The organism is Tessaracoccus flavescens, from assembly GCF_001998865.1.
In the GTDB taxonomy this organism is placed as follows: Bacteria; Actinomycetota; Actinomycetes; order Propionibacteriales; family Propionibacteriaceae; genus Arachnia; species Arachnia flavescens.
Window position 1 is genome coordinate 794,489 of record NZ_CP019607.1, and the last position, 57,671, is coordinate 852,159.

Here is a 57,671-nt window from a genome sequence, read left to right on the forward strand (position 1 = left end):
TCACTCACGGTGATCAACAAGGGCACGACCCTGCCCTCGTCCGGGTCGAGCAACGGCTGGACGAAGGTCACCTACAACGGCAAGACCGCCTGGATCGCGAGCGCCTACCTCAAGGGCTCGAAGTCCAGCGCTCCCTCGTCCGAGACGTCGAACGGCACCACCGTTGGCCAGGGTGGCACCACCTACACGACGGCGAACCTCAACCTCCGCACCGGACCGTCGCTGCGCGACAAGGTCTTCGTGGTGATCAAGAAGGGCGCCTCGCTCTCGCTCACGGGGAAGGTGAGCGGCGGCTACACGCAGATCAGCTACAAGGGCAAGGCCCTCTGGGCCTCGACGAGCTACCTGAGCTCGGCGAAGGGCTCCACCTCGAGCTCACTGCCGAAGGTCACGAGCAAGGCCCGCGGAACGACGGCACTGATGATCCGCACTTCCTCGTCGTCGAAGTTCACCAATCTCGGCGACGCCCCGAAGGGCACGATCTTCGATCTGACCGGGGTCAAGGAGAACGGGATGGCTCAGGTCATCTACAAGGGCGCGGTCCGCTGGGTCAACGCCAAGTACCTGACCGCCGTCAGCGACTCGACCACGCCTTCGACGCCTGACACCCCCAAGACCAGCACCCGCTACGCGACGACCGTGCTGAACATCTGGGCCGCAGCCACCGGCCAGTCCTACAGCGGAGAGATCCCCCGCGGAGGCGAACTCCAGGTCACGGGCACGGTCAAGAACGGCCGCGCCGAGATCGTGATCAACGGCGCGAAGAAGTGGGTGACTGCCAAGTACGTCTCGACCTCGAAGCCTGCCTCGTCCGGTTCGGGCGCCTCGACCGGCGGCGGCACCTCGCTGAACCGCGGCTACTCCAGCGGACTTGACCAGACCAACGCGAACGTCCAGTCGATCGTGCGGGACGTGTGGAACCGCTACCCCCAGATCAAGACCATGTACGGTTGGCGCCGCGACGTCACGCCCGATCACCCTGCCGGCCGCGCGGTCGACGTGATGATCCCCAGCTACAAGACCAACTCGGCACTCGGCTGGGAGATCGCGAAGTACTACCAGGCGCACGCCAGCCAGTACAACATCAACTACATCATCTTCGATCAGAAGATCTGGTCCACCGCCCGCACCAAGGAAGGCTGGCGCTCCATGGCCAACCGTGGCGGCGACACGGCCAACCACAAGGATCACGTGCACATCAACACGCACGGCTGACCGAACAGCCAGGACGCGGGGCCCACCGGGCCCCGCGTTTTTTCGCGTTCCACGTCTTTTGGCGGTGGGGCGCGATTCCCCTATGCTTGTCGAGCCTGGTCCCCATCGTCTAGCGGCCTAGGACTCCGCCCTTTCACGGCGGCAGCACGGGTTCGAATCCCGTTGGGGATGCAACAGCACACGCGGAGGGCGCCGAGATCGGCGCCCTCCGGGTTTCTGCTGCTCCAGGTGCGGTCGTGCAGGCTCCCAGCGGAACTGCGATGCTCCCCACCCAGACGCGCCCGACCGGCCGCCGAAAAGCCGCGCCCGACGCCGTCCATCGCCTGGAAGCTCGTTCAACGCCCGCTCCTGACAAGGCACTTTGCCCGATGTGACAGCGCGGCTGAAGTCAGGCTATAGTTCTCGAGTTGGCAACGCCAGCAAGGCCAAGAAATTGGCCCCGTAGCGCAGTTGGTTAGCGCGCCGCCCTGTCACGGCGGAGGTCGCGGGTTCGAGTCCCGTCGGGGTCGCTAGGTCAGGCATCACGCCTTGGCCATGGCCAGGTAGCTCAGCTGGTAGCAGCGTTCGCCTGAAAAGTGAAAGGTCGCCGGTTCGACCCCGGCCCTGGCCACAGACAAAACCCCTAGTTGACTAGGGGTTTTCTTCATTTCACCCCCAATCCGCGCCGTCTGGGCATCCCTACGACGCCGCCCCGATATCGCATGAATTGCTAGACCAGCCGTACTCTGGAAGCAGGAGGCCTCATGGTCCAGCCCAACCGGTCACACCGGCTTCATCACGGTGGGGGACCTTTTACTACCGCGAGTCCAAGGGCCGTGGGTCAGAGTCCTCGAGGCCGGATGGTGGGAGCGTGGCACTCGCCGCCGTGTGGCCGTCTCTGCCCGCGATGAGGATCAGGACTGGGGACAAGCTCCGCGCCGCGGAAGCGGCTCGACGCCGGACGGTAGGTCGCCGCGACACCGACGATCAAGACGTGGTCCGAGACCTACATCGAGCGCGTGGGCGAGACTCTACGCCCCAGCCCCTACCCAGCCACCGCCTCCTACGTCCGCCGATGGATCGTGCCGACTCTCGGACACAAGAAGCTCGACCAGTTGACGCCACCGGATCTCCGCCCCCTGGGCAGGGCCTGCCTCGCCGCCGGGCTCGCCAGGGCCACCGCAGCCAAGGTCACCGCAACCCTGCAGCTCAAGATCCGCGAGGCGATCTCTGACGGCCTGCCCCGTTCGGCGCGAACTGCTCGACGTCAAGCGCCCCTGCCTTGCCGCCACGAAGTCCCGCACCGACATCCCGCTAGAAGACGCCCTGCGCTTGGTGGAGGTCGTCTCGACGCGCCCGGATGCCGCCCGCTGGGCGGCCGCACTACCACAGGGCATGCGCCAGGCCGAGTGCCTCGGGCTCAGGTGGTCGTCGATCGACTGGGACGCCGACACCATCACGGTCTCGCACCAGGTCGTCACGCTCTTCTACCTCGATCGCAAGGCCGGGACGTTCCGCATCCCTGACGACTATGAGGTGACACCCATCATCGGCTCCTACCACCCGGCTGAACCGGGGACGGCGGCCGGCGAGCGCACCATCCGATGGTGCCGTGGGCGCACGGCCCTTGAGAGGTGCCGGGACATCGCGCCAGTCAACGAGTGGGACCTCGTCTGGACGCACCACGCAGCGCCGCATGACTGTCAACAGCGGCAGCCCGATGGCCCGGAGGGCGTCCTGCCCTCACACCTGAAACCCTCGCTCCCCTACCGCGCAATCCCCATGCGCAACCCCCTCAACGGGCGAAGATAGTACTTAAGTACTTAAGTACTTGACATCGAGTGAACGACACCAGATCACCGCTCCATTCAGCGAAATGGCGTAATGTCTCGCACTGGAGGTCCCCGCCGCCCCCCAAGGGCGGGGGCCTCCCCAAAACACAACCTCTTAGCGTTCGCCGCCTGACGCGGGTCCACCATTGCACCCAAGCCTGCGACTAGCCGGCCGAGCCCCCAAGCCCCGGCCGGATAGTCAAGATTAGCGAAGCTACTACAGACGTGGCAAAGCCCCGTCGCAGACGGCTGGGCAGGCCTGCCATTCGCCAACTGCCCGGCCAGGCCACACCCGACACAAGTGCCCCTCGCATTTGCCAGGCAAACCTGGAACGCTACCCCACTCCGCGCCCGCCTACCAGAGCGCTGATAACCTTGGTGACGAAGCTCCTTCACCGGCCCCCGGGTCCTCCCAGCCCGGGGGCCCACCTGCGTCCAGCAGCCCGTCCAGACCAAAGCCGACCGGGCGAAGGAGCTAGTCACAATGGCCCACAGGCGCCTCCCCGAGGAGCAGGCCACGGCGCGAAGAGAAGCTATCTCCCACGGCACCGACCTCGGCCTCTAGATCACCCAGATCGCCGCACAGATCGACATCTCAGCCGTCACCCTGCGCGCATGGATGCGCTCCAACATGCCTGACCACATTCGACCTCAAGGAGCCCGAATCGATGCTAGAGAGCGGGAACGACGTCACAGCATCGTCACGAGCGCCCGAGCCTAGGGCGCCACATGGACAGAAGTCGCACAGCTGGCGCAGATGAACCCCGATACGCTCTCATCCTGGGTCGATGCCCTCGCCCCACAACTGAGACGCTCTCACCCCGCCACGCCAACCGCCCCAGCCCCAGCACTCCTTAGAGTGCGCGTGCACCGAGCGTCCGGACACCGGCTAGTGGTCTGCCCATGCTGCGAACGCTCCTTCGTCCGGCCAACACGCAGACGCCCCAGGCGCCTGCGCGACCTCTACGAGACTCACTGCCACGGACCCTCCGCATAGCCCCGGTCACGAGAGTCCGCACGTCCCGCGCCAATCAGGTAGGGCCCCACTCGCTTCGGCTAGGTGACCCTCGTCCCAAGGCGATGGCTACAACCATGGCTACAATCAGAAGCTTTACCGGCATGTTTCACGCTCAGATTGCTCTTAGCAGCGTTCGCCTGAAAAGTGAAAGGTCGCCGGTTCGACCCCGGCCCGCCAAAGACAAACCCCAGGTTCGCCAGGGGTTTTTGCTTTGCCCCTCGGGCCCCTGTGGAGGCCCGAGGCGGCCTGACTAGCGGGACGCGCTCTCCACGAGGGAGGCCATCTCCAGGGCACCCGCGGCCCTCGCCTCGGCGTCGAAGTCTGCGGGCAGCACGATCTTGAAGCCGCGCCACGCCTCCCCCGCCACGGACAGGCACTGCCCCATGGTCTCGGCGGTGAGCAGCGTCCCCCGCGGGCTGATGCCGAGCCCGGCCGGGGCGAGATGGGAGTCGATCCAGGCGCCGCCCACCTCGTTGTCCTCCGGCGAAACGGAGGAGAAGATCACCCCGCGCAGGAGCCTCCGTGCAGCCGCCTCGCTCACGTGGGCGAGGCCGGTAGCGGCATCCCTGGTCTCGATGACGCTGCGGGCCCAGTTGATCGAGACGCCGACGCCCGCGTCCTCCGCGGCATCGAGCTCCTCGGTGAGGGTGAGGAACCCCTTCTCGACCGGGTGCTCGTCCGAGAACGCATCGCAGTGCTCGACGACGATCTCGGTGCTCCCCCAGCCCCAGGAGACGATGTCGGCGAGGGAGGCGGCGAACGCTTCGGCGTCGGCGGTACGGGTCGGCGCGCTGTGCACCTCGACGGCGACGACCTCCAGCTCTGACGCCGAGACCGCCGCATGCACCTCGCGCAGCAGGTCGAGCGCCGCGGCTCTTCCGTCCGCATCGGGTGAGGCGAGGCCGAACCGAGGATCCTCACCGACGCGGCGCATCGTCTCAGGGATCATCGTGATCACATAGCGCCAGCCCGCGGGAGCGCCCTCAGGCACCTCGATGATCCCGCCACGGAAGGGCACCTCGAGGCCCTCGACCAGCGGCGAGGCGGCAAGCGCCTCGACGAGCGGCCCGGCGTCGTCCAGTCCCCCGAACAACGCGTACCCGCCGACAATCTGCCCCATGAAAGGCCTCCATTCCCGATCGCACCGACGCCCGGCGCCACGAGCAATTCTGCCCTCCCGCACAGCGGCACCCGAGTCGCCCCTCCTTTCGGCCCGGCTCGACGTGGCGCCGCCGCCGGTTTGCCCTTTCCGGCCCCCTCTCCTGGCAACGGTGGCAGGGTGAATTCGGGGGCAGGTGCAGTCAGGGCAGACCGGCCGCCCGGCGCCGCCCTCCGCCGGAAGGACGACCATGGCACACGATGAACAGCACCCCTCGCTCGCCCCCGATCCACGCGCCAGATACCCGAAGATCTCCCCGCCTCAGCAACGCCAGCCGGAGCCTGGACTCGACAGCGAGCTCGATCCCACCGCCGACCACGGAGAGCAGACCTACCAGGGTTCTGGGCGGCTCAAGGGCAGGCGGGCACTGATTACCGGAGCCGACTCGGGCATCGGGGCGGCTGTGGCGATCGCGTTCGCCCGGGAGGAGCGCACGTGTGCATGTCGTACCTCCCCTCCGAGCGGGAGGATGCCGAGCGCATCGCACAGGCGGCCAGCGACGACGAAGCGATGGTGCACCACCTCCCCGGCGACCTGCTCGACAAGGAGTACCGCGGTTCCCTCGTGGCAGATGCCGTGAAGGAGATGGGAGGCCTCGACATCCTGGTCAACAACGCGGGCAAGCAGGTCTCGGTGGACGACATCGCAGAGCTGACCGACGACCAGGTGGAGCAGACCTTCGGCGTCAACGTGTTCGCCATGTTCACCCTCTCGAGGGATGCCGCAGCGGTGATGGAACCTGGGGCGTCGATCATCAACACCACCTCCATCCAGGCGTACGACCCGTCGGGTCATCTGCTCGACTACGCGGCGACGAAGGCGGCCATCAACACCTTCACCAAGGGGCTCGCTGAACAGCTCGGCCCCAGGGGCATCCGGGTCAATGCCGTCGCCCCAGGGCCCATCTGGACGCCGCTGCAGCCCTCCGACGGTCAGCCCATGGAGGCCCTTCCGAAGTTCGGCCACGACACCTGGCTCGGCAGGGCCGGACAGCCGGCCGAACTCGCAGGGGCCTACGTGTTCCTGGCCGAGGACGCCGCGTCCTACATCACGGGCTCGACCATCCACGTCAACGGCGGGAAGACCTCACCCTGACATGAGCAACCCCGAAGCCTCTGCGTCGACCCTGAGCGACGTCGTCAGCGACAACCACGGAAGGTGACGGCGCTGGATGCGCGATGCCGTCCTCACCGCCTTCCTGCTCTTCGTCCTCGCCGGTGTGAGCGGGCTCTTCGATCTGACGCACCGCGCTGAGGCCGACGGCGACGGCGTCCTGGCCGTCATCGAAACCCCGCTCACCACCCGCGCAGGCTCGGACATCCAGCTGGCGCTCGACCTGACGAACGAGACCGGCCTGCCCCGTCAGGTGACGCTCAGGATCGAGCGTTCCTATCTCGCACTCTTCGAGGACCTGTCCTTCACCCCGCAGCCCGTCGCTGAGCGGGCGGTCGCCCCTGAGGCTGTCGAGCTCGTCTTCGAAGTCCCGGAAGGGGCCAGGACGGTGCGGATCAGCGCCGAGGGTCGCGCCGCGGACGCCTGGACCCCGACGGCGACAGGCGCCCTCACCGTCGAGCCTGGTGAGCAGGAGTTCACGTTGCGGACCTGGCGGCTGCCCTGATGGACATCGTCATCCGGGCCCTGATCGCCTTCATCCTGCTCTGGCTCCTCGCCCGCACCGCCGGGCGCGGCACCCTGGGTGAGCTCAGTTCCTTCGATCTGCTGGTCTTCGTCACCATGGGCGACCTCGTCCAGCAGGGCATCACGGGAGAGGACAGGAGCCTCACCGGCGGGCTCCTCGCAGTCGCGACCTTCGTCGTCCTCGCCGTGGTCATGAACTTCGCCATGGCGAAGTGGCCGAGAGTCGGCCGCGCCCTGGAGGGGTCACCCGTGATCCTGCTCCGGGAAGGGAAGATCAGTCACCTGGCGATGAAGCGTCAGCGCATCACCACCGCCGAACTGCTGAGCGCCGCCCGACAGTCCGGCTACGAGAGCCTCGACTCCGTCCTGCTCGCCATCCTCGAGACCAACGGGAAGATCTCGTTCTTCGACAAGAGCAGATCGGGAGGCGGATCGGACGCAGGGCCGGAGGCCGGGTAGCAGACCACGAGCGCCGGACAGCCGGCGACCACGACCTGGGGGAAGACAACCGGCTCCGCCGGTACGCGGACCGGCAACGGAAAGGAATCGATCATGGCCACGAAGAAGCCGACGAACAGCAAGCCCGCAGCAGGCGATCCAGCGGGGGCCCGCACGGACCTCACCCCGCCCGCCGGCCCGGGGGTTGAGAAACCCTCTGTTGAGGAGCCGACGAAGCCCGTGCCCCCACCCGGGCCGAAGGCCTCCCAGAGCGGGCCCGCCACGATGGGGCCGACCGGAGCGCCGACGGAGGCGCCGCAGTCCACCAACGCGCAGCAGGGCGAGTACCTGACCACCTCGCAGGGGGCCCGGCTTCGCTCGACGGACCACTCGCTGAAGGCCGGGCCGCGAGGCCCCGTCCTGCTGCAGGACCACCACCTCCGCGAGAAGATCACCCACTTCGACCACGAACGGATCCCCGAGCGGGTCGTCCACGCCCGAGGGGCCGGCGCCCACGGAATCTTCGTGGCGAACGGACGGGCGTCCACCCTCCCGAGCCTCCTTCCTCCGCAAGGGCGTCGAGACCCCTGTCTTCGTCCGCTTCTCCACGGTGGCCGGCTTCCGGGGCTCGGCAGACACGGTCCGCGACACCCGCGGCTTCGCCACCAAGTTCTACACCGACGAAGGCAACTACGACCTGGTGGGCAACAACATCCCCGTCTTCTTCATCCAGGAGGGGATCAAGTTCCCCGACATCATCCACGCCGTCAAGCCGGAGCCAGACCGCGAGATCCCCCAGGCCCAGAGCGCGCACGACACGTTCTGGGACTTCGTCTCGCTGCACACCGAGGCGCAGGCGCACGTCGCATGGAGCATGTCGGACAGGGCGATCCCGCTCTCCTTCCGGACCATGGAGGGCTTCGGCGTGCACACGTTCCGGATGATCAACGAGGGCGGGGAGACCTCGCTGGTGAAGTTCCACTGGAAGCCCCGGCAGGGGGTGCACTCCCAGGTGTGGGAGGAGACCCAGCTCACGGCAGGAAAGGACCCGGACTTCCAGCGACGCGATCTCTACGACGCGATCGACGCCGGGGCCTACCCGATGTGGGACCTCGGCGTGCAGGTCTTCCCGGACACCGAGGACGAGACCTTCGAGGGCATCGACCTGCTCGACCCGACCAAGCTGGTCCCGGAGGAGCTCAGTCCCGTGGAGATCATCGGCACCATGACGCTCACCCACCGGCCGGTGAACTTCTTCGCCGAGGTCGAGCAGGTCATGTTCAACCCGGGCAATCTGGTGCCCGGTATCGATGTGACCAACGACCCGCTGCTCCAGGTGAGGCTCTTCTCCTACATCGACACCCAGATCACGCGCCTCGGTGGACCGAACTTCGCCCAGTTGCCGATCAACCGTGCTCACTGCCCCGTCAACGACATGTTCCGCGACGGCTTCCATCAGGACGCCGTCCACAGCGGCGTCGCCCCATACCGGCCGAACTCGCTCGACGGAGGAAACCCGGCCGAGGCCGACGACGACAGCGCCGCCTTCATCGACGTGCCGGGCCGGGTCGAGGGCGAGAAGGTGCGCGAGCTCTCGAGCAGCTTCGACGACCACTTCAGCCAGGTCACCCTCTTCGTGCGCTCGCTCAGTGAGGTGGAGTTCGAGCATCTCGTGCAGGCGTACACCTTCGAGCTGTCCAAGTGCTACGAGCAGGCGATCCGGGAACGCCAGGTGCAGTGCCTGGCGGACATCGATGAGCGCCTGTGCGCACGGGTGGCCTCCAACCTCGGGCTTCCCGCACCCGCACCGCGGAGCGCACCAGGCGACCCCGAGCCGAGCCCTGCCCTCTCGCAGCATCGCGGCACGTGGCCGGTCGCCGGCCGCAAGCTGGCCCTCGTGACCGGCGCGACGCAGGACGGGGTGCCCGAGGCGAAACAGGCAGCCGAGGCCGCCGGACTCGTGCCGCTGGTGGTTGCACCGTCCGGAGGAACGGGCGTCGACAGGACCTTCCTCACGGCGGCATCGATCGAGTTCGACGCCGTCCTCGTGCTCGATGCTCCCCCGCCTGCTGCAGACTCGGCCGTGGAGGGCCGGGCAGAGGACGATGCCGCGCCGCAGCTCGACCCTCGAGCGGCCAGGCTGCTGGGCGAGATGTACCGGCACTGCAAGCCCATCGCGACCACTCCGGAGGCCACCTCTGCGCTCTCCTATGCGGGGCTGCCGAACAAGGGTCCTGGCCTGGTCAGCGCCGCCGCGGACGCGGCGGTCACGAAGCTCGCCGCGCTGTTGGAGCAGCACCGCGTGTGGGACCGCTTCCCACCGGAGGGCGGAGGCGACCGGAGCTAGAATCTGGTGAATGAAGACCGAGACCCTCCCCGCAGGCACCGTGCACGACGTCGTCCCAGACGATCTGGCCGCGGCCCTCGCCTGCGACGACGCCGCGATGGAGGCTTGGCTCGACATCACTCCCCTCGCCCGCAACGAGTGGATCTGCCTGGTCACCGACGCGAAGCAGGACAAGACGCGCGTGCGTCGCCTGGAGCGCACCATCTCCCAACTGGGCGACGGGCACCGCCGTCCCTGCTGCTGGCCGGGCTGCGCCACCGGGAGCGCAACGGCAGGTAGTCAGCCCTCGGCGCCAGCTCCCGCCCCGACCAGGTCGAGCTGGGCTGCGATCTCCTCCGCGGAGACGGCGCCCTTCAGGATCGACGCCACGTTGCCCTCGGCGTCGATGAAGTAGTGGGTGGGCACCGAGTTGGCAAGGTAGCGAAGCGAGATCTCACCGATCGGGTCGGGAACGTTGCGGATCGTCAGATCGAGCCGCTCGGCGTAGTCCGTGACCAGCCCGCGGTCCTCGCGCAGATAGATGGCCACGATGTCGATGTCCTCCGCGGCCTCCTCCACATCGGGAAGCTCGGCCCGGCAGATCGAGCACCAGGTCGCCTGGAACAGCAACCAGACTGGACGGCCGCGGTAGTCCTCGAGCGAGGCGGGCTCGCCGTCGATGTCCATGGCCTTGAACCCTGGTGCCGCCGAGCCGACCTTCGGAGCCTCCGTGGCTGCCACCGGCTCCTCCGTCGCGGCAGAGGGGTTCCCCTTGATCAGGTACACGGCCACGAGGACGAGGGCCACCAGCGCGACGAGGCCGACGATCCCCAGGGGCCTTCCCCGCTCACGCATAGGAATGCAGGCCTCCGAAGAAGTGGTTGCCGAAGTACGCGAACAGCACGGTGATGAAGCTGCGCACCAGCATCCAGGCGGCCTTGCGGCCTCGGCATTCGCGGACAACGCGCACTGCCGGAAGGCACCGTACCGAGCCGGCGTGGACGGTGGCCGTCATCTCGCTCGTGCGGAGGTACGACTCGTACTGGGCCGGGAAGTTCTGGCCCCAGACGGCGGGGTCGGCGATGGTGTCGTCGAGGTCGACGACGTTCGCGAACGAGTCGCCTGCCTCTTCGGGCCGCTCGATGATGTTGGCGAGCAGAGCGGTGATTCCCGCCGTGACGACCCGCCGTCAGGGCGATCGCTGCGATGACGAGGCCGACGGTGCGGCGCCTCTTCTTCGGGACGGGAGTCTCCGACGTGGAATCACTGTTTTCTGGCTGCGTCCTGGTGGCGTCCGGGGTCCGCCATGTCTCTCACCCTGTCCCGTGACCGACGTCGGAGCGGCAACGGGTGCAGTTGACCTGGTCGCTGCCTGCTGTCCTGCGCATATCGCTGGTGAACTCAGAGTGACAGTAGAGACAGGCCTCGTTCGTCACTGCACGGTTGGAATCACGGATCTCGATGTTCTCGGGGTACCAGCCGGTCGTGAACTTCAGCCCGTGGCAGAACCCGTTGTCTGCCTTGACGTAGTACTTGCTGACGACGTCGTCGTGCGGCGCGTGTAAGTCGTTGCACGTCGCGACGTTGGTGTGGCTGCCAGCGAGCCAGGCGTCGTAGTGGTCCTCCATGACGTGGCAGTTCGCGCAGGAGGCCGGATCGTTGCCCAGGTGGGAGATGCCCTTGGCGTAGATGAACGCGAACAGCCCGACGCCGATCAACGAACCCACGACGAAGACTCCCGCGATGAGCAGAAGATTCTTCTTCGATTAGCTGACGTAGGTCCCGCGGTTCTCGAGGATCGTCTCCGCGTCCTGTTGGTGGTAGGCGAGGTATCCGCGCCACGGTCTCGAATCGTCGCGCTGGTCGCCGATCTCTGCGGCGAGGCAGGTGCCGCACCACGTGAAGCCCTCCCGACCGATCAACCGGATCCCGGCCAGCTCGTCGAAGGCGACGGCGTGTGCCGACGTGGGCGGCCCGCCGAGCGCGGCCTGCTGCGCCCGCCGTCGGGCGATCACCTCGACGACTAAGCTAAGGACACTTGCTCCTCGGAAGCGGTGCCGGGAGCGGGATCGTCGGGATCGTCGGGATCGGCGAGGAACTCCTCGAGCCGGTCGAGGTAGCCGTCCGGATCGCTCTCGTCGGTCAGGACGACGCGCCACGTCTCCGCGAGGAGACATGGCGCGTCGTCGGACGCGAGCCCCAGCCATCGGGCACGGCGGAACCCGCATACGGCTGGTACCGCGCTGCTGACATGCGGCGAGTCTGCGCCGCGCTTGGCTCAGTACAACACGGCGAGCGCCTCCGCGAACAGCCAGGTCGAAGAGGACGCCGCCTCGTGGCAGCGCGGAAGTTGGCGCACGCAGGCATTGACAGGGATCATCGTTCGACCTCCTCTCGGGTCACTCGGGCGTGGACCGCTTCGTCCACAGGGGTGATGTCATCAGTGGGCGTAGGCGCCGAGGAAGCGCCTGTACTGATCGAAGACGACTTTCCTGATCTCCGGCTGGGAGAGGACGAGGTCGTGCAGGCCACCCTGGATGCGCGAGAGCACCACGAGGTTTCCGAGGCGGGCGGCGCGCTCGGCGATGCGTTCGACGTCGAGGACGGTGTCGGCGCTGAGCAGCGCCTCGTCCCACGCCCGTCGGAAGTCGGTGCGCTCCGAGATGGCCACGAGGATCGGGCAGTCGATGGCCAGGCCGGCCGCGATCCGGCTGTGCCCCTGCAGGATCGCGGACAACCACCCGAAGCGGACGAGGAAGGCGGGATCGCCCTTGAGGTTGTGGTTGTAGGTCCACTCCCCGTCCTCGTCGACGGCGATCGAGCGCCGGTAGAACCCGTTGTCGGCCATGGGCACCGCGGTGGTCGGGGCGACGGCTCCCGCTGCGCTGAACATGGGCTGGGCCGTCGGCCGCAGCATCGGATTGGCCTGCAGTTCGAGCCAGGGGGAGTTGAGCATGAGGGCCGCGAACTGCCCCGGTCGCTCGTTGACGTAGAGCGAGGTCGTCAAGCCACCCGTTGAGTGCGCCATCAGCACGATCTCGTCGTGCCCGGCCTCCCGGATCGCCTCGACGGCGGCATCGAGTTCCACGAAGTAGTCGTCGAGCCTCGAGATGTAGCCGGCGAGCTGCTTCGGCCGCAGCGACCTGCCGTACCTGCGCAGGTCGATGGCGTAGAAGTCGTAGCCGAGGGCGTCCATCTCGTCGCCGAGGTGCGCCTGGAAGAAGTAGTCGCTCCAGCCGTGGACATAGAGCACCGCCCGCGAACGCGTGGGAGTGGCCCGTCGGATGAGGGTCGCGACGAGGCTGTTGTCGGGCTCGAGGGCGTAGGTCGGCTCGTCGGGCAGTTCGATCGTGAACTGCTCGTAGCCGTCAAGCTCCGAGTCGGGTGCCCAGGCGGTCACGGGCGGCGAGGCCTATGACGAGCGACGCTCGTCGTCTTCTTCGTAGTCCGCGTCGTCGTAGTCCGCGTATTCCTCAGCCAGATCGGCATAGGAATCGGGGATCTCACCGACGTCCGTGACGCTGTCTGCGCCTCGGAGCTCACGCTCCAATGACGCGAAATCGGTGTCTACCGGGCGATACTTAAGATCGCGAGCCACCTTGGTCTGCTTCGCCTTTGCACGGCCGCGCCCCATATCGGGTCGACCCCCTTGCCTTGTCCCTCGCGGTCTTACCGCGGAATCTGTCACTAACTCGTGGGTACAGGCTACCCAATGTGTCGGGTTACTCCAAAGACCGCGCTCATGGGCGCGGCGTGTGTTCGCAACCGAAGAACACGCGTCGCAACCGGCGGTGTCCTGACCGACTATCGACCCGTCCGCTCAGAATAGACCCGGTCCTCCTGCTCGGTCAGGCGGCCCGCCGAACGGGCCGTGGGCGCACCACGACCGGGCGGGCGCCGGATCGGTAAGCTGGGCTCGCATCCAACCCTGAGGAGACCCTACGAACATGGGCAAGATCATCTACACCCTCACCGACGAGGCACCCCTGCTGGCCACCTTCTCGTTGCTGCCCATCGTCAGCGCCTTCGCGGGCAAGGCGGGCGTCGACGTCGAGACCCGCGACATCTCGCTCGCCGGCCGCATCCTCGCCCAGTTCCCCGACGTGCTCCCCCAGGAGCAGCGGGTCGACGACGCCCTGACCGAGCTCGGCGAGCTGGCGAAGACGCCGGAGGCCAACATCATCAAGCTGCCCAACATCTCGGCCTCCGTGCCGCAGCTCAAGGCGGCCATCGCCGAGCTGCAGGCGCAGGGCTTCGCGCTTCCCGACTACCCGGAGGACCCGGCATCCGATGCCGAGCGTGAGACCCGCGCGCGCTACGACCGCGTGAAGGGCTCCGCCGTCAACCCGGTGCTGCGCGAGGGCAACTCGGATCGTCTCGCCCCCGAGTCGGTCAAGAACTACGCACGCAAGAACCCGCACCGCATGGGCGCCTGGACGCCGGAGTCGAAGACTTCGGTCTCCACGATGGACTCCGACGACTTCCGCCACAACGAGCAGTCGGTCGTGTTGCCGTCCGACGACGTGCTCAGCATCGTCTTCACGGGTGCCGACGGCTCCGAGCAGGTCCTCAAGGACGGCCTGAAGGTGCTGGAGGGCGAGGTCGTCGACTCCACCGTCATGCGCGCCGCGGCCCTCGACGCGTTCCTGGCCAAGCAGATCGCAGCCGCAAAGGCCTCCGGCGTGCTGTTCTCGGTGCATCTGAAGGCGACCATGATGAAGGTCTCCGATCCGATCATCTTCGGCCACGTGATCAAGGCCTTCTTCCCCGACGTCTTCGCGACCTACGGCGCCGACCTCGCCGCGGCGGGCCTCTCCGCCAATGACGGCCTCGGCGCGATCCTGGCCGGTCTCGACGCGCTGCCCAACGGCGCCGAGATCCGTGCGGCGTTCGAGAAGGGTCTGGCCGACGGCCCGGAGCTCGCCATGGTCAACTCCGACAAGGGCATCACCAACCTGCATGTCCCCTCGGATGTGATCGTCGATGCCTCGATGCCCGCGATGATCCGCCAGTCGGGCCACATGTGGGGCCCTGACGGCGAGGAGGCCGACACGCTGGCCGTGATCCCCGACTCGTCCTACGCGGGTGTCTACCAGGCCGTGATCGAGGACTGCATCGCCAACGGCGCCTTCGATCCGCGCACCATGGGCACCGTGCCGAACGTGGGCCTGATGGCGCAGAAGGCCGAGGAGTACGGCTCGCACGACAAGACCTTCGAACTGGACGCCGACGGCGTCGTCGAGGTTCGCAACGCCGCTGGCGAGGTCCTGATGAGCCACGACGTGCACGCGGGCGACATCTGGCGCGCCTGCCAGACCAAGGACGCCCCGATCCAGGACTGGGTCAAGCTCGCCGTCTCCCGCGCCCGCGCCACCGGGTGGCCCACGGTGTTCTGGCTCGACCCGGAGCGCGCACACGACCGCGACCTGATCGGGAAGGTCAACGCCTACCTCGCCGACCATGACACCGAGGGTCTCGACATTCAGATCCTCAGCCCCGTCGAGGCGACGAAGCTCTCGATCGAGCGGATCCGCCGCGGCGAGAACACCATCTCCGTGACCGGCAACGTCCTGCGCGACTACCTGACCGACCTGTTCCCGATCCTCGAGCTTGGAACGTCGGCGAAGATGCTCTCGATCGTCCCGCTGATGGCCGGGGGCGGCCTGTTCGAGACTGGCGCCGGCGGCTCTGCACCCAAGCACGTGCAGCAGCTGGTCGCGGAGAACTACCTGCGCTGGGACTCGCTCGGCGAGTTCCTCGCGCTCGCCGCCTCGTTCGAGCACCTCGCCGAGGCTGAGGGCAACGCGCGCGCCGCGCTCCTCGCCAGCACGCTTGACCGCGCAAACGGCTCCTTCCTCGACAACGACAAGTCCCCGACGCGTCGTCTCGGCGGCATCGACAACCGCGGATCCCACTACTGGCTCGGTCGCTACTGGGCCGAGGAGCTCGCGGCCCAGACCGAAGACGCCGAGCTTGCGGCGGTCTTCGCGCCCATCGCAGCGGCCCTCGCCGAGGGCGAGGAGGCGATCGTCGCCGAACTGATCGGCGTCCAGGGCAACCCGGCCGACATCGGCGGCTACTACCGCCCCGATGAGGCGAAGGCCGCCTCCGTGATGCGACCCTCGGCCACGCTGAACGAGATCATCGACTCGCTCGCCTGAGTCGCAGACGAGGGCCCGATTCCGCACCGCGGGGTCGGGCCCTTCGCTTTGGCCCCACCGGTCATCGACGCCCCCGCCGCGTCCGACCGATAGGGTGAGCCGATGAGCGTTGACCTGGCCGGAAGGCTCGTCGTGGTGACCGGCGCATCGTCCGGAATCGGGCGGGCCTTCGTCGAGGCGAGCGCCCAGCCTGATGCCCGCTTCGTCCTCCTCGCCAGACGCCGAGGACTGCTGGACGAGGTCGCGGCCACCGTGCACGCCCGCGGCGGCGAGGCGCTCGTTCAACCGGTCGACCTGCGCGACATCGACGCTGCCCACGCCGCCGCAATCGCCTCACTGGAGATCGTCGGCACGCCCGACATCGTGTTCGCCAACGCCGGGATCTCCATCGCCCGCTCGGTCGCGGCGACGATCGAGCGTCCTGACTCCATCACCCGCAGCGTCGGGGCCAACTTCACCGGACCCGCCGCGCACGCGCTACCCCTCCTCGCGGCCATGGCCGAGCGCGGGTCGGGTCACCTGATCGGGTCGTCGACCACGAACGCCCGGCTGACGATCCCCGGCTGGGGCCCGTACGTCTCGAGCAAGGCGGGCTGGGACGCCTGGCTGCGCACGGTCGCCGTCGAACTCGCCCCCTCGGGCGTCGCCACCACCATCCTCGCCTTCCCACTCGTCGCGACCCCGATGTCGGCGCCGACCCTCGCAGGCCGACGGTCGATGAGCGCGGAAGAGGCTGCCGGGTGGGTTACCCGGGCGATCCGACTGCGCCCGACCAGGATCGCTCCTCCGTGGCTGCCGCTCGCCGAAGTTCTGCACGCGGCCGCGCCCACCGCGGTCTCGCGCATGATCGGCCGCTTCTCGATGCGCCGGTCCCAGCCGTGAACGAGGTGCGCGGGTCATACCTTCCCGCCATGACCTCGCTGGCCAGGATCGTGCTCGGCAGCGCGACGTCGCGGCCATCCTCACCTGCCTGGACCGATGATCGGGGTACCCTGACCCGCTCGGCCCTCGGCAGGGCGGTGCTCACCGCGGCAAGGCGACTCCCGCCTGGCGCCGTCGTCATCCACAGCGCCGACCAACGCGAGGTGGCCGTGCGGAGCCTCGCCGGGCTCATCGCGAGGAGACCGGTGCGGGTCGTTCCCCACTCGGCCGGTGCCGCCGCACTGAGGGCCGCGCAGGACGCGAACCCGACCCGCGGCGTGGCCTTCTTCACCTCCGGCACGACCGGGACCCCGAAGCTGCACAGGACCAGGCCAGGCATCCGCGCCGTCGCGCAGCTCATCTCCAGCCTCGGCGTGCTGCCCCTTCCGAGCCACCCGGTCGTGGCATCGCTTTCCCCCGTCGACCACGGTCACGGCTGGTCGGCCATGCTGATGACGCTGCTGGTGGGCGGCCACTTCCTGTGCGGGACCGGCGTCGCGGCGAGGCCACCGTGCCGGCGAATCGACCTGCTCACCGGGGTGCCGCTGAGCCTGCGCGAGTACGCGGCCTCCCCGCCGTCGTCGGAGATCGGCCTCGTGCTCAGCGGCTCCGACCGGCTCACCGATGCCGACGACATCGAACGGAGGCTCGGCGCCCCCGTCTACGACGCCTACGGATCGACCGAGACGGGCACGGTGTGCGTCGCCTCGCCGGACGAGCGACGCTACCCCGGGGCGGTGGGACGCCCGCTGGCAGGGGTCCGCGTCCACGAGCTCGACGGGGTGCTCGAGATCCGCTCCCCCATGCTCGGTCGCGGAGTCTTCCGGGGCGACCGTGGAAGGATCCGCGACGGCATCGTCATCGTCGAGGGAAGGGCCGACGGGCGACGGGTCAGCGGAGGTGTCACCACGGATCCTCAGGCGGTGGCCACCTGGCTCGGGGCTCTGCCCGGCGTCGTCGACGTGGAGCTGTCCGAGCGGTCCGATCCGCGCTTCGGGTCGCGCACCGTCTTCACCGTCACCTCCACGACGCCGCTCGATCCGCGCCGGCTCAGAGCCCGCATCGCCCACGAGTTCGGAGCGGCAGCGGTCCCCGTCGACCTGATCGTGCGTCGGCTCACGCCCGGGCGCGGCGAGAAGGACGAGACTTTAACGAAGGGTCAGTTTCGGGCCTTGTCGCAGGGTTCTCGACGGGATCCGGCCGGGGCGGTGGTTAGCGTTGCCGGGTGCCCGCGACAGCCCTGAGACCCCTCCTGCTGCGCGGGTTGGGCGTGCTCTACGGCCTCGGCTGCGTCACGGCCCTGGTGCTCGGCATCGTCTGTTTCGTCGCCATGGGCAACTCGTTCCGGGCGGAGGTCGGCCGCGCCTCGGCGGGCACGGCGATCGAGCTCCCACCTGGCAGCGCGCCGTTCACGCCCGGAGCTCTTCGTCTCCGTCCACGGCGGCACCGGGCAGGAATGCCAGTTGCGTGGAGACGACCGGTCGAGCCTCTCGGGCACCGACGCGGCCACGTTCACCCTTGGCGGGACGCTCTGGCGCCCGATCAACTCCTTCGAGCTGCCCCGCCAGGAGAGCACCCTCCTGTGCACGGGCTCCGGGACGGTGAGCGTCACCTTCGACGAGCGGGCCGGCCACCGCAATCTCGGCGTCGCAATGCTGACGGCGAGTCTGCTGCTCGGCGTGTGGATCATCGGCCCGGAGGTCGTCTTCAGACGCCGCGACCGCGCCAGGACGGGGCAAGCGCAAACCGCTGCGCGGGCCGAGATCCATGCCTAGTCTGGAGACATGGCTACACGAGTACTCACCCCGCAGTCCGAGGACTTCCCCCGGTGGTATCAGGACGTCATCGCCCGCGCAGAACTCGCGGAGAACGGCCCGGTCAGGGGCACGATGGTCATCCGACCGGCGGGTTACGCCATCTGGGAGAGGATCCAGGCCGAGCTGGACGCCAGGATCAAGGAGGCCGGGGTCGAGAACGCCTACTTCCCGCTGCTCCTTCCCCAGTCCTACCTGTCCCGCGAGGCCGAGCACGTGGAGGGTTTCAGCCCCGAGCTCGCGGTCGTCACCCACGCGGGAGGTAAGGAGCTCGAGGAGCCGGTCGTGGTTCGCCCCACCTCCGAGACGATCATCGGCGAGTACATGTCGAAGTGGGTCAACTCCTACCGCGACCTGCCGCTGCTGCTGAACCAGTGGTCGAACGTGGTGCGCTGGGAACTGCGCCCACGGGTGTTCCTGCGCACCAGCGAGTTCCTGTGGCAGGAGGGCCACACGGCGCACCGCACGCAGCAGGAGGCGGCCGCATTCGCGGAGAAGATCCACCGCGAGGTCTACGAGGACTTCATGGTCAACGTCCTGGCCGTCCCCGTCGTGCGCGGCCGCAAGACCAAGGCCGAACGGTTCGCCGGCGCGGTCAACACCCTCACCCTCGAGGCCATGATGCGCGACGGGAAGGCGCTGCAGATGGCCACCTCACACGAGCTGGGCCAGAACTTCGCACGGGCGTTCAACATCTCCTACCTGTCGGACGCCGGGCAGCAGGAACACGCCTGGACGACGTCGTGGGGCAGCTCGACGAGGATGATCGGCGCGCTCATCATGTCCCATGGAGACGACGACGGGCTGCGGATCCCGCCGCGGCTGGCGCCCGTCCATGCGCTCGTGATGATCGTCAAGGAGGGCGAGGGCGTCCGGGAGGCCGCGGAGGCGCTGGTCGAGGGTCTCCGCCGGGGAGGCATGCGGGCGAAGCTCGACGACAGGGTCGACACGGCGTTCGGTCGACGCGCCGTCGACGCCGAACTCAAGGGCATCCCGCTGCGCTTCGAGCTGGGGCCCCGCGACCTTGCGGACGGAAAGGTCACCATGGTGCGCCGGATCATGGGCGGCAAGGCAGAGGTCTCACTCGACCAGGCGGTCGAGCTGGCGGCCGAGGCCCTGATCGTCGACCATCAGGCGCTCTACGACGAGGCCGAGGTGCGGCTCGACCTGCGCACCGAAGACGTGGAGAACCTCGAAGACGCCGTCGCCGCCTCACAGAACGGCCTCGCCCGCATCCCGTGGGCGAAGCTAGGCGTCGAGGGCGAGAAGCAGCTGGCGCAGTCGTCGGTCACGGTGCGCTGCCTGATCCGCGAGGACGGCGAGTTCCCCACCACCGACGACGATCCGGACGCGATCGCCGTGGTGGGCAGGGCCTACTGAGTCTAGGGCTAGACGAGGCGGGCCGAACCCGCGCCCTCGCCCTGCTCGATGGTGCCGATCTGCCAGGACCAGACGTCGCGCTCCTGCAGGGCGGCAAGCGCGCCAGGGACCTGGTCCTCGGGCAGGATCGCGACCATGCCGACGCCCATGTTGAGCGTCGCGTCGATGTCGGCCTCGGAGACCGCTCCCACCTGCTGCACGAGCTGGAAGATCGCGGGGGGCGTCCAGCTGCCGCGCTCCAGCACGGCGGACATGCCGTCGGGGATGACGCGGGCGAGGTTGTTGGCGAGGCCTCCTCCGGTGATGTGGCTCATCGCGTGGACCTTCACCTTCGAGATCAGGTCCAGCACGTCGAGCGCGTAGACCTTCGTCGGCTCAAGCAGTTCCTCACCGAGGGTGCGACCCAGCTCGTCGACGTGCCGGTCGAGCGACCAGCCCGCCTGGTTGAGCAGCACGTGGCGCACCAGCGAGTAGCCATTCGAGTGCAGGCCCGAGGACTTCAGGGCGATGACCGCGTCGCCGACCTGGACGCGGTGGGCGCCCAGGATGTCGTCCTTCTCGAGGACGCCGGTGGTGGCTCCGGCGATGTCGTACTCGTCCGGGCCGAGCAGGCCGGGGTGTTCTGCGGTCTCTCCTCCGACGAGTGAACATCCCGCCGCGACACAGGCGTCGGCTATGCCGGAGACGATGGCGGCGATCCGCTCCGGGACGACCCTTCCAGTGGCGATGTAGTCGGTGACGAACAGCGGCTCGGCGCCGGAGACGACCAGGTCGTCGACCAGCATGCCGATCAGATCGAAGCCGATGGTGTCGTGCTTGTCCATCGCCTGCGCGATCGCGACCTTCGTGCCGACGCCGTCGGTCGAGGAGGCGAGCACAGGATGCCGGTAGCCCTTGAGGGCGGAGGCGTCGAAGAAGCCGGCGAACCCGCCGAGCCCCCCGAGCACCTCGGGGCGGCGGGTCTTTGCGACCGACGCCTTCATCAGCTCGACGGCGCGGTCTCCGGCCTCGATGTCGACGCCTGCGGCGGCGTAGGCACTCTGGTTCACTTCGATTCCTCCAGGTTCAGCAGCTCAGCCTGAGCGGGTGGGATGGCGATGGGGTACCTGCCGTCGAAGCAGGCACGGCAGAGCTGGTCGGCCGGCACCTGCGTCGCCTCGGTGAGGCCGTCGAGGGAGATGTAGCCGAGCGAGTCGGCACCCAGCGAGCGGCAGATCTCGTCGACGGTGAGCCCGGGCGCGATCAGCTCGGCCCGGGTGGCGAAGTCGATGCCGTAGAAGCAGGGCCACTGCACGGGCGGCGACGAGATGCGCACGTGCACCTCCTTGGCTCCCGCCTCGCGGAGCATGCGCACGAGGGCGCGCTGCGTGTTGCCGCGCACGATCGAGTCGTCGACCACGACGAGGCGCTTGCCCTCGATCACCTCGCGCAGCGGATTCAGCTTCAGCCTGATGCCCAACTGGCGGATGGTCTGGCTCGGCTGGATGAAGGTGCGTCCGACGTAGGCGTTCTTCACGAGCCCCTGGCCGTAGGGGATGCCGGAACCCTGCGCGTAGCCGATCGCCGACGGCGTGCCTGACTCGGGGACGGGGATCACCAGGTCGGCGTCGACCGGATGCTCCTCGGCGAGCTTGCGGCCGATGCTGACACGCACGGCGTGCACACCGTGGCCCGCGATGGTGGTGTCGGGACGGGCGAGGTAGACGTACTCGAAGATGCAGCCCTTCGGGTTGGCCTCCGCGAAGCGCTGGCTGCGCAGCCCCCGCTCGTCGATCGCGATGAACTCGCCGGGCTCGACCTCCCGGACGAAGCTGGCGCCCACGATGTCGAGGGCCGCCGTCTCGGAGGCGACGACCCAGCCGTTGGCAAGACGACCGAGCACGAGGGGCCGGATGCCCTGCGGGTCACGGGCCGCGTACAGGGTGCGCTCGGTCATGAAGGTCAGGCAGAACGCCCCCTTGAGGCGCGGGAGCACCTTCATCGCTACCGACTCGAGGGGCTCGTCTCCGAAGCTCGCCATGATGGCGGTCACCAACGAGGTGTCGTTGGTCGAGTCCATCGTCTTCTTCTCCGGCACGTGCTCGCTCGGCGCGAGTTCGGAGAGCCACGCCTCAAGCTCGTGGGTGTTGGTCAGGTTGCCGTTGTGCGCCAACGCGAGGCCGCCGAGGGCCGTCGCCCTGAAGGTGGGCTGGGCGTTGTTCCAGACGGAGGCGCCGGTCGTCGAGTACCTGGTGTGTCCGATGGCCAGTCGGCCGGGGAGGGACTTCAAGGTTGCCTCGTCGAACACCTGGCTGACAAGGCCCATGTCTTTGTAGACCATGATGCGTTGCAGGTTGCTGACGGCGATGCCTGCCGACTCCTGGCCGCGGTGTTGCAGGGCGAAGAGGCCGAAGAAGGTGAGCTGCGCCACATCCTCCTCAGGGGCCCACACCCCGAATACACCACACTCTTCCTTCGGGCCCTCGAAGTTGTCCACGCGGTCACCTTACCTCCCCTACTATTGGGCCGCATGACGACGTGGTCCTCGTGGGCAACACGACGACTAGGTGCCAGCCGGGGTCTCGTGGCGGTCATGTTCACCGTCGTCACCCTCACCACCGCGATCCTCGCCGGCTCGCTCGGGAACTCGGGGCTGCTTGCCACGCGCACCGCCCAGGCATCGCTGGCCAGTCCGGAGCGCGGCGACGCGGGCCTGCAGGTCCAGACCCGGCTCGGCGACGACTTCACCACCCAGGACGGCATCGCGCGCGACGCGCTGTCGAAGGCCTTCTCCCCCGTCGCGGTCGAGACGTGGACCACGCTCATCTCGGAGCCGTTCAGCGTCGACGGCGGTCGTCTCGTCGCATGGGCGGGCGAGCAGTACGCGCCCGGAAATCTTGAACCGACGGAGGGGACCTGGCCCGCCTCCGAGGCTGAGGCCGCGCTGCAGGCGGACGCCGCCGGGACGCTCGGCCTCGGCGTCGGATCGGAGCTAGCAGTCGGCGACCATTCGCTCACCGTGACTGCGCTCTGGCGGGCCGCCGACCCTTCCGCCCCCCTCTGGCTGGACGATCCGCTCGTCGTCGGCGGAACCGACCGGTCGGCCTCTGGCCCGTTGATCGTGAGCGCCCCCGTCGTCGAGTCGCTCGGCTCGCCCTACGTGCGCTGGGTGAGCCTCCCGGACGTCTCCTCGATCACCGCCCAACAGTTGGGTCTGCTCGCCGAACGAGCCGGGCAGGCGGCCGAGGACGTCAAGGCGGCCGACGTCAGCGGGCGAGGCCTCGTCGTCACGGGAGATCTCGGCCCGACCGCCGAGCAGGCCGCCCGAGACTCGGCCAGCGGCGACGCGTTCGGCTTCGTGCCCGTCTCGGTGCTCGTGCTCATCGCGCTGGTCGGGCTCACCCAGGTGGCTGGGCTGCTTTCGGCTGCCCGCGAGCGCGAGACATCGCTGCTGTTCGCCCGTGGTGCGAGCCTTCGCCAGGTACTCGCCAGCACCCTGCTCGAGTACGCGGTCGTCGCCCTGATCGGCTCGGCGCTCGGCACGGCACTGGCTGCCCTCGTGCTCCGCCTCGCGGCCGGTGACTGGAGCCAGACCCGAACGGTGTTGCTCGGCGGGGTCGCCGGCTTCGCGCTCTCCCTAGCCTGTCTCACCGTCGTCGGGGTGCGCGCCGCGCTGGCGGGGGCGCGCGGGCACGAGCCGCCGCGCGACCGGGTGCGCAACATCGCAGGCGCGGCCCTGCTGGTGTTGGTCGCGATCGCCGCGACGGTGGCGACGTGGCAGCTGCGCCGCACCGGCACCTTCGTCACCGTCGACGAGGAGGGCTCGGTCAGGCTCGACATCGTCTCCGCGCTCGCGCCCGCGCTGCTGCTCGCGGTGTCGGCCGTCGTGGCGCTCGTCCTGCTCGCGCCGGTCACCCGCCTGCTCGAACTGCTGGCGCGACGCGCCCCGACCGGTCAGTGGCTGGCGGCCAACCAGGTGGCGCGCGGGCTCACCCTGCACGCCGTCGCCGTGGTCCTGACGGTGCTCGGCACGGGCACAGCCACGTTCGCCGCGTTGTTCGCGGGGACCTCGGCGGGCATCGCGTCGGGCGTCTCCACCGTCGAGCAGGCCGCACCCGTGCGGGCCACACTGTCTGCGGCGACCGCGGACACACCCCTGATGTACCTGCCGGACGTCGCGCAGATCGAAGGCGTGACCGGTTCCGCCCCCGTCTGGCGTGACCCGTCCGCCCAGCTCGGAGACGCCCTGCTTCCGCTGGTCGCCGTCCCCACCGATCGTATGGAGAGCCTCGTCCACCTCCCCGACAGCGCCCGGCTCCCAGACGTCGCGGCGCTGCGGACCGACGACGCGGGCGGAGTCGCGATCCCCGAGGGCGCCGCGCGGCTCACGGTGAGCATGGACCTCACCGTCGGGCTCGACCCGTGGCAGGAACTGGCACTCGGACAGGTCCCCGAGACGAGCAGACAGAACTCCATCGCCAACGGCGACACCGACGAGCAGAGTATCGCGGCGCAGATCGACGCCGAGTTGCAGCGCTACACGCAGCCGGCCACCGTCGCGGCCACCCTGCGGATCCGCGACACGGACAATGGCCAGGTCTCCGACGTCGTCGCCCCCGCCGTCACCGTCGCCCCGGAGGCGCCGACGCACGGAGCTGGCTTCACAGGCCTCGCTCTGGCCGACGCGACCGGAAGGGGCAGCTTCGAGGTCGCCCTGCCCACCAGCGGCTCGTTGATGCTCGAGTCGGTCCAGGTGAAGGTGGGCGACGCCTCCGGCGTCGGCCGCTCCCGGGAGCTGGCGGTTCGCGTCGAGGTCGACGGGAGGCCGCTGTTCGGTGAGGCGACAGCGCACTGGTCCTCACCGCAGGCCATTCCCACCGCGAAGGCGGGCCCCTACCGCGATGCCGAGAAGTCGGCGACCCCGGCACGACTCGTGACGACCACGATCGAGTTGCCCGACGGTGCCGTGGAACTGCGCGAGCCCAACTACCCGCCCCGGGCCGGGACCGAATTCGATCTGTCTGGTGAGGCGCTGAGGATCGCGCAGCACGAGCCCTTCGGGGGCACCGGGGAGGCGTCGTGGACGCTGGACTTCGGGCCGGCCCTCGGCTTCCTCGGCGAGGGCGACCCGCTCGGCGTGATGACGCAGGCCGACCCGCCGCAACCGCTGCGGCTTCCGGTGGCGCTGACGCCGGCGACGGCTCGAGCGGCGTCCCTGACGCCCGGCGACTCCATCGAGATCGGGGCCTTCGGCACCCGCATCCCGGCCACGGTCGCGGCCATCACCGATGTGGTCCCATCCGTGCCGGGCGCGGAGGGGATCCTGGCCGACTCCAACGCGCTCGCCGCCGTCACCTCACAAAGGTCGACCCCTGTCGGCGCACCGCAGGAGTTCTGGGTCGGGACGCGGGGCGATCCGCTCGCCGTGGGCGCCGCCGTCGCGGGCCTGGCCGGCGTCGAGTCGGTCAGCACGGCAAGCAGCGGGTCGGGCGGACCGGCCGAGGTCGCGGCGAACGCGCTGTGGGTAGCGGCAGGCTGCGCCATGGCGCTCGCGATAGCGGGCCTCGCCGCCACCTCGGCGACGACGGTGGCCGCGCGCCGCTCCGAGGTGGCCGTGCTGCGGGCGCTCGGCATGACGCCCCGCGCCCAGGCGCGGAGCCGGGCTTGGGAGGGCGCGGGGGTCCTGCTGCTCGCCACCGCGCTAGGCGTGCTCGGCGGCTGGCTGGTCAGCCTGCTGGTCGTGCGGCCGGTCGCCCTGACCGCGACCCAGGACGACCCGAGCTTCCCCACGGTGCTGCGTTTCGACTGGCTGCCCTGGTCGATCCTGCTCGCGGCGCTCGCTGTGGCGGCGACGATGATCGTCGCCTGGCAGGCCGCGGCCGTGCGCAGGCAGGCCCTCGACTCCACGTACCGCGAGGAGGTCAGATGATCTCCCTGCTTGCGCGCCAGTTCCGCGCGTCTCCATGGCCGACGCTGCTGCTCGCCTTCACCGTCGCGGTCCTCTCCCTGATCGTCACCGCCGTTCCGCGTCTCTCGAGCGACCTCGACGACCGTCAACTGGCGCAGCGGCTCTCAACGCTCAGCGCCATCCAGGGCGACGTCGCAGGGGCCTTCACTCCCCCGCTCACCTTCCCGAGCGAACCGCGGGACCCGTGGCCGGGGATCCGGGGGGCTGCCGCCAACACCCGTGACTCACAGCCCGAACCGCTGCGCTCGTTGCTGCAGCCGCCCCAGTTCATCGGCGTCCAGCCTGTCGGTGCGTCGTGGACACCGGATGAGAGCTCCGGGTACTACATCGTGATGGCCGAACTGCTGATCGACCCAGACCTCCGGGACAACGCCGAACTGGTCGACGGCGCCTGGCCCGAGATCGGGCAGCCGGACGAACCGTTCCAGGTGGCGGTGCTCGACACCTTCGCGGAGCGGGCCCAGCTGGAGGTGGGCTCGCTGACGTCGAACGACTACGTCGTCTCGGGCGTCTACCGCGTGCCCGATCCGGACAACTCCCGCTGGCAGCACAACCCGTACGGCGCCGACTATCACGAGAACGAGGACCCCAACCGCGGCACCGAGCTGCTCGGCGGGATGTTCCTCGACCCGGACCTCGCCGCAGGCGACCCGTCCGCGCGGTTCCAGTCCCCCTTCGCGATCACCGTCTACTTCGAGCTCGATGCCGCGTCCGTCACCGCCTCGGGCGTCGACGTGGCTGAGCTGAGCGCCCAGCTGACCGGGATGCAGGCCAAACGCTACCCGACCTCCACCGACGACGTGCTCGGCCCCAATCAGGACTTCCCGTTTCATTCGGAGTTGGGGGCGGCGCTCGACCAGGTGCTGGACCAGCAGCGGACCACGCGCACGCCCGTCGCGGTGAGCGCCGTCGGGCCGATCGGGGTGGGGATCGCGCTTGTCGTGCTCGGCGCCCAACTGGTGCTGCACCGGCGGCGCAGCTCGGTCGCCCTGCTGTCGGCGCGCGGCATGTCACGCAGGCAGTTGCGCCGGGTTGTCGCGACGGAGGGCGCCGTCGCGGGCCTTCCTGCGGCACTGGTCGGCCACCTGGTCGCACTTGCGCTCGTGCCTGGACCGGTGCCGTGGTGGTCCCGGCCGGTCACGGTGCTGATCGGCCTGCTCCCCGCAGCGGCGCTCGCCTGGGTGGTCCGCGACGATGCGCATGGCACCCGTCGTGAGGTGGCGTCGGGAAACGGTCGCTGGAGACTGGTCGCCGAGATCCTGATCGCGCTGGCCGCCGCCGCGGCGACCTGGCGGCTGCTGACCTCCGAACCCGCGGCGGGGGGCGGCGTGGATCTGCTCGGCGCGGCTTCGCCTGTGCTGGTCGCGCTGCTCGCCTGCCTACTCGTGCTGCGCGTGTACCCACTGCCTCTGCGGCTGCTGTCCGGGGTGTTCCAGCGGGGCCGCGGCGTCACAGGGTTCCTCGGTGCGGCGAGGGCGTTGCGCGAGCCCGCCGGCGGCGTCGTCCCCGTGGTCACGATCGTGTTGGGCACGACGATGGCCGTCACCGGTGCCGCGCTGCTCGGCACCATCAGCGTCGGCACCGAGCGGGCGGCGTGGGCCGAGACGGGCTCCGACGTCCACGTCAGCGGCCCGAAGCTCGGTGACGAGACGCTGGAGTCGATGCGCGCCATCGAGGGGGTCGCGGCGGTGGCGCCGATCAGTCAGGGGGCCGACAACGCGGCGCTCACCGTCGGGGAGACGACGGCGCGGGTGCGGGTCTGGCTCGCCGAGCCCGACCTGATCGACGCGTATCTCGCAGGCAGGGACGGCTCGCCCGTGCCCGGTTCACTCTTCGACGGTGGAGAGCCGACTCCGGTGGTGGTGGGCGGTCCTGAGGCGCCGACCGACGGGACCGGAACCCTCGATCAACTGGGCGAGGTGCGGATCGTCAGTCACCTGGAGCAGCTGCCCGGCGTGACGGACGCCGCCGCGTGGGTGCTCGTACCACGTGACCGGTGGCCGGGCGAGGTCGGCCGACCGACGACGACGCTGGTGTCGCTGGCAGATGGCGCGGACGCGGAGGCCGTGGTCGCCGACATCCAGGCCCTCAGCCCGAGGGCACGAATCACCCTCGTCGATGACGAACTGGAAGCGCTGCGTGCGTCGCCGACCGTCGCCGGGCTGTCGCGGATCTTCGTCGCGCTCGCCCTCGGCACCGCCGTCCTGATGGTGCTTGCCATCTTCACCGCGCAGATCATGACGGGCAGGCAGCGCCGGTCCACCGCCGCGGTGCTGCGCACGCTCGGCCTCCGGCCAGGGCAGTTGCGCTCGCTCACGGCGTGGGAGCTCGGGCCGGTCGTCGTCGTCGCGCTGCTCGTCGGCGTCGCCGTCGGGATCGGGCTGGCCGCCCTGATGTTGTACACGGTGGACTTCCGGTCGCTGACCGGCGGCGGCCTGACGCCGAGGCTGTACCTCGACCCGCTCGGGGTCGGAGGGGTCGCCGTCGGACTGCTCCTGGCGACGGCGCTCGCGGTCGCCGTCAGCGCCTGGCTCGCCGGGCGCACCAACGTCGCAGAGGAACTTCGTCACGGGGAGGAACGATGACGTCACAGGCACGCCACGCGGTGGGGGGCGCCGAACGCACCCACTCCGGGCCGGACATCTGGTGCGAGGACCTGGTGCGCATCCACACCACCGAGGGGGTGGAGGTGCAGGCGCTGCAGGGGCTCAGCCTCACCGTCGACCCAGGCGAGGTGGTCGCGATCGTCGGCGCCTCCGGGTCCGGCAAGTCGACGCTGTTGAACATCCTCTCCGGCCTCGACCGGCCGACCGGTGGTCGCGCCCGGGTCGCGGGAGAGGATCTGTCGACGATGAACTCTCGGCAGCGCACCGACTTCCGTCGCAACGCCGTCGGCTTCGTGTTCCAGCAGACCTCGCGGAACCTGCTGCCGTTCCTGACCGCGCACGAGAACGTGACGATGCCGATGGTGATCAGCAGTCGCAAGGGTCGCGCCGAGCGGGCGACCCAGTTGCTGGAACTGCTCGGCGTGGGAGACATCGCCGACCGGCACCCCGCGGCGATGTCGGGAGGTCAGCAGCAGCGGGTCGCCATCGCGACCGCCCTCGCCAACGCGCCCTCGGTGCTGCTCGCCGACGAGCCGACGGGCGAGTTGGACGAGACGAGCTCGGCCGAGGTGCTCGACGCGATGCGGAGCGCCGCCGAGTCGCTCGGCACCACGGTGCTGATCGTCACCCACGACCCGATGGTCAGCGATCACGTCGCCCGGACCATCCAGATCCGCGACGGCAAGACGTCGACCGAGGTGCTGCGGCGGGTGATCACCGACGAGCTGGGGACGCGTGAGGTGGCCGAGGAGTACACGGTGATCGACCGCAACGGCCGCATCCAGTTGCCGGCGGCGCACGTGACGGCGCTGGGGCTGCACGAGCGGGTGCGCCTCGAACTGGAGCCCGACCACGTGGGGATCTGGGCCGGCGAGCACCACGACGCTGCGCCTGGCCGCCGGGCCGAACCGACCAGCGACGAGGAGGAGCCATCGTGAGCGGGACACCACGACTGGCCGGGCGCGATCTGCGCCGCACGTTCGGCACCGGGGAGGCGCAGGTGCACGCGATCGTCGGGGTCGACATCGACGTCAACGGCGGACAACTCACGGCCGTCACCGGGCCGTCGGGGTCGGGCAAGACCACGTTGCTGAACCTGTTGGGCGGGCTCGACCGGCCGACGTCGGGTCGGGTTCTGCTGGACGGCGACACCGTCTTGTCCGAGCTGAGCGAGAACGCCGTCCTCGCCACGAGGCGCCAGCGGATCGGCTACGTGTTCCAGACGTTCGGGCTGGTCCCCGTCCTGTCGGCCACGGAGAACGTCGAGGTGCCGCTGCGACTCAACGGCGTCGCCGCTTCGGAGCGGGCCGAGCGGGTCGCGGCGATCCTGGAGCGCGTGGGGCTCGCGCGTCACGCGAAGCAGCGTCCGCACGAGTTGTCGGGCGGTCAGCAGCAGCGGGTCGGCGTGGCGAGGGCCCTTGTCGCCGAGCCCGACATCCTGATCGCCGACGAGCCGACCGGCCAGCTCGACTCGGACACGGCCGCGACGATCATGGACCTGATCGTCGAACTGACCCACGAGCGGGGACTCGCGTCCGTGATCTCGACCCATGACCCCCTGCTGATGGCCCGGGCCGACCGGATCGTCCACCTGCTCGACGGCGCCGTGAAAGCGTGAGTCTGCGGCCTCGTTTGGCCGGCCGGACACGTCCTACCGAGACGCCGGACGCTCGCCGGTGGCCGTTGCACCGCATCTGACGCATCGCCAGGCCTGAGGTTCTCCGTGCAGGCTCACCACGAGTTCGTCGCGCACCCAGACATGTTCAACACACTGCGGTTCCAGCTCGTCCTTCTGCATCTCTCCAGACTACGGAGCAGCGTCTGCCGTTGTCGGGTTCACTCGGACGGCTCTCCGCACGGCGCGCCGTCCTCGCGCCGGCGCTTGCGTTCCCGACCGCGGGGCGCTCTACCAGGCTGGGTATTGAGTCCTACACAGTGGTGCACCGCCGGGATCGTGCCGCCGCAGAGTTGGGGGCGGTCACCGGGTGATTCGTCGAGAGATCTCGCACAATGACCTCGAAGAGAAGGACGCGACGATGATCGCTGGGCCAGGGATCAATGACCCGGCTGGACTCCCCACCACCTGTTGGGTCAGTCCTCACCTGACCTGTTCCGCGATCTTTGTAAAGGTTCATCGACGCGATCCTGTCGGCGCGGGCGACGGGTCTGCCTGGATACCCCGCCTTCTGACCAGGCAGATCAATGTGACGGCCCGGCATCGTCAACTCGACAACCCGCTCGGGTGCTCCTCGGCGAGGGCATCCAGCCCTGGGTCGAGGTGTACAACACGGGAAAATGTCGCGCTCACCAACGTCAAGCTGACCGCCGGGCAGGGCACGGCCAACTGCACCGCGGCCACCCTCGCACCCGGCGCCACCGTCGTCTGTAAGAACAACGCCATCCCGCGCCACACCGTCACCACCGCTGACATGCTCGCCGGAGAGTGGAAGGAGACCTACACGGCCAGCGCGACGGCCGCCGGATCGACGGTGCAGGCGAGCGCCGAGCTGTTCCCGGTCGATCTGCGCGAGGTGAGCATCGACGACGAGGCGCTGGTCTGGGTGCCGAGCGGTGCCTTCGACTCGTCCTCGCTCGTCCGGGTCCCGCAGGCCGGCGGCACAGGCACGGCCGTCGTCCTGCACCGCGACGCCCCGCCCTTGTGGAGGGTCGGTCGCCTTGCCGACGTCGCCTCACTGCTGGTGGCCACTGCGGCAAAATTCCCCAAGATTGTTTCGCACACCTGTTCTATTTTGACCCGATTTCCGGTAAACTCAATACATGGAACAGCAACGAAGCCAGAGCCGACGAGAGATCGCCGCCGCCCAGCTCGATGCTGTCCTCGATCTCCTCTGCGACACCTCTCCCGATGATCCGATCTCACCAAGAGACGAGTTGGCGCTGATCGAGCGGGTCCGGAAGGCCCAGGCCCGCCTCACCTCACGGGTCGCAGTCATGGTCGCCGACGCCGAGCGGCGGGGCGTCTCCGAGCGCGCGGTTGGTTCGTCGATGACGTCCTGGCTCAGCGGCAGGGGCAATGTCAGTTCCCGTGAGGCCGCGGGCGTCGTGTTCGCGGGTCGGGACCTCAATGCCCATCCCGAGCTTCGCGAGGCTGCCATGCGCGGCGATGTGTCGCCGGTCCAGGCCCGCGGGATCACCAAGGCGCTCGACGGCCTCCCCCGCACCCTCAGCGATGCACAGAAGGAAGAGGCCACGAGCCTCCTGGTGTCGCGGGCCTCATCGGCCAACGGAGACCAGTTGGCACGCATGGGGCAGGTGGTGCTCGATGCGATCGCCCCAGAGTCCTCTGCCGACGCAGCCGAAAGGGAGGCCAAGCGTCTGGACCGTCAGCGGAGGCAGGCGTTCAGCCGCCGCTCCCTGCGCTTCACGCGCGACGAAGGCTCCGTGGTCTTCCATGGCTCGCTGCCGATGCTCGAGGGCGAAGCGTTCGTGCGGATCATCGAGGCATACCGGGCATCCCAGAAGCAGTCCGGCGATGACCAGCTCGACCCAGAGGCTCCGCTGCTCCGCCCCGAGCAGCGCAACGCAGACGCGCTCGTGAGGCTCGTCTCGGAGCATCAGTCACGCCGCAGGGGGCCGTCCGTGGCGGGCGACCGGCCACGCGTGGTCGTCGTGATGCGCGAGGAAGCGCTTCGCGAGCGCGCAGAGCAGGCAGGCCTGCTTGGCTCGGGAGAACAGATCGCCCCTGGCGATCTCCGCCGCCTCTGCTGCGACGCGGATCTCATGCCGGCCGTGCTCGGCTCGCAGTCGGAGGTCCTCGACGTCGGACGCACCGAACGCCTGGTCACCCCTGCCATCCGCAAGGCCCTGTGGCTGCGCGACGGCGGATGCACCTTCCCCGGCTGCGACAAGCCCGACGAACAGTGCGAGGCCCACCACATCCAGCCCTGGTGGGCAGGCGGCTCGACCAGCCTCGAGAACCTCGTGCTCCTGTGCGCGCATCACCACGCATGCGTGGAACCCGCGCGGTTCTTCCCCGAGGGGCACGGTTCGGCGAGACTTGAAGGACTCGTGCCAACGACCAGCCCACCGGCCGTCTCCCCGGGCGGCCCGCCGCCGTTGACTGATCCTCCCGATCAGAGTCCGCCATCCATCCCGGTGATCACGCAGCCCGCAGACGAGTTGCTGCCACCGGAGGATCCATCGCTCACCGCGCCGCGAACCTCACCCCAAGGGCCCGGGCAGGACTCTGCCCTCCCCCGCCCGATCATCCGACCCGGCGAGCGCGGAGGCCCGGGCCAGCCGAGGTGGGACAAGTGGGAGGTCCGGCTCGACTCCAACGGCTTGCCCGAGTTCCTGCCGCCGAGCCGGATGGATCCTGAACGCACACCTCGTCGACGACGGGCTCGGTTGGCCGCGTCCGACCTGGCGGTGGCGTCATGACGACTTTGGGACCGGCCCTTAACTTAAGCGATCGGGCGGCTGATGTACAGGGGTCGCCGAATCCAGCACCCCGGGAGAGCCCGACGGGGGCTGGCCGCCGCGGCCAACCCCCGTCTCAACTGAACTGCTCAGGCGTTCATCGCGGCCTGCGGGTTCTCGAGGAAGAGCTTCTGTTCCTTGGGCGTGATCTTCTTGATGCCGAGGCCGGTGAAGGTGAGGATCAGCGCGAAGATCATGCCGGACCAGTTGAGGACGGCCCAGGGGGCGTAGTCCAGCGTCGCGACGCCGAGCGTGCCCGCCATGTAGGCGCCTGCGGCGGTCCAGGGGATCAGCGTCTCGGTCACGGTGACGGAGTCTTCGATCGTCCGGCTGAGCACCTTGGGGTGCAGACCGCGCTTGATGTAGGTCTCGCGGAGCATCTCGCCCGGCATCACGATCGACACCTGGCCGTTGCACGTGGTGGCGATGGTGATGAGACCGATCGCGATGGTGGCCATGATCAGGCTCGGGGTGTTCTTGGCGTAGGCGGTGAGCTTCTCGACGATGAGTTCGAGGGCGCCGATCCGCGAGACGATGCCGGCGAACGCCAGGGCGCAGAAGGCGATGAGCAGCGTGCCCATCATCGAGCTCATGCCGCCGCGCTGCAGCAGCGTGCCCACCTGATCCGGCGCGGTTGCCGGGTCGACCCCCACGGCGGCCAGCATGCTCAGATCGAAGCCGCTGAGCGTGGCCTGGATGGAGTTCACGACGGTCTGGCCCTCGAACAGCACGGCGTTGATCAGCGCCACCACGGAGGCGAGGATCATGACGGGGACGGTGGGCTTGCGCAGGATGGAGCCCAGCAACACGATCACCAGCGGCACCAGCAACCACACGTTCCAGGTGAACGCCTGGTCGAGGAAGCTGTTGATCAGCGCGACGCTCTCTAGATCACCGGAGCCCGAGGCCCCGGCGCCGCGGCCCAGGGTGAGGACGACGATGAGGGAAAGGATGTAGGCGGGGCCGGTCGTCCAGAGCATGTTCGCGATGTGCTGGTACAGGTTGACGCCGGCGGTCAGCGCCGCCAGGTTCGTCGTGTCGGACAGCGGCGACATCTTGTCGCCGAAGTAGGCACCCGCGACGACCGCGCCGGCGACCAGCGGGAGGTTGGCGTCGAGGCCGATCGCCACGCCCATGAACGCGACGCCGATGGTGCCGGCGGAGCCCCAGGACGTTCCCGTCGCCACCGAAACGATGGAGGTGACCAGCAGCGCGGTCACGGCCAGGTACTCGGGAGAGACGATCTCCAGGCCGTAGTAGATCAGCATGGGAATGGTGCCGCCCACCATCCACGAGCCGATGAGGAAGCCGACGGCGATCAGGATGAGGAAGGCGGGCATGACCTTGGCGATCTTCTCGGAGATCGCGGCCATCATGTCGTCGAAGTTCCAGCCCAGGTGGATGGCCACGAAGCCGGCGACGAAGGTCGCCGCGACCAGCAGCGGCTCGGCGGGGAGGCCCAGCCAGATGTAGCCGACGGCGAGGATCACCATCATGGCGAGGATGGGGAGCAGAGCCAGGAAGAGCGTCGGCTTGCGCGGCTCCGGACGTACCTGCTCCACTTCTTCGGTGTTCAGGGGCTCGGTCATGACAGTGGGTTTCCTTCCTTCGTATGCTGCAGTCGGTCGAGGGCGGTGGTGAACAATTCTTGGGGCGTGGCCAGGTTCAGGCGGAGGAAGCCGTCGTACTCGGGGCCGAAGTCGGTCCCGAAGCTCGGGTAGACCCGGGCCCGGTCCACGAACCACTCCCGCAGGACGCGCTCGTCGCCGACGGCGCGGGCGTCCAGCCAGGCAAGGAACGTGGCCTGCGGCTCGATCAACGAGATCGAATCCCAGCCGGCTACGGCCGCGCGCAGATCGGCGAGGTTGGCCGTGATGGTCCGCTTCGTCTCTTCGAGCCAGGCGTCGCTCGAGCCGTCGTAGGCGGCCACGGTTGCCGAATGCGCCATGTAGGACGGGTTGTGGAAGCCGGCGGCGTGTTGGGCCTGGCCGATGGTGGCGCGCAGTTCGTCGTCCGGGATGATCACGTGGGTGATCTCCAGGCCGGGCAGGTTGAACGTCTTGGCCGGCGAGGTGAAGGTGATGCTGCGCGGCACGAGTTCACCGATGAAGCGATGGGACCTCTCGCCCCAGTAGAACGCCGCGTGCACCTCGTCGCTGACGATCAACACCCCGTGGCGCTCGCAGGCCGCAGCGAGCCACTCCAGTTCCGCACCGCTCCACGCCTTCCCCACCGGGTTGTGGGGGTTGACGAGCAGGAGGATCTTGACGCTGGGCAGCGTCCGCTCGACCAGTTCCCGATCCAGCACGTAGCGGCCGTCCTGGAGGAGCAACGGCAGGCGCACGGTGTCGCGGCCGTTCTCGGTGATGGTCACCTCGAGCGGGCTGTACGACGGGGTGAAGAGCGCGACCCGGCCTCCCGGCTCGGTGAGGGTACGCAGGGCGGTCGCGAAGACCTGGACCACCCGGTTGGCGTACAGGATGTGTCCCGGTTCGAACTCGGCACCCAGCACCCTTCCCAACCACGAGGCGACGACCTCGGCGTGGTCGGCGGGAAGGTCGGTGTAGCCGTAGAGGCCGAACTCGGCGCGGCCGACGACGGCGTCTCGGATGGCTGGTGAACAGGGCAGGTCCATGTCCGCGACCGAGAGCGCAATGGGTTGGGGTCCGGCGAGTTCAGGCAGGATGTCCCACTTGGATGACTGCGTTCCACGACGGTTCAACGTTGCTCCGTGAGTTTGTTCGACGATGAATTAATCTCAGTCTAACAAGATGGTTGCGCGGAACAACTAATTGGGGTCGGCTAAGCTTAAGGCTCTCGCATCGGCGATCTGGTCAGTAGTCCGAGTGCTTGCGGCTCGCGTGGCACCCGGGCTGTCGCCTTTCCGCTCGCCGGACCGATGCGGAACCGTGCGATCGACACGGAGGGCGGCTGGGACGTCTCGGGCCGTCGGCGCGCGAGGCCAGCTGCCCTCGCAGGCGCCAAGACCGTTTCGCTCGAGTCGAGGTGGCCAGCCAACGCCGGAAACGCCCCCCAGACGCTCACACCTGCGTCACGCCCAGGCCAGGGCACGGAGGCGGTTGCAGGGTCCCCTTCCCTCGCGCGCGCCGTGGGGCCTGGCGCCGGCAACGAAGTCGACACTCACGGACGCGCGGACGCATGCCACAGCCCCCGCGGAACCATCGCGGACTCTTCGATGCCAGCGCCAGCCAGATGGTCGGCTCATCGCATCGTCCACCTCAGCAACCCGGAGCGTCCTGGCTCAAGCCGAACGGGGCCGGACACCGGAACCAGTTGCAGAAGCACACTCGCGACCAGCAGCACACCAGGCCGGGGCCCGGAGGCGAGCGGCAGGTCCCCTTCCCCCTGTGCGCGCTAAGGGGTCCCCGGGCGGCGACGAAGTCGACGTTAGGGGGCGCGCGGACGTACCACCGGCCCCGGCCAAACCACAGCCAAACGTTCGCCTCACGTGCTTCCGCACCACTCCGGGCCCATAGAGACCCTCCCCGCTGCCCATCCCTCTGCGCGCCTGCCGACATCGGTCTCTGGGCCGCGGCCGACTCCGCCACGCGGCCGAGGAAGAACCGGGGCTCGTGAGATAGGCGGGTCCAGGCCGAGGCACGCCCCCGCGACGTGTCCGGCTCGAGTCAAGCGACCCGAAAGAGTGGACCAGCACCTCGGAGCTGATATTCACGATCCGTAGCCCGAGGCCCGGGCCCGGAGGCGAGCGGAAAGTTCCCTTCCCCCTGAGCGCGCCGAGGGGTCCCCGGGCGGCGACGAAGTCGACGTTAGGGGGCGCGCGGACGCACGCCACCGCCCCAGCACCAGCAGAGTCACGCGCCTCCCGACGAGAACAGCACGGCCACACCGTCAACGTTTGGGGCGCACAGACGGACGCCAGCGGCCCCAGCCGGAGCGGGCACCAGCCCCTCGGATACACGCCCAATGACCTGACCGACTCAAGCCGAAGCAACCCCGGATAGCCGAACCACCGCGCGACCCGCTCACGATCGGCAGCACACCAGGCCGGGGCCCGGAGGCGAGCGGCAGGTTCCCTTCCCCCTGAGCGCGCTGAGGGGTCCCCGGGCGGCGACGAAGTCGACGTTTGGGGGCGCGCGGACGCACGCCACCGGCCCCGGCCAAACCACCACAACATCCGCAGCGAAATGCTGGCTCGAGTCGAAGCGGTCCCCTGGAGGTCAACCAGGCCCAACGACGGCCTGCGACACGCCGAGGGCCGATCCGGTCCCCAGGAAGCATGGACTTCCACCAACTTCAGGGACACACTGATCTCAGAGCCGCCGCAGGTTCGATGCCCGGACCGGGACCCCGTCCCGCCGACTGAATCGATCACCTGCGGCGGCTTGCCCATGCGAAACGCCCCGGGTCACTCCCCCGGGGCGTTCCTTTGAAGCAGGACGGCGAACCCGCCGCCGCAGAGGGCTACTTTGACCCGTCGGCTGCCATGCCGCCGCCAAGGATCACCAGCATCAGGCCGCCGATGATGCCCGCGTTCTTCGCGAACTGAGTCGCCTGCATCTGGCGCGCGTCCGGGTCGGTCTCCTCCCAGAACGCGTGGCCCGCAACCGTCGTCGGGACAAGCGAGCCGATCAGCGCAAGCGCGGACAGCTTCGGGAAGATGCCGAGCGCGAGAGTCGCCCCGAAGACGGTCATCACGCCCCCGTTCAGCTTCACGCCTCCTTGTCGTCAAGCGAGATGCCGACCTGCTTGGCCAACTTCTGCACGGCCTTGCCCCGGCCGCCCGGCTCGCGGGCAGCGGCCTGCCCCGCATAGACGAACACCGAGCTGAGCGCCGCGCGTGCGATGAACTTGAGCATGATCTCTCCTACCGAGCCTCTCGTGAGTCAACCCTCAGCAGTCTAGGCCCCTCACCGACGGGATGCAGGGCAACCTGGGTGGCCTTGACTACGGCGATCACCTTGTCCCCGAGCCCGAGCGACAGCTCCCGGAGCGCCCCCGGCGTCACATCGGCATGGATCCGCTGGCCCGACACGTCCAGGTCGATCCGCTGGGCAAGGCCGCGGTCCTCGATGCCAGTCACCACGGCGGACAACTCGTTGCGCGGGCTTCCGTGCGGTGCCGAACGGAACAGGCTGACCGCTTCCGGCGGGAACACTGCACGAGCCTCATCCCCCGACAGCGGAGACTCCGCGATACCAGCCACCACAGCCCCACCCGGAAGCTCCACCGCATCGCCCGCGACCCCGCCGTGCAGGAGGTTCAACCCGACGAAGTCCGCAAGGAAGCGCGTCGCCGGGCTCTGGAAGACCCGGTCAACGCCGGCCTGCAACGCCACCCGTCCCTCGCTCAGGTACGCCACCCCGTCCGCGAGGGCCAGCACATCCAACGGGTCGTGCGTCGCCAGCACCGTCGTGATCCCCCTCAAGCGATCACGCAGCAGCCGCCGCAGCTCAGGGGTCGTCTCCGCGTCGAGGGCCGCGAACGGCTCATCCAGCAGCACGATCTCCGGGTCGATCGCCAGGGCGCGGGCGATGGCCACCCGCTGCGCCTGTCCTCCGGAGAGTTCCCGCACCTGCCTCGGCCCGAACCCCTCCAACCCGACGGCGACCAGCTCGGCCTCCGCCCGATGCCGGGCGTCGGCGGCCGATGAGCCCCGCGAGCGCGGCCCGAAGGCCACGTTCTCCAGCACGCTCAGGTGCGGGAACAGCAGCGGTCGCTGCTCCAGGTAGCCGACCCTCCTCAGGTGTGCGGGCACCAGCACGCCGGGACCGGCCACCGTCACCCCGTCTAACTGCACCGTTCCCCGGTCGGGCCGCAGAGCGCCGGCGATCAGCTGGATGCAGGTCGACTTGCCCGCCCCGTTGGGCCCGATCAGCGCGACCAGCTCCCCCTCGCCCATCACGAGGTCGAGTTCCACCTCCCGGGCCGCGACCCGCGCGTCGATCCGGATCGCGTCAGCCATGGCTCCCCCAGGCCCGCAGCCGCGTCGCCAACCACACGACCAGCCCCGCGACGGCGAGCAGCACCACGGCGAGCGCGATGGCAAGGTCAGTGTCGGACTCGCGCAGTAGGTAGATCTCCAACGGCAGCGTCCGGGTGGTGCCCTGCAACGAGCCGGCGAACGTGAGCGTCGCCCCGAACTCGCCGAGCGCGCGGGCGAAGGCCAGGGCCGTGCCCGAAGCCAACGCAGGCGCCGCCATCGGGACCGTGACCCGCCAGAAGACCCGCGACGGGCTCGCCCCCAGGTAGCTCGCCGCCGCCTCGAAGTCGGTGCCCCGGGCACGCAACGCGCCCTCCAGCGAGATCACCAGGAACGGCAGCGCCACGAACGTCTGCGCGATCACCACCGCAAGCGTCGTGAACCCGAGCTCGATCCCCCACCCCGACAGTGGTGCACCGAGCAGGCCCCTCCTGCCGAGCGTGGTCAGCAGCGCCAGCCCGGCGACGACGGGCGGCAGCACCATCGGAAGCGTGACGATCGTGCGTGCCACCGTCGCCCACCTGCCACGGCTCCTGGCGAGTACGAGGGCCGTCGGTACCCCGAGCACCAGCGCGAGGGCGGTCGACACCAGGCAGGTGCCGAGGCTCAGCGACAATGCGTCGAGCGAACGCTGCGAGGCGAGCAGCGACGGCAGCCGTGCCCAGTCGGCCCGCACCAGCAGCCCGATCAGCGGTACCCCGAGCAGGGCGAGCGCCAGCGCCGTCGGCGCCAGCGCCCATCTGGGGAAGCCACCATGCGTCACGTCGGGCCACCGAACCCGTTCGCGCTCAGCGCCGCCTGGCCGGGGCCGAGGACCAGCTCGACGAACGCCTCGGCGCCCTCCGGGTTCGGCGCGTCGGCCAGCACCGCGATCCAGTAGGTGTTCGGCTCCTCGTCAGCGCCCGGCACGTCGAACGTCTTGACCCGGTCGCCTGCCTGGGCGGCGTCGGTGGCGTAGACGACGCCCGCGTCCGCCTCCCCCGAGGTCACCTTCCCGAGGACATCGGTCACGCTCGACTCCTCCGAGACCGGGGCCAGCCCGAGCCCCGACCGCTCGGCCGCCCCGAGGGTCGCCGCGCCGCACGGAACCTCGGGCGCACATACGACGAGACGAGTTCCCGCAAGCGAGGAGTCGAAGCCAGTGACGCCTGCAGGGTTGCCCTGAGGCGTGACGAGGACGAGCCGGTTGGTCGCGAACATCACCGGCTCGCCGTCGATCAGGCCCTCCTCCATCGCCCTGTCCATGGTCGTGCTGTCTGCGGAGGCGAAGACGTCGGCGGGGGTGCCGCCCCTGAGCTGGTCGACCAGCCCGGACGATCCGTCGAAGGAGTAGTCGACCCGCATCCCCACCGAGACCTCGGGAAAGGCCTTGTGTAGCGAGGCGGCCGCGAACACCGTCACCGGCGCCGCCTCGGGCCCACCGGCACCACCGCCAGGGTTGGCGGTCATCTGGCCGCACGCCGTGAGCAGGATCGTCGCGACAACCAGCGCGGCACGCCTCACGCGCGGTTCCGCTCAATGGTCACGTTGGTCGCCTTGATCACGGCGGTGGCGATCACACCGGGCTCGAGCGCGAGCTCCTCGACCGCCTCGGTGGAGATCAGCGAGACGATCCGGAACCGGCCGCACTGCAGCTCAACCTGGCTCATCACCGTGTCCGAGACCACTCTCGTGACGAGCCCCGTGAGGTGGTTGCGCGCCGAGCGGGCGCCCTCTCCCATCCGGTCGCCATCGGCGAGCTCCTGTGCAAGGGCCGCGAGCCCAGCGCCGTCGACGCTCTGCCTGCCCGCCTCATCCGTGCCACCACTGAGGCGACCGGCGTCCACCCAACGACGGACGGTGTCGTCGCTCACTCCGAGCAGGTCGGCGGCGGCGGAGATCCGTATCTGCGTCATGGATGCAGCCTAACAGGCGCAAATGCGGTTGCTCCTAGCTCGTAGGGTAAAAGATCGGTAGAGTGCCACCATGACCTACCGCGCCGCCGTGATCACCTGTTCGGACCGCGCTGCGGCCGACGTCTACGAGGACCGTTCAGGCAAGGTCCTGCGCGACGGGTTGACCGAGCTGGGCTTCGAGGTTTCGGACCCCGTCATCCTCCCCGACGAGGCCGACCAGATCGCGCTCGCCATCGCCCGCGCAGTCGACGAGGGGGCGAGGATCGTGCTGACCACCGGTGGCACCGGCATCGGCCCGCGCGACGTCACCGTCGAGGCCACGCGTCCGATGCTCGCCTATGAGATCCCCGGGATCGCAGAGGCCGTCCGCGCGGCCGGGCTCAGCGCCACCCCTCTCTCGAGCCTCTCCCGCGGGCTCGCCGGGGTGATCGACCGCGGCGACCAGCGCTCGTTCATCTTCAACGCTCCCGGCTCCAGGGGTGGGGCGAGGGACGCCCTCGCTGTCCTCGCCCCCGTGCTCGTCCACATCGTCGAGCAGCTCGACGGGGCCGACCACGACCTGACGCCGTGATCAGGCCCGCGAGAGCCAGGCGATGATCTTCTTCTTGGCCGCCGCCGACAGCAGCCGTCCGGGGCGACCGCTGATCGACGCCTTGGCGTAGTTGTAGCGGAGCTCTGGGTGGGCCGCCTCCAGGACGGCGAGGGAGTGCGGCAGGTCGCGGAGATCTTTGGGAAGGACGCCGGTGCCGCTCAGGCTCTCACCGTCGCGCAGGTGAGTCCCATCGTGCTGGCCGAGCTGGGTCCGCGGGGTCGGGAGTAGGATTCAAGCTTCTTCGCGCCAGCCTCCACCGTGACGGCGGCAGGGAAGTCTCGCATCGGCGAAGGTTTCTGAGGTAGTGGGGTCGGAGAACATGGCCTACCGGCTGGCCAAGGCCCCGTTCACCCGTGCCTGACAGGGCTCACCGCCGGGCCCAGTCCCCCGATCGGCCGCCCGACTTGGCGACGACCTTCGCGGAGACGATCTCGCTGAGCCGGTCGACGCCCTTGATCATGTCGACCACGGCGAGCGCGCTGACGGTCACCGCGGTCAGCGCCTCCATCTCGACGCCCGTGCGGTCGGCGGTGCGGACCGTCGCGGAGATGTCGATCCCCTCATCGACGATGTCCAGGTCGACCACCACGCCGTGCACCCCGATCACATGGGCCAACGGCAGCAGGTCAGGCACCTTCTTCGCGGCCGCGATCCCGGCGACCCTCGCGACGGCAAGCACGTCGCCCTTGGGCACGGTTCCCTCGCGCAGCGCAGCGACGACCTCGGGGCTGCAGCGCACCGACGCGACGGCGGTAGCCGAGCGGACGGTGGGGGTCTTTGCGGTGACGTCGACCATCCGGGCGTTGCCTGCGTCGTCGAGATGCGTGAAGCGGGTCATGCGGCCGAGACTACAAGCCGACCGGGTGGACGGCGACCGCATCGCCCGGCGCGACGGAGGTCGCCTCCTCCGTCACGACGGCGAGCCCGTCGGCGAGCGCAAGGGAGGCGACCAGGTGCGATCCCGACCCAAGCGTGTGCACCGGCATCACCCCGTCCGCGGTGATCCGCACGGGCGTGAACTGGCGACGCCCCTCGGGCCCCTTCCAGCCACGCAGCGCCAGCATGCTGACGCTTCGCCATTCCTCGTCCCAGCCGCCGAGCCGGGCGATCAGCGGTCGGGCGAACGCCCAGGCGGAGACGAAGACGCTCACCGGGTTCCCCGGGAGCCCCAGCATCGGCACGCGGCGGCCGTCGGGCGCGGTGAGCAGCCCGCTCGCCTGCGGCTTGCCCGGCTGCATGGCCACCTTGTCGAAGACGACCTCTCCCTCGACCACCTGCCGCACCACCTCGAAGGCGCCGACGGAGACTCCCCCGCTGGTCAGCACGAGGTCGGCCGCGAGGGCCTCGGTCAGCGCCGCACGGAAGTTGGCCGGCTCGTCGTCGACGGCGACCGCCGAGACCACCTCGGCGCCCCACTGCCGACACAGCCCCGAGAGCAGGAGCGAGTTGGAGTCGGGGATCTGCCCGAAGCCCAGCGGCCTTCCCGCCGCGACCAGCTCCGACCCCGTGGCCAGGATCGACACCCTCGGCCGTGCGACGAGGGGAACGACGCCGTGGCCGAGCGAGGCGGCGGACGAGGCGGCCGCGGGGCTCCAACGCTGGCCTGCGGACAGCCCCTGGGCGCCGACGGCGACGTCCTCTCCCGCCCTTCGCACGTGGCGACCCAACGGCACGACGGCGCTCACCCGGACGGACTCGGGCAGCGACACCGCGCCCATCGGCTGGTCCGTCTGCTCGACTGGGACGACGGTGTCGGCTCCGGGAGGCATGGGGGCGCCCGTCATGATCCGCGCGGCCTCCCCCGCGCCGACGCGCGGCACCGCGGTCGCTCCGGCGGGGATGTCACCGACCACCCGCAGGGACGCGCCGACGGCGAGGTCCTCGGCGCGGACCGCGAAGCCGTCCATGGCCGAGTTGTCGAACGGCGGGACGGCCACGACCGCGGCCAGGTCCTCGGCGAGGACTCGTCCGAACCCGTCACCGACCGGGCATGGCTCTGCCGGGAGGCGGGACCCGAGCGAGAGCACCCGGCTCAGGTGTTCCTCGACGGTGCGCACGGTCAGCGCGCCTTGCGCAGCGGCAGGTACGACCAGCGCGCGGCCGCGGCGTCGAGCAGAGCGACGCGGCCGACGAGCGGCTCGCCGAAGCCGGCGAGCAGCTTGATCGCCTCGGTCGCCTCGAGCGCACCCACCTGGGCGACCATCGCGCCGAGCACCCCGATGTCGGTCGCCTTCGGATACAGCCCGTCGGCGGGCTCCTCCGGGATCAGGTCGCGCAGGTAGAGCCGGTCGCCGTTGGCATCAGGCACGCCGAACACCGAGCACTGCCCCTGCATCCCGACGGCCGAGGCCCAGATCAGCCGTGCGCCGACCGCCTCGGCGGCGTCGGAGAGCATGAACTTGGCGCCGAAGGTGTCGGTGCAGTCGAGGACGAGGTCGTAGTCGACGAACAGTTCGCGCGCCCGCTCCGGGGTGAGGTACTCCGCGAACTCCTCGACGGTGACGTCGGGGTTCAGCGCGCGGAGCCTCTCGGCCCCCGACTCCGCCTTGTTCCGGCCGAGGTCGGTGTGCAGCACCTGGCGCTGCATGTTCTTCAGCTCGACGGCGTCCCCGTCGACCACCGCGATCCGGCCGACGCCCGCCGCGGCCAGGTACGGAAGCACCGCCGATCCCAGCCCTCCTGCGCCGATCACGATCACGGACGAGGCGAGCAGCCGGAGCTGGCCCTCCTCCCCCATGCCGACGACGTCGAGGTTGCGGACGTAGCGCTCGCGCTGGAGGTCGGTCAGGCCCGTCACGGGCACTCCGACCATTCGTGGGTCCCGTCTGCGAGGTACTGCTTCTTCCAGATCGGCAGCGACTCCTTGATGCGGTCGACCAGGTCGGAGGCGCACTCGAAGGCCTGCCTCCTGTGTGAGGCGGCGACGGCGACGTAGAGGGCGACCCCTCCGATGCCGAGCTCACCGACGCGGTGCTGCGCCGCGATGGCGTGCACCCCTTCGCGCCCGGCGAACTCTCCGACCACCTCGGTCATCACGTCGGTGGACGACGGGTGGCCGACGTACTCGATGCCGGTCACGGCAACGCCGTGGTCGTGGTTGCGCACGGTCCCGGCGAAGGTCACGACGGCGCCCGCGCGGTCGTCGGAGACCGAGGCGAGCAGGGCGTCGCAGTCGACGTCTCGCGCGGTGATGTCCGCCACGGCGATCCTGGCTGTCACGGAGGTTCCTCCTGGCTGGAAAGAGAGCGTGGACGGGACAACCCTAGTCGCCCCGTCCACGCACGATGGGCTGATCAGCTAGGCTTTGCTGCGCCCTTGCGCGCGTAGCGCCACCAGGTGATGCCGATGCACAGCACCGCGTAGGCGGCGCCGATGATGTAGAACGTGGTAGCGCTCATCAGCGTGAGCCCGACGCCGAACAGGAACGGCCCGAACGCGGCGATGGCCGAGGTCCAGCCGATCACGCCTCCTGCCTGGCGCTTCTCGAAGATCATCGGCATCTGCTTGAACGTCGAGGCGTTGCCGATGCCCGAGAACAGGAAGATCAGCAGCATGCCCCACAGGAACTGGTTGAAGCCGCCCTGCAGCGCCGCCGCGCTGGAGGTGTCGGGGGTCAGCGACGGGATCGTGAAGATGATCGAGCCGAGCAGGCCGACGCCCGAGACGAGCGTCCAGATCGCGCCACCCATGCGGTCGGTCAGCGGCGAGAACGCGATGCGGGCCCCTGCGCCGACCAGCGGGCCGAGGAAGACGAACTTGACCGGGTCGGGGATGGTGTAGCCGTCGATCAGCAGGGTCGCCGAGGCGCCGGCTCCCTCCACGATGGCCGGGTTGTCGGCCCCGTAGAGGTGGGCCATCAGCAGGCCGAACTGGGCGGAGAGGCCCGAGAAGGTGCCGAAGGTCATGATGTAGAGCAGCGTCATCCACCAGGTGTCCTGGTTCCTGAAGATGTCGAACTGCTCCTTGATGCTCGCCTTGACCGGCACGGAGCGCAGCACGATGTAGGCCCAGATGGCCACCACGATGATGATCGGGACGTAGACCAGCGCCGAGTTCTGGTACCAGACGGTGACCGGGTCCTTGCCCGGCATCACCATCTGCTGCGAGCCGAGGAAGGTGAACATGCCGAAGCTGATCAGCCAAGGGGTGAGCAGCTGCACGAGGGAGACGCCGAAGTTGCCGATGCCAGCCTGGATGCCGAGCGCGGTGCCCTGCTTCGACTTGGGGAAGAAGTAGGAGGTCGACGCCATGAACCCGGAGAAGGCGCCGCCGCCGATGCCCGCGAGGAACGCGAGCGCCATCAGGCGCCAGTAGGGAACGTCGGGGTTTGTCACCTCAAAGCCCCAGCCGAGGACCGGGAGCAGGAGCAGCAGGGTGGTCAGCGTCACCATCTTGCGGGTGCCGATCTTCGGCGGGAGGACCATCCAGACGATGCGCAGCAGGCCGCCGGACAGGCCGGGCATGGCCGCCATCCAGTACAGCTGCGATGCGGTGAAGGTGAAGCCGAGGGCGTTCAGCTTCGGGATGATGGCGCTCGGCAGGAACCAGGCCACGAAGCACAGCGTCAGCGACACCGTGGTCACGGTCAGGGTGTTCCAGGCGAGCTTCTTGTCCCACTTGGACTCGTCTTCGGTGTCCCAGGAGACGAGCCAGTCTCCCTTGGTTTCCGGTTTGGTGCTCACGGACGCGCCTCCTCAAGCGGTCGGTCGATGTTGCCGGCGAGTTCGGGAGACTTGTCGTGCAGCATCCGGACGATGGTGATGTGCATCCAGAGGCCGCAGATGGCCACAAGGATGAAGATGCAGAAGAACGTGCTGCTCGGGAACCCGGACCAGGTCTTGGTGTAGGCGAACAGCGGAGGCAGGAAGAACCCGCCGAGTCCACCGAGCATCCCGACGAGGCCCCCGACGGAGCCGACGTTGTCCGGGAAGTACTCGGGGATGTGCTTGAAGACGGCCGCCTTGCCGAAACCCATAGCGCAACCGAGGACGAAGACGAGGATGACGAACCACAGCAGCCCCATCTGGTACTGGAGGTGCTGGGTCTCGGCGCCGTCGGGGTGGACGACGGTGACGTAGCCGTTGGGCATCATCAGGATGCCGCTGGTGAGCAGCATCAGGGCGAAGGTCCAGTACATGACCTTGCGGGCGCCGAACCGGTCGGAGAGCCAGCCGCCGACGGGACGCAGCAGCGACGCGGGGAAGATGAAGGTGGCCGTCAGCAGGCCTGCGACGGTGAGGTCGACGTCGAAGTTGTCGACGTAGTACTTGGGCAGCCAGGCCGAGAGCGCCACGTAGGCGCCGAAGACGGCGACGTAGTACAGGCTGAAGCGCCACACCCGCACGTTCTTCAGCGGCTGCAGCATCTCCTTGACCGGCTTGGACGCGCCTGCCGCGCGGTCCTGACGGGGCACGATGACCCAGGTCAGGATGCCGACGATGACGAGCAGCACCGCGTAGATCACGGGGATCAGGCGCCAGCCGCCCTGGATGCCGAGGAAGTAGGTGGAGCCGGCGGTTGCGGCGATCAGCGGCGGGCCGATGAACTTCGTGACGGAGGCGCCGACGTTGCCCGCGCCGAACACGCCGAGCGCGAGTCCCTGACGCTCCTTGCCGAACCAGGCGGAGTTCCAGGCGGTGCCGACGGAGAACAGGTTGCCGGCGAAGCCGACGAGGAACGCGAGCACCAGCAGCATGGCGTAGTTGTTCGCGAACGACACGAAGTAGGCGGGAATGGCGCTGGCGAACAGCAGGAACAGCGTCACCTTCCGGCCGCCGATCCGGTCCGTGAGGATGCCTGCCGGCAGCCGCCACATCGAGCCGTTGAGCACGGCGAGCGCGGAGATCCACGACAACTGTTCGTCGCTGAGGCCCAGTTCCTTCTGGATGGGGATGCCGAGGATGCCGAACATCAGCCACACCGCGAACATCAGCGTGAACGCGATCGTGGACATGGCCAGTACCCGGCCGGCCCCCTTTCCCGTGTCATGGACGGGGCCGACCTCGATCAGCTTGCTCATCTACTTGCGCACCTTCTGGTTGTCGCGGGTGCCGACCGGGTCCCAGCCGCGACCCTTGGTGGCGGACCGGCGTGCGGAGACGTCGCGCGACCGGTAGACGATGTAGGGGCGGAACAGGTAGTGGAACGGCGCCGAGAAGGCGTGCACCAGGCGGGTGAACGGGATGATCGCGAACAGCAGCATGCCGATCACCACGTGGGTCTGGAACTGCCAGGTCGCCGCGGCCATGGCGTCGACGTCAGGCTGGAAGGTGAACAGGGAGCGGAACCAGACCGAGACCGTCTCGCGGTAGTTGTGCTCTGCACCGGTGGGCGTCTTGTCACCGGTGAGGGTGGACACCATGCCGAGCCCGATCACGGTGGCGAGCACCAGGTACATGAACTTGTCGTTCCAGGTGGTGGCCTTGAACACGGCACCGGTGGTGCGGCGGCGCACGATCAGCAGCACGAGGCCGACGATCAGGGCGACGCCTGCCAGGCCGCCGCCCCAGAAGGCGCCGAGGTGGTAGGCGTGTTGGCTGAGGCCGATCCAGTCGGTGAACGCCTTCGGGATCAGCAGCCCGACGAGGTGGCCCATCAGGACGGCGAGCAGCGCGAAGTGGAACAGAGGGGAAGCGATCTTCAGCAGCTTTGACTCGTACAGCTGCGACGAGCGCGTGGTCCAGCTGAACTGGTCGTAGCGGTAGCGCCAGATCAGCCCGCCGATCAGGATCAGGAAGACGACGTAGGGCAGGACGCCCCACAGCAGGAACTTCATCGCACGCTCCCTTGCAGTTGCGGATAGGGCAGGAAGGTCGGCTCGAGGCCGACGGTCTCGGTGGGCGGCGAGGTGAGCAGGTCGCGCACCTCTGCCCGCGTCTTGGGCGACGGCCCGCCGAGCACGTCGCAGATGGCGGCGACCACGCCCTCGTGCGGCAGCTTGTCCTCGGCGAGCCCGATCCGCAGCAGTTCGAGCGAGGCCCGGTAGGTGTTGAGCATCCCGACGCCGAGCTCGGGGGCGCCGGTCGCGGTGAACTCGAGCACCATCGGCAGGTAGTCGGGTAGCTCACCGTCGAGGTCGACGACGAGGCCGGAGTCGCGGTAGGTCTGTTTGATCGAGGCGAGCACCTCGCCGCGGCGTCGGGTGTCGCCGTCGGTCCAGTAGGTCAGGTGCAGGGCGTGGCGACGCGACAGGTCGAACTCCTGCACGTGCCACGACTGCAGTTCCATCAACGGCATGGAGCGCAGGTGCGCGATGGTCGGGGCGAAGCGTTCGGCGACGCCCGCCTCCGCGGCGGCCTCCTCGATCAGGTCGAGCCGGCCGAGCAGGTTCTCATCGGGGTAGCCGAGCAGCAGGGCTGCTGCCTGGAAGATGACGGCGTTCATCAGGCCCCGCTCGCATCCTGCTGCCGCCGCTTGGCGTCGGCGTAGCTCTCGATCGCGACGGGGACGAGGCGGCCGGACGACGATCCGAACGTGTCCTGGTCGTAGGGGCCGGTGCCCATCGGGCCTCCCTCGAAGTCGACGGAGCAGCCCATCTCCTCCAGGTTGTGAGCCTGCTCGGTGTGGGCCTTCGGGATGACGTAGCGCTCGTCGTACTTGGCGATCGCCAGCAGCCGGTACATCTGCTCCAGCGCCGACGGGTCCATGCCGACGGCCTCCGCGAGTTCGGGCTGGCGGTCGCGGCCGAGGGTGACGTCGCGCATGTAGGAGCGCATGGCTGCCAGCTTCTGCAGCACGAGCGTCACCACCTCGGTGTCGCCCGCTGTGAACAGCTCGGCCAGGTACTCCACGGGGATCCGCAGCGCGTCGATGGCACCGAACAGGTTTCCTCCCGCCTCGGAGTCGTGGCCCTGCGACTTGAGCAGGTCGACGACGGGGCTCAGCGGCGGCACGTACCAGACCATCGGCATGGTGCGGTACTCCGGGTGCAGCGGCAGGGCGACCTTGAAGTGCTTGATCAGCGCGTACACCGGCGACTTCTGCGCGGCGGCGATCCAGTCGGTCGGGATGTCGTTGGCCTTGGCGTCCGCCACGACCTGCGGATCGTTCGGGTCGAGCATCAGGTCGAGCTGGGCCTCGTACAGGTCCTTCTCGTCGGCAAGTGCCGCCTGGGTGACGCGGTCCGCGTCGTAGAAGATGACCCCGATGTAGCGCAGCCGGCCGACGCACGTCTCGGCGCACACCGTCGGCAGCCCGACCTCGAGGCGCGGGTAGCACATGGTGCACTTCTCGGCCTTGCCGGAGCGGTGGTTGAAGTAGATCTTCTTGTAGGGGCAGCCGGTGATGCACTGGCGCCAGCCGCGGCAGCGGTCCTGGTCGACGAGCACGATGCCGTCCTCGGCCCGCTTGTAGATGGCTCCGGAGGGGCAGGCCGCCATGCACGACGGGTTGAGGCAGTGCTCACAGATGCGCGGCACGAAGAACATGAAGGTCTTCTCGTACTCAGCCTTGATCTGGATGTTGGCCTCCTCGCGGAGCTTCTTCACCACCGGGTCCTCGTCGATGGTCTCGGCGATGCCGCCGAGCGAGTCGTCCCAGTTGGCGGAGGCCTTGATCGCGAGGTCGTCTCCGGTGATCAGCGACTTGGGCCGGGCGACCGGGAAATCGTCGCCGAGCGGGGCCTGGATCAGCTGCTCGTAGTCGTAGGTCCACGGCTCGTAGTAGTCGTCCATGCCCGGCTGCACCGGCGAGGCGAAGATGCTGAGCAGCTTCTTGAAGCGGCCACCCGAGCGGAGCTTGAGCTTGCCGGACTTGGTCCGGACCCAGCCGCCCTGCCACTTCTCCTGGTCCTCGTAGGTGCGCGGGTAGCCGAGGCCCGGGCGGGTCTCGACGTTGTTGAACCACACGTACTCGGTGCCCGCGCGGTTGGTCCACGCCTGCTTGCAGGTCACGGAGCAGGTGTGGCAGCCGATGCACTTGTCCAGGTTCATCACCATGGCCACCTGGGCCATGACGCGTCGCTGCTTGGCCATCAGTACTGAACCTCCTGGGAGCGGCGGCGCACCGTCGAGACGATGTCCCGCTGCACGCCGGTTGGGCCGATGTAGTTGAACGCGTAGGCCTGGTGGGCGTACCCGCCGATGAGGTGGGTGGCCTTGAGCAGGATGCGGGTCACCGAGTTGTGGATGCCTCCGCGGCGGCCGGTGGCCTCCGACTTGGGCATGTCGATGGTGCGTTCCTGCGCGTGCTGCACGTAGCAGATGCCGTCGGGCAGCTTCGGGGTGACCACGGCGCGGGCGACGAAGACGCCGTTGGCGTTGGTCAGCTCGATCCAGTCGTTGTCCTTGACGCCGATCGACTTCGCGTCGTCGACCGACAGCCACGCCTGGGGCCCTCCCCGTCCGAGGGAGAGCATGAACAGGTTGTCCTGGTACTCGGAGTGGATCGACCACTTGTTGTGCACCGTCAGGTAGCGCAGCGTGATCGCCTTCTCGCCGTTGGGGCCGAGCTCCGGCTCGCCGTAGGCGGCTGTCATGTCGAGCGGGGGCCGGAACGTCGGAAGGTTCTCCCCCGCGTCGGTCATCCAGTCGTGGTCGAGGAAGAAGTGCATCCTGCCTGACAGCGTGTGCCAGGGCTTGAGCCGCTCGGTGTTGATGGTGAACGCGGCGTAGCGTCGTCCGCCGGTCTCGGAGCCGGACCATTCCGGTGACGTGATCACCGGCTGCGGCGAGGCCTGCGTCTGGGCGAAGGTGATCAGCTTCTCCTCGGACCCGAGGGACAGGTCCACCAGTTCGCGCCCGGTCTTCCTCTCGAGGGTGCGGAAGCCCTGGGTCGCGAGCTCGCCGTTGGTGGTGCCGGAGAAGGTCAGGATGGCCTCCGCGAGGCGGGAGTCGGTGTTGATCGCGGGCCGGCCCTCGGCCGGGCCCGACGGGAACACGCCGTGCAGCTTCGCCAGCCGGTCGACCTGGTGGCTGACGTCGTAGTTGATGTTCTTGATCGTAAAGCCGAGGTTCTCGGCGAGTGGGCCGACGGTGGCGAGCTTGTCGGCGATCGCCGTGTAGTCGCGCTCCACCACGGCCAGCACCGGCGCGTTCCTCCCCGGTACGACGTCGCGGTCGGTGCCCTTCCAGTCGGGCACGTGTCCTCCGGGCTGGGCGATCTGCCCGGGCGTGTCGTGCTGCAGGGGGACGGCCACCAGGTCGCGCCTCGTGTCGAGCCTGCCCTTCGCCATCTCGGAGAGCTTGAGCGCGAGCTCGGTGAAGATCTCGTAGTCGGTGCGCGTCTCCCACGGCGGGTCGATGGCCGGGGTGAACGCGTGCACGTAGGGGTGCATGTCGGTCGAGCTCAGGTCGTGCTTCTCGTACCAGGTTGCGGCCGGGAGCACGATGTCGGAGAGCAGGGTCGACGACGTCATGCGGAAGTCGGCCGTGATCAGCAGGTCGAGCTTCCCCTCGGGCGCCTCCTCGTGCCAGACCACGTCGCGGGGACGGTCGTCGGTGCCGTACCCGTTCGGCATCACGTTGTTGTGCGTGCCGAGCAGGTGCTTGAGGAAGTACTCGTTGCCCTTGGCCGACGAGCCGAACAGGTTCGAGCGCCACAGGATCATCGTGCGGGGCCAGTTCTGCGGCGCGTCGATGTCCTCGACCGAGCTCTTCAGCTCGCCGGACTTCAGCTTCGCCGCGACGAAGGCCTGCGGCGTCTCGTACTCTCCCCGTTCGACAGCCGCTGCCGCCTCGTCCGCGAGGTCGAGCGGGTTGACGTCGAACTGGGGGTAGAACGGCATCCAGCCGAGCCGGTGCGCGAGCGCCATCGAGTCGGCGGTGTGCATGCCGTCGAGCGAGCCGGTCGACAGGGGCGACTTGATCCGGTCGGCCGAGAAGCCGTCGGTTCGCCACTGGTCGGTGTGCATGTACCAGTAGCCGGTGCCGATCATGGTGCGCGGCGGGCGCGACCAGTCGAGGGCGTTTGCCATGTTGAACCAGCCCGTCATCGGGCGGCACTTCTCCTGGCCGACGTAGTGGGCCCAGCCACCGCCGTTGCGGCCGATGCAGCCGGTCATCATGAGCAGGGCGATGATGGCGCGGTAGGTGACGTCTGCGTGGAACCAGTGGCAGATGCCCGCGCCGATGATGATCATCGTGCGGCCCTTCGACTCCTCCGAGTTCGATGCGAACTCGCGCGCGATGCGCAGGCACGCCTCGGCTGGCACGGAGGTGATCTCCGCCTGCCAGGCGGGGGTGTACGGGACGGTGGCGTCGTCGTAGCCCTGTGCCCAGGTGCCGGGGAGGCCTTCGCGCTGGACGCCGTACTGGGCGAGCATCAGGTCGAAGACCGTCGTGACGAGCTTGCCCTCCACGACGCGGGCGGGGACGCCGCGGCGGATGATGCTGCCCTCACCCCTCGGGTCCTCGAAGCAGGGCAGCGAGACCTCGACGGCGTCGGCGTCTGCCTGGTCGATCAGGCTGAGCGCAGGCTTGATCTCGCCGAGCTCCAGGTTCCACTGGCCCTCGTCGGACTCGTTGTACCGGAAGCCCATGGAGCCGTTGGGGATCGCGGGGGCGCCTGCGGCCTCGTCCCACAAGACCGTCTTGAACGCGGCATCGGTGCGACCGGACTCCGCCTCGAGATCGGCCGCGGTCAGGAACTTGCCAGGCACGAGGCCGTGGCCCTCCGGGTGGTCGACAAGGGTGATCAGCATGCCGAGGTCGGTGTACTGCTTGGCGTAGGAGTCGAAGTATTCGACCTTCCGGTCGACGAAGTTCTCCTTGAGGATGACGTGGCCCATCGCCATGGCCAGGGCGGCGTCGGTGCCGGCCTGGGCCGGGAGCCACTCGTCTGCGAACTTCACGTTGTCCGCGTAGTCGGGGCTGACCGTGACGACCTTCGTGCCGCGGTAGCGGACCTCGGCCATCCAGTGCGCGTCGGGGGTACGGGTGACGGGGACGTTGGAGCCCCACATCATCAGGTAGGTGGCGTCCCACCAGTCGCCCGACTCGGGCACATCGGTCTGGTCGCCGAAGACCTGCGGGCTGGCGACCGGCAGGTCGGCGTACCAGTCGTAGAAGCTGGTCATGGCGCCGCCGATGAGGTGCGTGAACCGGGTGCCGATGGCGTGGCTGACCATGCTCATGGCAGGGATCGGCGAGAACGAGACGCAGCGGTCGGGGCCGTAGAACTTGATGGTGTTGACGTAGGACGCGGCGGCGATCTCCATGGCCTCGTCCCACGAGATGCGCACGAGGCCGCCCTTGCCGCGGGCCTGCTGGTAGCGGCGGCGCTTCACCGGGTCGGTCGAAATCTCACGGAAGGCCTCGACGGGGTCGCCGAGCCTCTGCTTCGCCTCGCGGTACATCTCGACGAGAACCCCGCGGGCGTAGGGGAAACGCACCCGGGTCGGCGAGTAGGTGTACCACGAGAAGGCCGCGCCGCGGGGGCAGCCGCGGGGCTCGTACTCGGGACGGTCGGGGCCGGTGGTCGGGTAGTCGGTCTGCTGCGACTCCCAGGTGATGATGCCGTCCTTGACGTACACCTTCCAGGAGCATGAGCCCGTGCAGTTCACACCGTGCGTCGAGCGGACCACCTTGTCGTGGCTCCACCGGTCGCGGTAGAAGACGTCGCCTGCCCGGCCGCCCTGGCGGAAGACGGCGCGGCCGTCGTCGGTCTCGTCCCACTTCGTGAAGAAGCGGCCGAGCTTGAGCAGGGCGTCTGACGCCGGCCCGTCGATGCGCGCGGAATCTGAAGTCATGGGGCAAGTTTTTCAGAACAAGGCCACTTTGTCAGATTTACTCGTCTAAATTGGATAAATCCGTGCTTCGCCGGTTGTCACAGCGATTCTCCGTTGGGTCAATCCCGGCGTGTCGGGCCTGCTCGGGAGTATCGACATCGGCGGCCATCGCGCTGACAACGGGCGACAGCGCGAGCCTCAACGGCCGGAACGTCCGGTGCACCGAGCGGTCGCGGACCTCCCCCGATACCACCCTGCGCAGGGCGCTCGCACGGTAGCGTCCGGCCAGATACTGGGGCCATCCCTCCTCATCGACCAGGGCGAGCCCGTCCTCGCCGGGCACTCCCGAGGCGAGCAGTGCGACCAGGGGCGCGGGATCGGCGAGGTCGCCGGCCAGGAGATAGACCTCCACGTCCCCCTCGGGCAGCCACTCAAGGGCGGCGGCGATGCCTGCGACGGGCCCGCCGAAGGGCGGGTCCTCGAGCACGAACTCGACCCGCGGATCGTCGAATCCCTCCCGATGGGGCGAGGCCACGACGACGACGTCCGCAACGCTGAGCAGCGCGTCGACGCCGCGCTGGGCGAGGGTCCTGCCCTCGAGAGTGAGGTCGAGCTTGTCCGTGCCCATCCGCGAGGATCTCCCTCCGGCGAGGAGGATCCCCCAGGCCACCGTCTACCCTCCGGCAAACGGCGGGAGCACGTCGACCCGCTCGACGGAGCCGAGCGGGGCCGCGAGGTCACTGACGCGGGCGCCGTCGGCTAGCAGCGAGCTCACCGCAAGCACGCGGCCGAGCTTCTCGTTGCCCTCACCGAGCAGCGCCACCAGATCGTGGCCGTTGAGCCCGTCGACCGCGACGTGACGCTCCTCTACCCCCGCCGCCTCGGCGGCCCCTGCGAAGAACCTGACCTGCATGCTCCACTCCTTCCGCGCCCGGTCATCCGCCGATGGCGCTCATGGTGCGGGCGGGCTGGATGAAGCCCGCCTCGTTGATTCCGTGCGCCTTCGCCTTGCCGCGGTGCCCCCCCGTCCAGGCCTCGACGATGTCCTCGACCGTCCCACCTCCGCGCAGGATCGCACGCAGGTCCGTCTCGCGCTGCGAGAACAGGCAGGTGCGCACCTGTCCGTCGGAGGTGAGTCGGGTGCGGTCGCACGCGCCGCAGAAGGGATTGGTCACCGAGGCGATCACGCCGAGCCGTCCGCCCGGCTGGGTGTCGTCGGCCGCGACGCTCCACAGCTCGGCGGGTGCCGAACCGCGGGGCTCGTCGAGCGCGGAGAGTTCGAACCGGGTGCCGAGCTCGGCGAGGATCTCGGAGGCGGTGACCATGTCGGAGCGCTGCCACTCCCCCGTCGGGCCAAGCGGCATCTGCTCGATGAAGCGCAGCTCGTAGCCGCGCTCGAGACAGAAGGCGGCCAGCGGCACGATGTCGACCTCGTTGACCCCACGCATGATGACGGTGTTGATCTTGACCGGCCGGAGCCCCGCCTCGTCGACGGCACGGATGCTTGCCAGCACGTCGTGCAGCCGGTCGCGTCGGGCGAGCTGTGCGTAGCGGACGGGGTCGAGCGAGTCGAGCGAGATGTTGACCCGGTCGAGGCCCGCGGCGGCCAGCCGCGCGATGCGCTTGTCCAGGCCGAGCCCGTTGGTCGTCAGGGCCAGCTCGGGGCGACCCTTCGCGCCGCGCAACTCGGCGGCGCCGGCGATGATCTGCTCAAGATGTGGACGCAGCAGCGGCTCGCCCCCGGTGAAGCGGATGCGGGTGACGCCCAGCCGCTCGACGGCGACTTTGACCACGCGCACGACCTCATCGTCGGTCAGCGTGTCATCGGTCGGCAGCCAGGTCATCCCCTCGGCGGGCATGCAGTAGGTGCAACGCAGGTTGCAGCGATCGGTCAGGGAGACGCGCAGATCGGACGCCACCCTGCCGTAAGCATCAACCAATTGGGTAAACTGCATGGACCTCACCTTAACCGCCCAGGATGGAACCACGGTATGTCAACGCGAACCCTGGTGCCACAATGGCATCCATGACCAACACCCCGCACGGTCTCGGGCCGACGCGTGCCCGCGTGCTCGCCCTGCTGCAGGCGGCCACCGAGCCGACGTCCGTGGTGGAGGTGGCAGACGAGCTCGACCTGCACAAGAACTCCGCGCGCTTCCACCTGGACGCGCTCGTCGATGCCGGGTACGCCGAGCGGGCCGTGAATGCGACTGGCACCCAGGGCCGGCCGCCGCTGGTGTTCAGCGCGACGAGCGAGGCGCCGAGCATCTCCAACCTGCATCTCACCGAGCTCGTCCAGGTGCTGATCAGCTCATTCATCGAACCGACCGACGACGCCCGCGCTCGCGCGGAGGGGGCAGGCCGCACCTGGGGTGCCTCGGTCGCGGCCCAGGAACAGCCCAGCGGCGAGGCCCTCTCCGAGCTCGCCGTCCATCTCGGTGAGCGCGGGTTCGGCACCACCCAAGACGCCGCGTCCGTGACCTTCACCCGCTGCCCGTTCCGCTCCACCATCGAACCGGAGCAGCTTCCGCTCGTGTGCTCCATGCACCGCGGCTTCCTCGACGGCTACCTCGACGCCTTCGGCTCCAACCTGGTCACCGACGAGCTCCAGATCGGCCCGAAGCTCTGCCACGCGACCTTCGAGGTGGCCTCCGACGACGCCGAGCGCAGCGCCTGACCGCTCCCCGCGAGCCTCGCGATGAGCACTTTCCGGGGTTCGTTGCGCGCCAGGGCCCTCGCACCCGGCGTGTCGCACAACGAGCCCGGAAAAGTGCTCACGATCCCAGCCGAGACGAAGCGACCCCGACCATCTCGAAAGATGGTCGGGGCCGCTCGTCGTCGTCGCGCGGAGGCTGGCTCAGCCCTTGACGCCGCCTGCGGTCAGGCCGGAGACGATGTACTTCTGCAGGTACATGAACAGCAGGATCACCGGGATGGCGGCGATCACGGCGCCCGCTGCGAACAGCGCCCAGGGCGCGTTGCGTTCGTCGGAGCCCCACACGTAGAGGCCGACGGCGAGCGTGTAGTTCTCCGGGCGGCCGAGCACCAGGCGGGCGAGGATGAACTCGCCGTAGGAGCCGACGAAGCTCAGCAGGCCGACCACGGCGAGGATCGGGGTGACGAGCCGCATCATGATGCCCCAGAAGATCTGGGCGTGCGTGGCGCCGTCGATCTTTGCCGCCTCGTCCAGTTCCTTCGGAATGGTGTTGAAGAAGCCGTACATCAGGAACGTGTTGGCCCCCAGCGCACCGCCGAGGTAGACGCAGATCAGCGCGAGGTTCGACCCGATGCCGAGCACGGGGAAGATCTCTCCGAGCGTGGTCACCAGCAGGAAGATCGCGACGAAGGCGAGCATCTGCGGAAACATCTGGATGATCAGCAGCGCGGTGAGGCCACCGCGGCGCCCCTTGAACCGGAACCGGCTGAACGCATAGGCGGCCGCGGCCGCCATGACGACGGTTCCGATGGCGGTCGTGGTGCTCACGATGAAGGAGTTGAGCATCCACTTCGGGAAGTCGGTGCCGAACAGCCTGATGTAGTGGTCCATCGTGAAGGCGCTGAACAGCGACGTCGAGCCGGTGAGCGTTCCGGTCGGGTTGAACGAGGCCGAAAGCACGTAGAGCAGCGGGAAGATCGCGAAGACGATCACCGCGATCGCGAAGATGTGCTTCCAGCCCACTTCCT

Annotated in this window: 52 protein-coding genes, 4 tRNA genes and 2 pseudogenes (2 of these 58 running past the window's edge); 27 read left to right on the forward strand and 31 right to left on the reverse strand. The window is 69.0% G+C overall.

Annotated features, from left to right (window positions below):
* The 7 genes and pseudogenes from BW733_RS03875 to BW733_RS17735 all read left to right on the forward strand — a co-directional run.
* Positions 1-1,215, forward strand: partial view of an SH3 domain-containing protein gene (locus BW733_RS03875; RefSeq protein WP_161490120.1) — the 3' portion only. Its footprint begins 171 nt before the window's first position; only the last 1,215 of its 1,386 coding nucleotides appear in the window; the start codon falls outside the window, past its left edge; it ends in the stop codon at positions 1,213-1,215.
* Between the two features lie 98 nt (positions 1,216-1,313).
* A tRNA-Glu gene (locus BW733_RS03880) sits at positions 1,314-1,386 on the forward strand.
* Positions 1,387-1,650: 264 nt separating this feature from the next.
* Positions 1,651-1,724, forward strand: a tRNA-Asp gene (locus BW733_RS03885).
* Positions 1,725-1,751: 27 nt separating this feature from the next.
* A tRNA-Phe gene (locus BW733_RS03890) sits at positions 1,752-1,825 on the forward strand.
* Positions 1,826-2,213: 388 nt separating this feature from the next.
* Positions 2,214-2,270: pseudogene (locus tag BW733_RS20020) on the forward strand (hypothetical protein); the annotation flags it as partial.
* A gap of 256 nt (positions 2,271-2,526) precedes the next feature.
* Positions 2,527-3,006, forward strand: a complete 480-nt coding sequence (locus tag BW733_RS19240; protein WP_237268288.1) for a site-specific integrase — start codon at positions 2,527-2,529, stop codon at positions 3,004-3,006.
* A gap of 1,147 nt (positions 3,007-4,153) precedes the next feature.
* A tRNA-Phe gene (locus BW733_RS17735) sits at positions 4,154-4,221 on the forward strand.
* A 73-nt stretch (positions 4,222-4,294) separates the two neighbouring features.
* Here the strand turns inward: BW733_RS17735 and BW733_RS03900 are convergent.
* The gene (locus BW733_RS03900) at positions 4,295-5,164 is read right to left on the reverse strand and encodes a DUF4862 family protein (protein ID WP_077348063.1); all 870 of its coding nucleotides are present in this window, start codon (positions 5,162-5,164) and stop codon (positions 4,295-4,297) included.
* A 480-nt stretch (positions 5,165-5,644) separates the two neighbouring features.
* On the opposite strand from BW733_RS03900, the gene BW733_RS03905 reads away from it, so the two are divergent.
* The 6 genes and pseudogenes from BW733_RS03905 to BW733_RS03925 all read left to right on the forward strand — a co-directional run bounded on the left by BW733_RS03905 (position 5,645) and on the right by BW733_RS03925 (position 10,020).
* The gene (locus tag BW733_RS03905) at positions 5,645-6,298 is read left to right on the forward strand and encodes an SDR family oxidoreductase (RefSeq protein WP_237268289.1); all 654 of its coding nucleotides are present in this window, start codon (positions 5,645-5,647) and stop codon (positions 6,296-6,298) included.
* Between the two features lie 76 nt (positions 6,299-6,374).
* Complete coding sequence (locus tag BW733_RS03910; protein ID WP_077348065.1) at positions 6,375-6,821, forward strand: hypothetical protein; 447 nt, start codon at positions 6,375-6,377, stop codon at positions 6,819-6,821.
* Positions 6,821-7,300 (forward strand): DUF421 domain-containing protein, encoded by a 480-nt coding sequence (locus BW733_RS03915; RefSeq protein WP_077348067.1) that lies wholly within the window; start codon positions 6,821-6,823, stop codon positions 7,298-7,300. The genes BW733_RS03910 and BW733_RS03915 overlap by 1 nt, the downstream gene beginning before the upstream one ends.
* Positions 7,301-7,564: 264 nt before the next feature.
* Positions 7,565-7,765, forward strand: a pseudogene (locus BW733_RS19825) (catalase); the annotation flags it as partial.
* A 124-nt stretch (positions 7,766-7,889) separates the two neighbouring features.
* Complete coding sequence (locus BW733_RS03920) at positions 7,890-9,626, forward strand: catalase (RefSeq protein ID WP_269466373.1); 1,737 nt, start codon at positions 7,890-7,892, stop codon at positions 9,624-9,626.
* Positions 9,627-9,636: 10 nt separating this feature from the next.
* Positions 9,637-10,020 carry a YdeI/OmpD-associated family protein gene (locus BW733_RS03925; RefSeq protein WP_152024550.1) on the forward strand — a complete coding sequence of 128 codons (384 nt, stop codon included), beginning with the start codon at positions 9,637-9,639 and terminating at the stop codon, positions 10,018-10,020.
* Here the strand turns inward: BW733_RS03925 and BW733_RS03930 are convergent.
* The 6 genes from BW733_RS03930 to BW733_RS03955 form a co-directional block, all read right to left on the reverse strand.
* Entirely contained in the window at positions 9,906-10,460 is a 555-nt protein-coding gene (locus BW733_RS03930; protein WP_077348069.1) for a TlpA family protein disulfide reductase, read from the reverse strand. The genes BW733_RS03925 and BW733_RS03930 overlap by 115 nt on opposite strands.
* Positions 10,453-10,575, reverse strand: coding sequence for a hypothetical protein (locus tag BW733_RS19755; protein WP_257787458.1), 123 nt, complete (start codon positions 10,573-10,575; stop codon positions 10,453-10,455). The genes BW733_RS03930 and BW733_RS19755 overlap by 8 nt, the downstream gene beginning before the upstream one ends.
* Before the next feature lie 343 nt (positions 10,576-10,918).
* Positions 10,919-11,332: a cytochrome c nitrite reductase small subunit gene (gene nrfH, locus BW733_RS03940; RefSeq protein WP_237268290.1), complete on the reverse strand. Its 414-nt coding sequence runs from the start codon at positions 11,330-11,332 to the stop codon at positions 10,919-10,921.
* 39 nt (positions 11,333-11,371) lie between these two features.
* Positions 11,372-11,620, reverse strand: a complete 249-nt coding sequence (locus BW733_RS03945; RefSeq protein ID WP_077348073.1) for a DUF6891 domain-containing protein — start codon at positions 11,618-11,620, stop codon at positions 11,372-11,374.
* Positions 11,621-12,045: 425 nt separating this feature from the next.
* Positions 12,046-13,005, reverse strand: a complete 960-nt coding sequence (locus BW733_RS03950) for an alpha/beta hydrolase (protein ID WP_077348075.1) — start codon at positions 13,003-13,005, stop codon at positions 12,046-12,048.
* A gap of 12 nt (positions 13,006-13,017) precedes the next feature.
* Positions 13,018-13,239 (reverse strand): DUF3073 domain-containing protein, encoded by a 222-nt coding sequence (locus tag BW733_RS03955; protein ID WP_077348077.1) that lies wholly within the window; start codon positions 13,237-13,239, stop codon positions 13,018-13,020.
* A gap of 313 nt (positions 13,240-13,552) precedes the next feature.
* Between BW733_RS03955 and BW733_RS03960 the strand changes: the two genes are divergently transcribed.
* From BW733_RS03960 to proS, 5 genes are all read left to right on the forward strand, one after another.
* Positions 13,553-15,766 carry an NADP-dependent isocitrate dehydrogenase gene (locus BW733_RS03960; RefSeq protein ID WP_077348079.1) on the forward strand — a complete coding sequence of 738 codons (2,214 nt, stop codon included), beginning with the start codon at positions 13,553-13,555 and terminating at the stop codon, positions 15,764-15,766.
* Positions 15,767-15,868: 102 nt separating this feature from the next.
* Positions 15,869-16,648 carry an SDR family NAD(P)-dependent oxidoreductase gene (locus BW733_RS03965; protein WP_077348081.1) on the forward strand — a complete coding sequence of 260 codons (780 nt, stop codon included), beginning with the start codon at positions 15,869-15,871 and terminating at the stop codon, positions 16,646-16,648.
* A 29-nt stretch (positions 16,649-16,677) separates the two neighbouring features.
* Positions 16,678-17,931: an AMP-binding protein gene (locus BW733_RS03970; RefSeq protein WP_077348083.1), complete on the forward strand. Its 1,254-nt coding sequence runs from the start codon at positions 16,678-16,680 to the stop codon at positions 17,929-17,931.
* A 219-nt stretch (positions 17,932-18,150) separates the two neighbouring features.
* Positions 18,151-18,462: a hypothetical protein gene (locus tag BW733_RS03975; protein WP_077348085.1), complete on the forward strand. Its 312-nt coding sequence runs from the start codon at positions 18,151-18,153 to the stop codon at positions 18,460-18,462.
* Between the two features lie 9 nt (positions 18,463-18,471).
* The gene (proS, locus tag BW733_RS03980) at positions 18,472-19,881 is read left to right on the forward strand and encodes a proline--tRNA ligase (RefSeq protein WP_077348087.1); all 1,410 of its coding nucleotides are present in this window, start codon (positions 18,472-18,474) and stop codon (positions 19,879-19,881) included.
* A gap of 8 nt (positions 19,882-19,889) precedes the next feature.
* Here the strand turns inward: proS and purM are convergent, their stop codons facing one another.
* Positions 19,890-20,930: a phosphoribosylformylglycinamidine cyclo-ligase gene (purM, locus tag BW733_RS03985; protein WP_077348089.1), complete on the reverse strand. Its 1,041-nt coding sequence runs from the start codon at positions 20,928-20,930 to the stop codon at positions 19,890-19,892.
* Complete coding sequence (gene purF / locus BW733_RS03990; protein WP_077348091.1) at positions 20,927-22,357, reverse strand: amidophosphoribosyltransferase; 1,431 nt, start codon at positions 22,355-22,357, stop codon at positions 20,927-20,929. Before purF ends, purM begins: the two co-directional genes overlap by 4 nt.
* A 96-nt stretch (positions 22,358-22,453) precedes the next feature.
* Here purF and BW733_RS03995 point away from each other — a divergent pair, with 96 nt between their 5' ends.
* The 6 genes from BW733_RS03995 (at position 22,454) to BW733_RS04020 (ending at position 32,835) form a co-directional block, all read left to right on the forward strand.
* Positions 22,454-25,789: an ABC transporter permease gene (locus BW733_RS03995; protein WP_152024551.1), complete on the forward strand. Its 3,336-nt coding sequence runs from the start codon at positions 22,454-22,456 to the stop codon at positions 25,787-25,789.
* Entirely contained in the window at positions 25,786-28,413 is a 2,628-nt protein-coding gene (locus tag BW733_RS04000; RefSeq protein ID WP_077348095.1) for an ABC transporter permease, read from the forward strand. The genes BW733_RS03995 and BW733_RS04000 overlap by 4 nt, the downstream gene beginning before the upstream one ends.
* Positions 28,410-29,372, forward strand: coding sequence for an ABC transporter ATP-binding protein (locus BW733_RS04005; RefSeq protein WP_077348097.1), 963 nt, complete (start codon positions 28,410-28,412; stop codon positions 29,370-29,372). Before BW733_RS04000 ends, BW733_RS04005 begins: the two co-directional genes overlap by 4 nt.
* Positions 29,369-30,052, forward strand: a complete 684-nt coding sequence (locus BW733_RS04010) for an ABC transporter ATP-binding protein (protein WP_202970277.1) — start codon at positions 29,369-29,371, stop codon at positions 30,050-30,052. Before BW733_RS04005 ends, BW733_RS04010 begins: the two co-directional genes overlap by 4 nt.
* 586 nt (positions 30,053-30,638) lie before the next feature.
* On the forward strand, positions 30,639-31,304 hold the full coding sequence (locus tag BW733_RS17740) for a hypothetical protein (protein WP_152024552.1): 666 nt from the start codon (positions 30,639-30,641) through the stop codon (positions 31,302-31,304).
* Entirely contained in the window at positions 31,213-32,835 is a 1,623-nt protein-coding gene (locus BW733_RS04020) for an HNH endonuclease signature motif containing protein (RefSeq protein WP_077348103.1), read from the forward strand. Before BW733_RS17740 ends, BW733_RS04020 begins: the two co-directional genes overlap by 92 nt.
* A gap of 128 nt (positions 32,836-32,963) precedes the next feature.
* On the opposite strand, the gene nhaC is transcribed toward BW733_RS04020, so the two are convergent.
* From nhaC to BW733_RS04055, 8 genes are all read right to left on the reverse strand, one after another.
* Positions 32,964-34,463, reverse strand: a complete 1,500-nt coding sequence (nhaC, locus tag BW733_RS04025) for a Na+/H+ antiporter NhaC (protein WP_077348105.1) — start codon at positions 34,461-34,463, stop codon at positions 32,964-32,966.
* Positions 34,460-35,596 (reverse strand): MalY/PatB family protein, encoded by a 1,137-nt coding sequence (locus BW733_RS04030; protein ID WP_077348107.1) that lies wholly within the window; start codon positions 35,594-35,596, stop codon positions 34,460-34,462. Before BW733_RS04030 ends, nhaC begins: the two co-directional genes overlap by 4 nt.
* Before the next feature lie 1,721 nt (positions 35,597-37,317).
* Entirely contained in the window at positions 37,318-37,569 is a 252-nt protein-coding gene (locus BW733_RS18835) for a hypothetical protein (RefSeq protein WP_077348109.1), read from the reverse strand.
* A complete protein-coding gene (locus BW733_RS18840) occupies positions 37,566-37,712 on the reverse strand; it encodes a hypothetical protein (protein ID WP_202970278.1) in 147 nt (48 codons plus the stop codon). Before BW733_RS18840 ends, BW733_RS18835 begins: the two co-directional genes overlap by 4 nt.
* Before the next feature lie 8 nt (positions 37,713-37,720).
* On the reverse strand, positions 37,721-38,818 hold the full coding sequence (locus tag BW733_RS04040) for an ABC transporter ATP-binding protein (RefSeq protein WP_077348111.1): 1,098 nt from the start codon (positions 38,816-38,818) through the stop codon (positions 37,721-37,723).
* Positions 38,811-39,599, reverse strand: coding sequence for an ABC transporter permease (locus BW733_RS04045; protein WP_077348113.1), 789 nt, complete (start codon positions 39,597-39,599; stop codon positions 38,811-38,813). The genes BW733_RS04040 and BW733_RS04045 overlap by 8 nt, the downstream gene beginning before the upstream one ends.
* On the reverse strand, positions 39,596-40,285 hold the full coding sequence (gene modA / locus BW733_RS04050; RefSeq protein WP_077352689.1) for a molybdate ABC transporter substrate-binding protein: 690 nt from the start codon (positions 40,283-40,285) through the stop codon (positions 39,596-39,598). The genes BW733_RS04045 and modA overlap by 4 nt, the downstream gene beginning before the upstream one ends.
* 50 nt (positions 40,286-40,335) lie before the next feature.
* Positions 40,336-40,731 (reverse strand): TOBE domain-containing protein, encoded by a 396-nt coding sequence (locus tag BW733_RS04055; RefSeq protein WP_077348115.1) that lies wholly within the window; start codon positions 40,729-40,731, stop codon positions 40,336-40,338.
* A 70-nt stretch (positions 40,732-40,801) separates the two neighbouring features.
* On the opposite strand from BW733_RS04055, the gene BW733_RS04060 reads away from it, so the two are divergent.
* Complete coding sequence (locus BW733_RS04060) at positions 40,802-41,302, forward strand: MogA/MoaB family molybdenum cofactor biosynthesis protein (RefSeq protein ID WP_077348117.1); 501 nt, start codon at positions 40,802-40,804, stop codon at positions 41,300-41,302.
* Between the two features lie 108 nt (positions 41,303-41,410).
* Positions 41,411-41,551, forward strand: a complete 141-nt coding sequence (locus tag BW733_RS18180; protein WP_161490122.1) for a hypothetical protein — start codon at positions 41,411-41,413, stop codon at positions 41,549-41,551.
* 139 nt (positions 41,552-41,690) lie between these two features.
* On the opposite strand, the gene moaC is transcribed toward BW733_RS18180, so the two are convergent.
* From moaC to moaA, 13 genes are all read right to left on the reverse strand, one after another.
* Positions 41,691-42,161, reverse strand: coding sequence for a cyclic pyranopterin monophosphate synthase MoaC (moaC, locus tag BW733_RS04065; protein WP_077348119.1), 471 nt, complete (start codon positions 42,159-42,161; stop codon positions 41,691-41,693).
* A 10-nt stretch (positions 42,162-42,171) separates the two neighbouring features.
* Positions 42,172-43,380, reverse strand: a complete 1,209-nt coding sequence (locus tag BW733_RS04070) for a molybdopterin molybdotransferase MoeA (protein ID WP_077348121.1) — start codon at positions 43,378-43,380, stop codon at positions 42,172-42,174.
* Positions 43,381-43,382: 2 nt separating this feature from the next.
* A complete protein-coding gene (locus BW733_RS04075; RefSeq protein ID WP_161490123.1) occupies positions 43,383-44,120 on the reverse strand; it encodes a HesA/MoeB/ThiF family protein in 738 nt (245 codons plus the stop codon).
* Positions 44,117-44,542: a molybdenum cofactor biosynthesis protein MoaE gene (locus BW733_RS04080; protein WP_237268292.1), complete on the reverse strand. Its 426-nt coding sequence runs from the start codon at positions 44,540-44,542 to the stop codon at positions 44,117-44,119. Before BW733_RS04080 ends, BW733_RS04075 begins: the two co-directional genes overlap by 4 nt.
* A gap of 74 nt (positions 44,543-44,616) precedes the next feature.
* Positions 44,617-46,005 (reverse strand): MFS transporter, encoded by a 1,389-nt coding sequence (locus tag BW733_RS04085; protein ID WP_077348127.1) that lies wholly within the window; start codon positions 46,003-46,005, stop codon positions 44,617-44,619.
* The gene (locus BW733_RS04090; RefSeq protein WP_077348129.1) at positions 46,002-47,342 is read right to left on the reverse strand and encodes an MFS transporter; all 1,341 of its coding nucleotides are present in this window, start codon (positions 47,340-47,342) and stop codon (positions 46,002-46,004) included. Before BW733_RS04090 ends, BW733_RS04085 begins: the two co-directional genes overlap by 4 nt.
* Entirely contained in the window at positions 47,343-48,098 is a 756-nt protein-coding gene (narI, locus tag BW733_RS04095) for a respiratory nitrate reductase subunit gamma (RefSeq protein WP_077348131.1), read from the reverse strand.
* Positions 48,095-48,706, reverse strand: coding sequence for a nitrate reductase molybdenum cofactor assembly chaperone (gene narJ / locus BW733_RS04100; RefSeq protein WP_077348133.1), 612 nt, complete (start codon positions 48,704-48,706; stop codon positions 48,095-48,097). Before narJ ends, narI begins: the two co-directional genes overlap by 4 nt.
* Positions 48,706-50,295 carry a nitrate reductase subunit beta gene (gene narH, locus BW733_RS04105; protein ID WP_077348135.1) on the reverse strand — a complete coding sequence of 530 codons (1,590 nt, stop codon included), beginning with the start codon at positions 50,293-50,295 and terminating at the stop codon, positions 48,706-48,708. The genes narJ and narH overlap by 1 nt, the downstream gene beginning before the upstream one ends.
* Positions 50,295-54,008: a nitrate reductase subunit alpha gene (locus BW733_RS04110; protein ID WP_077348137.1), complete on the reverse strand. Its 3,714-nt coding sequence runs from the start codon at positions 54,006-54,008 to the stop codon at positions 50,295-50,297. The genes narH and BW733_RS04110 overlap by 1 nt, the downstream gene beginning before the upstream one ends.
* A gap of 37 nt (positions 54,009-54,045) precedes the next feature.
* Positions 54,046-54,615, reverse strand: a complete 570-nt coding sequence (gene mobA / locus BW733_RS04115; protein ID WP_152024553.1) for a molybdenum cofactor guanylyltransferase — start codon at positions 54,613-54,615, stop codon at positions 54,046-54,048.
* A 45-nt stretch (positions 54,616-54,660) separates the two neighbouring features.
* Positions 54,661-54,900, reverse strand: coding sequence for a MoaD/ThiS family protein (locus BW733_RS04120; protein WP_077348141.1), 240 nt, complete (start codon positions 54,898-54,900; stop codon positions 54,661-54,663).
* Between the two features lie 22 nt (positions 54,901-54,922).
* Positions 54,923-55,942 carry a GTP 3',8-cyclase MoaA gene (moaA, locus tag BW733_RS04125; RefSeq protein WP_077348143.1) on the reverse strand — a complete coding sequence of 340 codons (1,020 nt, stop codon included), beginning with the start codon at positions 55,940-55,942 and terminating at the stop codon, positions 54,923-54,925.
* Positions 55,943-56,013: 71 nt separating this feature from the next.
* On the opposite strand from moaA, the gene BW733_RS04130 reads away from it, so the two are divergent.
* Positions 56,014-56,664 carry a helix-turn-helix transcriptional regulator gene (locus tag BW733_RS04130; protein ID WP_161490124.1) on the forward strand — a complete coding sequence of 217 codons (651 nt, stop codon included), beginning with the start codon at positions 56,014-56,016 and terminating at the stop codon, positions 56,662-56,664.
* A gap of 180 nt (positions 56,665-56,844) precedes the next feature.
* Here BW733_RS04130 and BW733_RS04135 read toward each other — a convergent pair whose 3' ends face one another.
* Positions 56,845-57,671: the 3' portion of a sugar ABC transporter permease gene (locus BW733_RS04135; protein ID WP_077348147.1), read on the reverse strand. Its footprint extends 61 nt past the window's final position; 827 of the gene's 888 nt are visible here — the last part of the coding sequence; the start codon falls outside the window, past its right edge — the gene reads right to left on this strand; the stop codon is at positions 56,845-56,847.

Excerpts from the sequence above, each read along its gene's own strand:
- BW733_RS03900 (WP_077348063.1), bottom strand. The coding sequence starts at position 5,164 with ATGGGGCAGATTGTCGGCGGGTACGCGTTGTTCGGGGGACTGGACGAC.
- BW733_RS03905 (WP_237268289.1), top strand. The coding sequence starts at position 5,645 with ATGTCGTACCTCCCCTCCGAGCGGGAGGATGCCGAGCGCATCGCACAG.
- BW733_RS03910 (WP_077348065.1), top strand. The coding sequence starts at position 6,375 with ATGCGCGATGCCGTCCTCACCGCCTTCCTGCTCTTCGTCCTCGCCGGT.
- BW733_RS03915 (WP_077348067.1), top strand. The coding sequence starts at position 6,821 with ATGGACATCGTCATCCGGGCCCTGATCGCCTTCATCCTGCTCTGGCTC.
- BW733_RS03925 (WP_152024550.1), top strand. The coding sequence starts at position 9,637 with ATGAAGACCGAGACCCTCCCCGCAGGCACCGTGCACGACGTCGTCCCA.
- BW733_RS03930 (WP_077348069.1), bottom strand. The coding sequence starts at position 10,460 with ATGCGTGAGCGGGGAAGGCCCCTGGGGATCGTCGGCCTCGTCGCGCTG.
- BW733_RS03955 (WP_077348077.1), bottom strand. The coding sequence starts at position 13,239 with ATGGGGCGCGGCCGTGCAAAGGCGAAGCAGACCAAGGTGGCTCGCGAT.
- BW733_RS03960 (WP_077348079.1), top strand. The coding sequence starts at position 13,553 with ATGGGCAAGATCATCTACACCCTCACCGACGAGGCACCCCTGCTGGCC.
- BW733_RS03965 (WP_077348081.1), top strand. The coding sequence starts at position 15,869 with ATGAGCGTTGACCTGGCCGGAAGGCTCGTCGTGGTGACCGGCGCATCG.
- BW733_RS03970 (WP_077348083.1), top strand. The coding sequence starts at position 16,678 with ATGACCTCGCTGGCCAGGATCGTGCTCGGCAGCGCGACGTCGCGGCCA.
- proS (WP_077348087.1), top strand. The coding sequence starts at position 18,472 with ATGGCTACACGAGTACTCACCCCGCAGTCCGAGGACTTCCCCCGGTGG.
- BW733_RS03995 (WP_152024551.1), top strand. The coding sequence starts at position 22,454 with ATGTTCACCGTCGTCACCCTCACCACCGCGATCCTCGCCGGCTCGCTC.
- BW733_RS04000 (WP_077348095.1), top strand. The coding sequence starts at position 25,786 with ATGATCTCCCTGCTTGCGCGCCAGTTCCGCGCGTCTCCATGGCCGACG.
- BW733_RS04005 (WP_077348097.1), top strand. The coding sequence starts at position 28,410 with ATGACGTCACAGGCACGCCACGCGGTGGGGGGCGCCGAACGCACCCAC.
- BW733_RS04020 (WP_077348103.1), top strand. The coding sequence starts at position 31,213 with ATGGAACAGCAACGAAGCCAGAGCCGACGAGAGATCGCCGCCGCCCAG.
- nhaC (WP_077348105.1), bottom strand. The coding sequence starts at position 34,463 with ATGACCGAGCCCCTGAACACCGAAGAAGTGGAGCAGGTACGTCCGGAG.
- BW733_RS18840 (WP_202970278.1), bottom strand. The coding sequence starts at position 37,712 with ATGCTCAAGTTCATCGCACGCGCGGCGCTCAGCTCGGTGTTCGTCTAT.
- BW733_RS04040 (WP_077348111.1), bottom strand. The coding sequence starts at position 38,818 with ATGGCTGACGCGATCCGGATCGACGCGCGGGTCGCGGCCCGGGAGGTG.
- modA (WP_077352689.1), bottom strand. The coding sequence starts at position 40,285 with ATGACCGCCAACCCTGGCGGTGGTGCCGGTGGGCCCGAGGCGGCGCCG.
- BW733_RS04055 (WP_077348115.1), bottom strand. The coding sequence starts at position 40,731 with ATGACGCAGATACGGATCTCCGCCGCCGCCGACCTGCTCGGAGTGAGC.
- BW733_RS04060 (WP_077348117.1), top strand. The coding sequence starts at position 40,802 with ATGACCTACCGCGCCGCCGTGATCACCTGTTCGGACCGCGCTGCGGCC.
- moaC (WP_077348119.1), bottom strand. The coding sequence starts at position 42,161 with ATGACCCGCTTCACGCATCTCGACGACGCAGGCAACGCCCGGATGGTC.
- BW733_RS04090 (WP_077348129.1), bottom strand. The coding sequence starts at position 47,342 with ATGAGCAAGCTGATCGAGGTCGGCCCCGTCCATGACACGGGAAAGGGG.
- narI (WP_077348131.1), bottom strand. The coding sequence starts at position 48,098 with ATGAAGTTCCTGCTGTGGGGCGTCCTGCCCTACGTCGTCTTCCTGATC.
- narJ (WP_077348133.1), bottom strand. The coding sequence starts at position 48,706 with ATGAACGCCGTCATCTTCCAGGCAGCAGCCCTGCTGCTCGGCTACCCC.
- narH (WP_077348135.1), bottom strand. The coding sequence starts at position 50,295 with ATGGCCAAGCAGCGACGCGTCATGGCCCAGGTGGCCATGGTGATGAAC.
- BW733_RS04110 (WP_077348137.1), bottom strand. The coding sequence starts at position 54,008 with ATGACTTCAGATTCCGCGCGCATCGACGGGCCGGCGTCAGACGCCCTG.
- mobA (WP_152024553.1), bottom strand. The coding sequence starts at position 54,615 with ATGGGCACGGACAAGCTCGACCTCACTCTCGAGGGCAGGACCCTCGCC.
- BW733_RS04120 (WP_077348141.1), bottom strand. The coding sequence starts at position 54,900 with ATGCAGGTCAGGTTCTTCGCAGGGGCCGCCGAGGCGGCGGGGGTAGAG.
- moaA (WP_077348143.1), bottom strand. The coding sequence starts at position 55,942 with ATGCAGTTTACCCAATTGGTTGATGCTTACGGCAGGGTGGCGTCCGAT.
- BW733_RS04130 (WP_161490124.1), top strand. The coding sequence starts at position 56,014 with ATGACCAACACCCCGCACGGTCTCGGGCCGACGCGTGCCCGCGTGCTC.